Source organism: Actinoplanes sp. NPDC021490 (genome assembly GCF_055562135.1).
In genome coordinates, this window is record NZ_JBVHFW010000002.1 from 1 (window position 1) to 57671 (window position 57671).

Annotated in this window: 47 protein-coding genes (1 of these 47 running past the window's edge); 22 read left to right on the top strand and 25 right to left on the bottom strand. The window is 72.3% G+C overall.

Translation table 11 applies throughout. The features are described from left to right. The first annotated feature begins 1271 nt into the window (after positions 1-1271). A complete protein-coding gene (locus ACZ3I4_RS04570; protein ID WP_465380465.1) occupies positions 1272-1703 on the top strand; it encodes a deaminase in 432 nt (143 codons plus the stop codon). Positions 1704-1742: 39 nt separating this feature from the next. On the opposite strand, the gene ACZ3I4_RS04575 is transcribed toward ACZ3I4_RS04570, so the two are convergent. After that, positions 1743-1841, bottom strand: a complete 99-nt coding sequence (locus ACZ3I4_RS04575) for an MFS transporter small subunit (protein WP_438866415.1) — start codon at positions 1839-1841, stop codon at positions 1743-1745. Then, the gene (locus ACZ3I4_RS04580) at positions 1838-3229 is read right to left on the bottom strand and encodes an OFA family MFS transporter (RefSeq protein ID WP_465380466.1); all 1392 of its coding nucleotides are present in this window, start codon (positions 3227-3229) and stop codon (positions 1838-1840) included. The genes ACZ3I4_RS04575 and ACZ3I4_RS04580 overlap by 4 nt, the downstream gene beginning before the upstream one ends. 185 nt (positions 3230-3414) lie before the next feature. On the opposite strand from ACZ3I4_RS04580, the gene ACZ3I4_RS04585 reads away from it, so the two are divergent. Together ACZ3I4_RS04585 and ACZ3I4_RS04590 are read left to right on the top strand one after the other, a co-directional pair. Next, positions 3415-3831 carry a tautomerase family protein gene (locus ACZ3I4_RS04585; protein ID WP_465380467.1) on the top strand — a complete coding sequence of 139 codons (417 nt, stop codon included), beginning with the start codon at positions 3415-3417 and terminating at the stop codon, positions 3829-3831. Between the two features lie 241 nt (positions 3832-4072). After that, positions 4073-7765, top strand: a complete 3693-nt coding sequence (locus tag ACZ3I4_RS04590) for a P-loop NTPase (RefSeq protein ID WP_465380468.1) — start codon at positions 4073-4075, stop codon at positions 7763-7765. Here the strand turns inward: ACZ3I4_RS04590 and ACZ3I4_RS04595 are convergent. The 7 genes from ACZ3I4_RS04595 to ACZ3I4_RS04625 form a co-directional block, all read right to left on the bottom strand. Then, positions 7746-8570: an ABC transporter permease gene (locus ACZ3I4_RS04595; RefSeq protein WP_465380469.1), complete on the bottom strand. Its 825-nt coding sequence runs from the start codon at positions 8568-8570 to the stop codon at positions 7746-7748. The two genes, ACZ3I4_RS04590 and ACZ3I4_RS04595, sit on opposite strands and share 20 nt — an antisense overlap. Then, entirely contained in the window at positions 8567-9445 is an 879-nt protein-coding gene (locus tag ACZ3I4_RS04600) for an ABC transporter permease (RefSeq protein WP_465380470.1), read from the bottom strand. Before ACZ3I4_RS04600 ends, ACZ3I4_RS04595 begins: the two co-directional genes overlap by 4 nt. Further along, positions 9442-10488, bottom strand: a complete 1047-nt coding sequence (locus ACZ3I4_RS04605; RefSeq protein ID WP_465380471.1) for an ABC transporter ATP-binding protein — start codon at positions 10486-10488, stop codon at positions 9442-9444. The genes ACZ3I4_RS04600 and ACZ3I4_RS04605 overlap by 4 nt, the downstream gene beginning before the upstream one ends. Continuing rightward, complete coding sequence (locus tag ACZ3I4_RS04610; protein WP_465380472.1) at positions 10485-11681, bottom strand: extracellular solute-binding protein; 1197 nt, start codon at positions 11679-11681, stop codon at positions 10485-10487. Before ACZ3I4_RS04610 ends, ACZ3I4_RS04605 begins: the two co-directional genes overlap by 4 nt. A gap of 5 nt (positions 11682-11686) precedes the next feature. Then, a complete protein-coding gene (locus ACZ3I4_RS04615; protein ID WP_465380473.1) occupies positions 11687-12664 on the bottom strand; it encodes a LacI family DNA-binding transcriptional regulator in 978 nt (325 codons plus the stop codon). A gap of 507 nt (positions 12665-13171) precedes the next feature. Continuing rightward, the gene (locus ACZ3I4_RS04620) at positions 13172-14713 is read right to left on the bottom strand and encodes an alpha/beta hydrolase (protein WP_465380474.1); all 1542 of its coding nucleotides are present in this window, start codon (positions 14711-14713) and stop codon (positions 13172-13174) included. Between the two features lie 95 nt (positions 14714-14808). Next, positions 14809-15387 (bottom strand): VanZ family protein, encoded by a 579-nt coding sequence (locus tag ACZ3I4_RS04625; protein ID WP_465380475.1) that lies wholly within the window; start codon positions 15385-15387, stop codon positions 14809-14811. A gap of 180 nt (positions 15388-15567) precedes the next feature. Here ACZ3I4_RS04625 and ACZ3I4_RS04630 point away from each other — a divergent pair, with 180 nt between their 5' ends. The 3 genes from ACZ3I4_RS04630 to ACZ3I4_RS04640 all read left to right on the top strand — a co-directional run bounded on the left by ACZ3I4_RS04630 (position 15568) and on the right by ACZ3I4_RS04640 (position 18075). Beyond that, entirely contained in the window at positions 15568-16731 is a 1164-nt protein-coding gene (locus ACZ3I4_RS04630; protein WP_465380476.1) for a sensor histidine kinase, read from the top strand. Further along, positions 16728-17381: a response regulator gene (locus ACZ3I4_RS04635; protein WP_465380477.1), complete on the top strand. Its 654-nt coding sequence runs from the start codon at positions 16728-16730 to the stop codon at positions 17379-17381. Before ACZ3I4_RS04630 ends, ACZ3I4_RS04635 begins: the two co-directional genes overlap by 4 nt. A 109-nt stretch (positions 17382-17490) precedes the next feature. After that, entirely contained in the window at positions 17491-18075 is a 585-nt protein-coding gene (locus ACZ3I4_RS04640; protein WP_465380478.1) for a dihydrofolate reductase family protein, read from the top strand. Between the two features lie 6 nt (positions 18076-18081). On the opposite strand, the gene ACZ3I4_RS04645 is transcribed toward ACZ3I4_RS04640, so the two are convergent. Then, complete coding sequence (locus ACZ3I4_RS04645) at positions 18082-18930, bottom strand: aldo/keto reductase (RefSeq protein WP_465380479.1); 849 nt, start codon at positions 18928-18930, stop codon at positions 18082-18084. Between the two features lie 10 nt (positions 18931-18940). Beyond that, on the bottom strand, positions 18941-23281 hold the full coding sequence (locus tag ACZ3I4_RS04650; protein WP_465380480.1) for an NB-ARC domain-containing protein: 4341 nt from the start codon (positions 23279-23281) through the stop codon (positions 18941-18943). A gap of 121 nt (positions 23282-23402) precedes the next feature. Here ACZ3I4_RS04650 and ACZ3I4_RS04655 point away from each other — a divergent pair, with 121 nt between their 5' ends. Continuing rightward, complete coding sequence (locus ACZ3I4_RS04655) at positions 23403-25700, top strand: putative bifunctional diguanylate cyclase/phosphodiesterase (protein WP_465380481.1); 2298 nt, start codon at positions 23403-23405, stop codon at positions 25698-25700. 43 nt (positions 25701-25743) lie between these two features. On the opposite strand, the gene ACZ3I4_RS04660 is transcribed toward ACZ3I4_RS04655, so the two are convergent. Further along, complete coding sequence (locus ACZ3I4_RS04660) at positions 25744-26298, bottom strand: AAA family ATPase (RefSeq protein WP_465380482.1); 555 nt, start codon at positions 26296-26298, stop codon at positions 25744-25746. Positions 26299-26365: 67 nt separating this feature from the next. Here ACZ3I4_RS04660 and ACZ3I4_RS04665 point away from each other — a divergent pair, with 67 nt between their 5' ends. Further along, the gene (locus tag ACZ3I4_RS04665; RefSeq protein ID WP_465380483.1) at positions 26366-27187 is read left to right on the top strand and encodes a metalloregulator ArsR/SmtB family transcription factor; all 822 of its coding nucleotides are present in this window, start codon (positions 26366-26368) and stop codon (positions 27185-27187) included. A gap of 1 nt (position 27188) precedes the next feature. Further along, on the top strand, positions 27189-27770 hold the full coding sequence (locus ACZ3I4_RS04670) for a dihydrofolate reductase family protein (RefSeq protein WP_465380484.1): 582 nt from the start codon (positions 27189-27191) through the stop codon (positions 27768-27770). Here the strand turns inward: ACZ3I4_RS04670 and ACZ3I4_RS04675 are convergent. The 4 genes from ACZ3I4_RS04675 to ACZ3I4_RS04690 all read right to left on the bottom strand — a co-directional run bounded on the left by ACZ3I4_RS04675 (position 27767) and on the right by ACZ3I4_RS04690 (position 31267). Continuing rightward, positions 27767-28306, bottom strand: a complete 540-nt coding sequence (locus ACZ3I4_RS04675) for a hypothetical protein (RefSeq protein WP_465380485.1) — start codon at positions 28304-28306, stop codon at positions 27767-27769. The genes ACZ3I4_RS04670 and ACZ3I4_RS04675 overlap by 4 nt on opposite strands. Before the next feature lie 95 nt (positions 28307-28401). Next, complete coding sequence (locus ACZ3I4_RS04680; protein WP_465380486.1) at positions 28402-29571, bottom strand: ABC transporter permease; 1170 nt, start codon at positions 29569-29571, stop codon at positions 28402-28404. Next, entirely contained in the window at positions 29571-30245 is a 675-nt protein-coding gene (locus ACZ3I4_RS04685; protein WP_465380487.1) for an ABC transporter ATP-binding protein, read from the bottom strand. Before ACZ3I4_RS04685 ends, ACZ3I4_RS04680 begins: the two co-directional genes overlap by 1 nt. Further along, on the bottom strand, positions 30242-31267 hold the full coding sequence (locus ACZ3I4_RS04690; protein WP_465380488.1) for a peptidoglycan-binding protein: 1026 nt from the start codon (positions 31265-31267) through the stop codon (positions 30242-30244). Before ACZ3I4_RS04690 ends, ACZ3I4_RS04685 begins: the two co-directional genes overlap by 4 nt. Positions 31268-31368: 101 nt before the next feature. On the opposite strand from ACZ3I4_RS04690, the gene ACZ3I4_RS04695 reads away from it, so the two are divergent. From ACZ3I4_RS04695 to ACZ3I4_RS04725, 7 genes are all read left to right on the top strand, one after another. Beyond that, positions 31369-32061 (top strand): response regulator, encoded by a 693-nt coding sequence (locus ACZ3I4_RS04695; protein WP_465380489.1) that lies wholly within the window; start codon positions 31369-31371, stop codon positions 32059-32061. Next, the gene (locus ACZ3I4_RS04700) at positions 32058-33755 is read left to right on the top strand and encodes a sensor histidine kinase (protein ID WP_465380490.1); all 1698 of its coding nucleotides are present in this window, start codon (positions 32058-32060) and stop codon (positions 33753-33755) included. The genes ACZ3I4_RS04695 and ACZ3I4_RS04700 overlap by 4 nt, the downstream gene beginning before the upstream one ends. Before the next feature lie 66 nt (positions 33756-33821). Continuing rightward, positions 33822-34763, top strand: coding sequence for a class I mannose-6-phosphate isomerase (locus ACZ3I4_RS04705; protein ID WP_465380491.1), 942 nt, complete (start codon positions 33822-33824; stop codon positions 34761-34763). A 74-nt stretch (positions 34764-34837) separates the two neighbouring features. Then, the gene (locus ACZ3I4_RS04710) at positions 34838-35725 is read left to right on the top strand and encodes an ABC transporter ATP-binding protein (protein WP_465380492.1); all 888 of its coding nucleotides are present in this window, start codon (positions 34838-34840) and stop codon (positions 35723-35725) included. Next, positions 35722-36399: an ABC transporter ATP-binding protein gene (locus tag ACZ3I4_RS04715; RefSeq protein ID WP_465380493.1), complete on the top strand. Its 678-nt coding sequence runs from the start codon at positions 35722-35724 to the stop codon at positions 36397-36399. The genes ACZ3I4_RS04710 and ACZ3I4_RS04715 overlap by 4 nt, the downstream gene beginning before the upstream one ends. 16 nt (positions 36400-36415) lie before the next feature. Further along, positions 36416-39538, top strand: coding sequence for an FtsX-like permease family protein (locus ACZ3I4_RS04720; RefSeq protein ID WP_465380494.1), 3123 nt, complete (start codon positions 36416-36418; stop codon positions 39536-39538). Beyond that, positions 39535-42312 (top strand): FtsX-like permease family protein, encoded by a 2778-nt coding sequence (locus tag ACZ3I4_RS04725; RefSeq protein WP_465380495.1) that lies wholly within the window; start codon positions 39535-39537, stop codon positions 42310-42312. Before ACZ3I4_RS04720 ends, ACZ3I4_RS04725 begins: the two co-directional genes overlap by 4 nt. Before the next feature lie 30 nt (positions 42313-42342). Here ACZ3I4_RS04725 and ACZ3I4_RS04730 read toward each other — a convergent pair whose 3' ends face one another. The 5 genes from ACZ3I4_RS04730 to ACZ3I4_RS04750 are packed head-to-tail and all read right to left on the bottom strand — an operon-like array spanning position 42343 to position 49487. Continuing rightward, the gene (locus ACZ3I4_RS04730) at positions 42343-44430 is read right to left on the bottom strand and encodes an alpha-galactosidase (protein WP_465380496.1); all 2088 of its coding nucleotides are present in this window, start codon (positions 44428-44430) and stop codon (positions 42343-42345) included. Positions 44431-44436: 6 nt separating this feature from the next. Next, positions 44437-45759, bottom strand: a complete 1323-nt coding sequence (locus ACZ3I4_RS04735; RefSeq protein WP_465380497.1) for an ABC transporter substrate-binding protein — start codon at positions 45757-45759, stop codon at positions 44437-44439. Between the two features lie 10 nt (positions 45760-45769). Beyond that, a complete protein-coding gene (locus tag ACZ3I4_RS04740; RefSeq protein ID WP_465380498.1) occupies positions 45770-46624 on the bottom strand; it encodes a carbohydrate ABC transporter permease in 855 nt (284 codons plus the stop codon). Further along, positions 46621-47517, bottom strand: coding sequence for a carbohydrate ABC transporter permease (locus ACZ3I4_RS04745; RefSeq protein ID WP_465380499.1), 897 nt, complete (start codon positions 47515-47517; stop codon positions 46621-46623). Before ACZ3I4_RS04745 ends, ACZ3I4_RS04740 begins: the two co-directional genes overlap by 4 nt. Then, a complete protein-coding gene (locus tag ACZ3I4_RS04750) occupies positions 47514-49487 on the bottom strand; it encodes a beta-galactosidase (protein WP_465380500.1) in 1974 nt (657 codons plus the stop codon). The genes ACZ3I4_RS04745 and ACZ3I4_RS04750 overlap by 4 nt, the downstream gene beginning before the upstream one ends. Positions 49488-49613: 126 nt before the next feature. Here ACZ3I4_RS04750 and ACZ3I4_RS04755 point away from each other — a divergent pair, with 126 nt between their 5' ends. Next, positions 49614-50630 (top strand): LacI family DNA-binding transcriptional regulator, encoded by a 1017-nt coding sequence (locus ACZ3I4_RS04755; RefSeq protein WP_465380501.1) that lies wholly within the window; start codon positions 49614-49616, stop codon positions 50628-50630. A 19-nt stretch (positions 50631-50649) separates the two neighbouring features. Here the strand turns inward: ACZ3I4_RS04755 and ACZ3I4_RS04760 are convergent, their stop codons facing one another. Then, positions 50650-51168, bottom strand: a complete 519-nt coding sequence (locus ACZ3I4_RS04760; RefSeq protein WP_465380502.1) for a monooxygenase family protein — start codon at positions 51166-51168, stop codon at positions 50650-50652. A gap of 271 nt (positions 51169-51439) precedes the next feature. On the opposite strand from ACZ3I4_RS04760, the gene ACZ3I4_RS04765 reads away from it, so the two are divergent. Then, positions 51440-51628: a hypothetical protein gene (locus ACZ3I4_RS04765; RefSeq protein ID WP_465380503.1), complete on the top strand. Its 189-nt coding sequence runs from the start codon at positions 51440-51442 to the stop codon at positions 51626-51628. Here the strand turns inward: ACZ3I4_RS04765 and ACZ3I4_RS04770 are convergent. Next, a complete protein-coding gene (locus ACZ3I4_RS04770) occupies positions 51625-52983 on the bottom strand; it encodes a TrpB-like pyridoxal phosphate-dependent enzyme (protein WP_465380504.1) in 1359 nt (452 codons plus the stop codon). The two genes, ACZ3I4_RS04765 and ACZ3I4_RS04770, sit on opposite strands and share 4 nt — an antisense overlap. 106 nt (positions 52984-53089) lie before the next feature. Between ACZ3I4_RS04770 and ACZ3I4_RS04775 the strand changes: the two genes are divergently transcribed. The 3 genes from ACZ3I4_RS04775 (at position 53090) to ACZ3I4_RS04785 (ending at position 55809) form a co-directional block, all read left to right on the top strand. Next, complete coding sequence (locus tag ACZ3I4_RS04775; protein ID WP_465380505.1) at positions 53090-53692, top strand: TetR/AcrR family transcriptional regulator; 603 nt, start codon at positions 53090-53092, stop codon at positions 53690-53692. Positions 53693-53820: 128 nt separating this feature from the next. Beyond that, on the top strand, positions 53821-54867 hold the full coding sequence (locus ACZ3I4_RS04780; protein ID WP_465380506.1) for a nitronate monooxygenase: 1047 nt from the start codon (positions 53821-53823) through the stop codon (positions 54865-54867). Positions 54868-55422: 555 nt separating this feature from the next. Beyond that, the gene (locus ACZ3I4_RS04785; RefSeq protein WP_465380507.1) at positions 55423-55809 is read left to right on the top strand and encodes a nuclear transport factor 2 family protein; all 387 of its coding nucleotides are present in this window, start codon (positions 55423-55425) and stop codon (positions 55807-55809) included. Between the two features lie 229 nt (positions 55810-56038). On the opposite strand, the gene ACZ3I4_RS04790 is transcribed toward ACZ3I4_RS04785, so the two are convergent. Then, positions 56039-56359: a nuclear transport factor 2 family protein gene (locus ACZ3I4_RS04790; RefSeq protein WP_465380508.1), complete on the bottom strand. Its 321-nt coding sequence runs from the start codon at positions 56357-56359 to the stop codon at positions 56039-56041. Positions 56360-56444: 85 nt separating this feature from the next. On the opposite strand from ACZ3I4_RS04790, the gene ACZ3I4_RS04795 reads away from it, so the two are divergent. Continuing rightward, a complete protein-coding gene (locus tag ACZ3I4_RS04795; RefSeq protein ID WP_465380509.1) occupies positions 56445-57314 on the top strand; it encodes a GNAT family N-acetyltransferase in 870 nt (289 codons plus the stop codon). A gap of 222 nt (positions 57315-57536) precedes the next feature. Here the strand turns inward: ACZ3I4_RS04795 and ACZ3I4_RS04800 are convergent, their stop codons facing one another. Further along, positions 57537-57671 carry the 3' portion of a hypothetical protein gene (locus ACZ3I4_RS04800; RefSeq protein WP_465380510.1) on the bottom strand. 444 nt of this gene lie beyond the right edge of the window, so 135 of the gene's 579 nt are visible here — the last part of the coding sequence; the start codon falls outside the window, past its right edge; its stop codon occupies positions 57537-57539.

Below are 57671 nucleotides of genomic sequence, written 5' to 3' on the forward strand. Positions count from 1 at the left end.
GGTCCACGATCTCTGCGGTCATTACTCACAGTGCCCATCCCGCCGGACCGAAATCCGGCGAATCGGGCCAGAAACACCGTTCGTGGCACAGTCCCACGGAATCGAGCACTGGGCGGATCAGTCCGGGTCAGAAGCGCTCGTACGGGTCGGTGCCGCCCAACCGGGTCAGGTTCAGGGAGATCTGGCCTCTGCTGAGTGTGGTGATCTGCCGGGACAGGGCGCGCCACTCGGTGGGGCTCAGGGCATTGCCGTCGAGCAGGTGGCGGTGGTGGTCACTGCCCGTGGCGGCGAACAGGGCCAGGTTGCTGTCGTAGGTGGAGCTTTCGAGTGTCAGCGAGCGGATCTCGTGCCATCGCAGGGAGTGCCGCTTGTGCCAGGCGGTTGCGAAACCGTATCCGCGGGCTTCGACGGTGAGTCCGGCTCCGTCGACCGCGATTCTCGCGTTGCCCTGTCCGAACGTGTGTGCCGGTGGGTGGGATGGCCGGGACGAGTCACGGCCGGAACGAGCGCCCGGCTCAACCGCGGGAGGCCGGAGCGAGTCACGACCGGGCCGAGCTCTGGGATCAACCGCCGGCGGCTGCAGCGGATCACGAGCCGACTGCGCACCCGACTCAACCGACGGTGGCCGGAACGAGTCTCGACCGGAACGAACGCCCTGCTCAACGGCGGGTGGCCGGAGCGAGTCACGACCGGGCCGAGCTCTGGGATCAACCGCCGGCGGCAGCAGCGGATCACGAGCCGACCGCGCATCCGGCTCAGCCGACGGTGGCTGGAACGAGTCACGACCAGACGGCCGCGGCGAGTCACGACCAGACTGCGCGTCCGGGTCAGCCGCGGGCCCCTCACGATCGGTCCGGCGAGTCTGGCGGGGTGGGTATCCGAGATCTGCCCATGGAGTCCGGCTGCGGGGGTATTCGCTGTCGGGGCTGGGCGGGGGTGGTTCGGCGGGGCGTGAACGCCGGTTCTGGCGAGACTGGGAGCGGATCTGTGCGACGGCGAGGAGCGCTGTTGCGGCCAGGATGGCCGCGCATACCCAGATCAGATCCAACGTCTGCTCCCGGATAAGTGTGGTGGTCGCGGACGGGAGGCGTGGAAGCGTTGTGGCCGGCCACCGGGAACGTCCCGGCGGGCGGCGACGGCCTTGAGTGGCAGGTGCTGGTCCGCGGCGCCGGGGAGTGTGCCGGTGTGGTTGTGGGAGTGGTGCCGCGTACGGGAACGGGTGGGGGTTAGTGTTCTTGGTCGTCGGGGGATGCGGGCCGAACTGGAGAAACATGGATGACGACCGCTGGATGAGCCGTGCGGTGGATCTGGCTCGTGAATCGCCGCGGTCGTCGGCGGCGTTTGCGGTGGGGGCCGTGATCGTGGGGGCCGACGGGGTGGAGATCGCGTGCGGGTGGTCGCGGGATGTTGATCCGCTGGTGCATGCGGAGGAGTCGGCTCTGCGGCGGGCCCGGGGGGATCTGAGGGGGGCGACGCTTTACAGCAGCCTGGAGCCGTGTTCCAAGCGGGCCAGCCGGCCGGAGGCCACATGCGCTCGTCTGATCATCGCGGCCGGGATTCCGCGGGTGGTGATCGCCTGGTATGAGCCGGATGTGTTCGTGACGTGTGAGGGTGTGGCTCTGCTGACGGCGGCGGGGGTCGAGGTGGTGGAGATGCCGCAGTATGCGGAGCGGGCCCGGGCGGTTAATGCTCACCTGCTGTAGCCGGACCCGGGACGAGTCCGGCTACAGCGCGTCACGTGGCTACTCGAACAGCTTGGCTGCGGTGATGACGGTCTGGATGATGCCGTAGCCGAGCAGCACGGCCACCAGCAACCAGGACACGACCAGGCGGGCGCTCATACCGCTGCCTCCTTCTCGAGTGAAGCCGGCTCGTGGTACCGCTCGGGCACCGGCCGGACCAGCAGGTTGGCGATGAAGCCGACGGCCAGCACGCCCACCATGGTGAACAGGGCGGGCTGGTAGGCCGAGGAGGTCAGCGTGCCGGGTTTGCCCTCCGCGTCGAGGAAGCCGTTGATGATCAGCGGACCGGCCACGCCGGCGGCGGACCAGGCGGTCAGCAGGCGGCCATGGATGGCGCCGACCTGGTAGGTGCCGAAGAGGTCGCGCAGGTACGCGGGGACGGTCGCGAAGCCGCCGCCGTAGAACGACAGGATGACGCCGGCCAGGATCACGAACAGCGGCGTGGCCACGTCACCGGTGGTGGCCAGCAGCAGGTACAGGATCATGCCGACGCCCAGGTAGACCATGTAGATAGGCTTGCGGCCGATCACGTCGGAGGTCGACGACCAGGCGAACCGGCCGGCCATGTTGAACAGCGACAGCACGCCGACGAACCCGCCCGCCGCGGCGACGCTGACGCTGGAGACGCCGTTGTCGCGGAAGAAGTCCTGGATCATCGGGCTGGCCTGCTCGAGGATGCCGATACCGGCGGTCACGTTGCAGAACAGCACGATCCAGAGAAGCCAGAACGACCTCGTACGGATCGCGTTGGCGGCCGACACACTGGCCGTGGTGACGAGCGGCTTCTCCTTGACCGACGCCGGGTCCCAGCCCTCGGGCTTCCAGGTGTCGGCGGGCACCCGCATGTTGGCCACGCCGAACATCATGATGACGAAGTACGCGATGCCGAGCGTGACGAACAGCGCCACGAGGGCGCTGCCGGAGGCGACCGAGGTGGCCACGTTGGGGTCGTAGCCGTCGTCGAAGAACGACAGCAGCTGCCGCGAGGCGGGGCTGGCGATCAGCGCGCCGCCGCCGAAGCCCATGATGGCCAGGCCGGTGGCCAGGCCGGGACGGTCCGGGAACCATTTGATCAGCGTGGACACCGGCGAGATGTAGCCGATGCCGAGGCCGATGCCGCCGATCACGCCGTAGCCGAGGTAGACCAGCCACAGCTGCTTGGTGGCGATGCCGAGCGCGCCGACGAGGAAGCCGGCCGCCCAGAAACTGGCCGAGACGAACATGGCCTTGCGCGGGCCGTTCTTCTCGACCCAGGTGCCGCCGACGGCCGCGGACAGGCCGAGCATGACGATGGCGATGCTGAAGATGATGCCGATCGCGGTTTGGGACGTTTCAAAGTGCGCGACGAAGGAGTTTTTGTACACGCTGGTCGCGTAGACCTGGCCGATGCACAGGTGCACCGACAGGGCGGCGGGCGGGATCAGCCAGCGGCTGAAGCCGGGCGGCGCCACGGAGTGTTCGCGGTCGAGCCTGCTCAGAAGAGACAAAGGGAGCGCCTCCCTACCCGTTCGGGAAAGATCGACTCTCATCGTCAACCCTGGCGGGGCGCCCGGCAACTTGAACCTCGTACCTTTCGGCCTCCGGACGGCATCCGGGAACTCCGTTGCGGCCGGGATCACGGGCCAGCAGACTCACCGGGCCCGGGCGTCCGGCTGACTTAGGGGGAGAACGCATGCCGCATCTGACCGTGTACGCCCTCGAGAGCGACCTCCAGGGACAGGAGGCCGGGCTCATCGACGGGCTGACCGGCGCGATCGTCGACGTCTACGGCGAGTGGGCGCGCGAGCTGTCCGTCGTGGTGCTGATCGGGGTGCCGCCGGGCCGGTGGGGTGTGGGCGGCCGGCCCGCCGCCTCCCCCGCGCCGCGCGTCCAGTTCGGCATCAAGGCCGGCGTGTTCGACCGGCCCGACGCCGCCGACATTTTGGGACGGCTCGCCGCGGGGGTGACGGAGGCTCTGGTGGCCCGGCTCGGCGAGCGGGTCCGGGCCACCAGCGAGATCGAGTTCATCGGTACGCCGGACGGGCGGACCGCGATCGGCGGGTTCCTGAGCCCCGACTCGGTGCCGAAGCAGCCCTCAGCGCCCGCGTAGCAGCTCGTGGGTGCGGCTGATCTGGGCCCACGACTTCGGCTCGGCCGGGGCCGCCGCGACCAGGGTCGACGCCACCACGGGCCGGGACGGGGTGTGCTTCCTTCCGCCGGCGGACCGCTCTCACGGCCCGGCTCTGGACAGTGCAGTCATCCCGAACCTATCGAAACTCGTCGATCTTGCGGGGCATTTGACGGCCGGACGAACGCCTTGTCGCCCCGGGCGCCCGGTTTACCATGCCGGGATGCACCCGTTCCTGATCGACGAGACTCGCATCCGGTCGTTGCGGGCCACGTCCTCGGGCCGGGTCAGCCTGGGCGGATTCGAGTATCAGGCGGCGTATGCCGTCGCCCGGCTGGCCAGTCTGGAGACCGGGCGGCCGGCGCCGGTGCCGGACCGGACCGACGTGCCGAGTGTGCTGCGGTACGACTGGGCCGATGACCTCGATGAGCGTCTGACCGACGGCACCGTCCTGTTCACCCAGTGCAAGAACACGACCATGACGCCCGAGGTCCTGGCCGACGTGTGGCTCGGCTTCCTTCCGAAGCTGCTCTTCGCGGAGGCGGCTGTCCGGGACAGGATCCGCTTCCGGCTGGTCACTTCCGACGCCGGGGCATCGCTGCCCGGGTTACTGACCAAGGCTCGGCAACGGACGAAGGAGACGCTGGCCGCCGTGCCCGCCCGGACCAGCGACCGGGCAAAGTGGACGGCCGGTGCCGGCCGGGACGACCTGCTCGACGCGCTGGAGACGACCATCCGGGCGTTCGACCTCGTCCACGTCCCGAACCGCACCGCCGAGTCCACGTTCACTGGCCCGATCTTCCGGGCCGAGCGGGCCGGGCTGGACCTTCTGCTCGCCGAGGGCCGGATCCGCCACGAGCAGCAAGGGCCGGTTCTGGACTCGCTGCGCGGGCTCCTGCGCACCGGCTCCGGCAGCGCCGCCGGACCTCCGCCGATCCTGGATGGCGCGGAAGTCGGCTCCACCCTCTTCCGCTTCCGGCCGCACCTTTCCGGCCGCCTGCCGTTCCTGGTCGTCAACCGCGATTTCCTGCACACCGAACGGCAGAAGCCCAAGCTCCCGTACGTGGCCCGGCCGCCGGACTGGTCCGACGTCGTGCACGGGGCCGACGACGAGATCGGATACATCGAGCGCGACCAGGAGAACGAGATCTACGAGCGGGCCCGGACGGAGCTGCTCGAACCGCTGCGCCGCGGGACCGATCGACGGCTGCCCGCCCTGTTCGTCCTCGGCGCGCCCGGCTCGGGCAAAACCACCATGGTCCGCCGGGTCGCCGCGCGTCTCGTCGAGTCCGACGACGTGGTCGTCGTGGACCTGGGAGTCAACCAGGGCCGTCTGTCGGCGGACGAGATCGCCGGGTATGCCGGGTCCATCGACGAGCTGAGCACGCTCGGCCGGCCGGTTGTCGTCGTGATGGACGACCCGTTCTTCGTCGAGTCCGGCTGGCCCGCCCTGCTGGAGCGCCTCGGCCGTCCCGGGCACCATGGGACGGCGGTCCTCGGCGCGTCGCCCACCTACCTCTACGACCTGCACCGCGAGGGAGCCGGCGCCCGGCAGGTCCCGCTCACCACGGTCGACATCAGCCCGCCGACCGCGCGGGAACGGCAGGAACTGGCCCGGCTCTTCGGCCATCCGCCGGACGCGGTGGGCGGTGACGGGGACGAACTCCTCGTCCTCGCGATGGAAGCCGCCGCCGGTCGGTCGTTCACGGAGATCATCGACCGGCTGTGGATCACCCTGAACGACGGCCTCCCCCTCCAGGGCCGTACGAGAGCGCCGTCCACTCTGCCCTGGCCGATGCGGGCCTTCATGGTCGCTTCGTATCTGCATCGGCACGACATCGCTTGCTCCGGGCACCTGTTGCGCGCGGCCGTCCGGGAGAGCGGCGAGCCCGCGCCGGACCCCGCTTTCGACGCCGATCTGGCCGGGCTGGACGACCTCGTCCATGCCGACGGCTGGAAGATCTTCCGCCTGGAGCGCGCCGGGCAACCGCTCCGGATCACGACCATGCACCCGCGCGTCGCCGCCGAGGCCTGGTCGCGCCGGCCCTGGAAAGGGCTCGACGTCGGCCGGTGGGTGGTCGGCGGCTCCGTAGGGGTCCCGGAGTCGGCGCCCGAGATGGCTCAGCTGATTCTGGCCTTCCGCGGGACCTCGCTCGACCCGAGGGACCATGAGTTCCGCGGCCGGATCGCCCAGGCCTGGACCGAGAAGTCGGTGCCGGTGTCCCGGCTGTGCGAACTCGTCAACGACCTCCGGTGGCTGCCGGAGCAGGCGCGGGAGTTCGAACCCGCCCTCCGGCGGGCGATGAGCCGGCGCGACCGGCAGAGCTGGATCGCCGCGTCGGCCCTGTGCACCTTGAACCCCGGGTCTTCCCGGTTACGCGAGGAGCTGGTGGCCTGCCTCGGGACGGCCGACTTGGCCCTGGCCCCTCAGGAGGCTCTGGCCCTCTCGCAGACCGGGCACTTCCGCGATCCGGTCCTGCGGCGCTCGCTGCAGGCTCTCGGTGGCTCGCTGCCGTGGGTGCTTCCCGCACCTCTGCTGGAGCTGGTGATCAGGAGGTTGCCGGACACGGTGATGGACCATCTGAGCTCGATCCTCGCGTGGCTCGAGACGAACACCGAATCACAACCGCGGGTCGCCCTTCTCGAGTGGTGCGCGAGCCGGCGCGGCCGGATCGACCGCCGGGACGTCGACCTCATCCTCGACGACACCTTCGGCCGGCTCACGGATGGCGCCTCGGACAAGGTGCCGCTCGCTCTTCTCGGGTTGGTGTCACGGCCGGAATCTCCGGCGCACGCGCGCCTCGAGCAGGCCGTCGAGGAGACGGCCGCATGGCTGCGCCGGAACGAGTCACCCAACGTCATGGTCAGGCTGATCTCGGTCTTCCGGACCTTCGCGCGCAGGCTCGGCTCCGAGGCGGATTCTCTGTTCAGGCAGGTGTACGAGTGGTTGCAGGCGAACGAGAACGACCACTTCGTCCGGGAGGTCTTCCTCCAGCTCGTCCGCGATCATGGAGGGGCCGCCGGCATCTCCGCCGATCGGGTGGCTCGGGAAACCGTTGTCTGGCTGGGTGACCATCCCGAGGCCCAGAACGTCCGCGCCGCTCATCTCGACCTGATCAGGGACTTCGCCGACTCCGAACTGGTCAGCTCGGCTCTGGCCGGGGCGGCCACCGCGCTCGGCTCCAGCGAAGACCCGGCGGCTCTTCTGGTGCCGTACCTCGTTCTCGTGCGAGCCCGGCACCGCGACCTGGGTATGCCGGTCCACGACGTCCTGCGTGAGGTGCGTCCCTGGCTGACCCGGTCTCCTCGCAACGCCGGGATGTGGAGCGCCTACATCGCTCTGGTGCGCGAGGTGTCGCCGGTCGGCCGCACGCTCGCCGAACTCGATTGGTGGCGGCGCCTTGATCCGGACGGCAGCGGCCCCTCGGTCGCCCTGGCCGCGCTGGCCGCAGAGCCGCAGGACGCACAGTCGGTCCCGGTCGCGGACATCGCGATGCGGACATGGTCCTGGGCGCTCGCCCATCCCGGCCAGGGCGAAGTGCTGGACTCCTTCCTGGCTCTCTACCGCCGGCACGAAACGGCGCGAACGGTGGAAGCCCCGATCGTGGCGGCCGAGCTGCGGAAGCGGTGCCGCGACGATCCCGGCAACGCCGTGCTGAGAAGTGCTCTGGTCAAGTCGCTCCCCTACCTCGGTGACAACGCCCCCGGTCTGGCCGCCGAGATCCTGGACTGGCTGGAGACCCACGAGGACGATTCCGCGGTGCGGACGGCGCTGGCCTCGGAGTTGGACACGCTCCGGGACCTTCCGGGCTTTCCCGCCGCCCAGGTACTGCTCGATCTGCGGAACTGGGTGGAGCGGAACCCGCACGACCGCACGGTCCGGGCGGCGATCGGGCTCAGTCCGGGTCGTCCTTGACGCGGGCCACCAGCTGGGTCGGGTTGACGAAGCGCAGGGCGATGACCAGCAGGACCAGCATGGAGGACGTGTAGAGGACGGCCATCGCGTCGACCGACTGCTGGGCCCGGATGCCGGCGGCCGACATCGAGTAGTAGAGGGCCACCACCAGGGTCTGCGAGTCGGGGCCGGCGGTCAGGAAGGTCAGCTCGAACATGCCGACCGTGCGGACCAGCACCAGGATCGAGGCGGCCAGGATGCCGGGGACCAGCAGCGGGGCCAGGATGCGGGTGAAGATCTGGTGGGTGCGGGCTCCGCACATGCGGGCGGCGCGCTCGACGGACTGGTCGATCTGTTCGATGAACGGGGTCATCGTCAGGATGACGAACGGGATCGAGGGGACCAGGTTGGCCAGCACGACGCCGGCCAGGTGACCGGCGAAGCCGTACTTGTAGAGGACCGTGGCCAGCGGAATCCCGTACGTGATGGGCGGCATCAGGATCGGGAGCAGGAACAGCAGGTAGATCAGGCGGCGGCCGGGGAAGGAGCGGCGGGCCAGCACGTACGAGGCGGGGACGCCGACCAGCACCGAGATCGCGACGACCAGCAGGGCGACCTCGAGCGTCACGATCAGCACCTGGAGCAGGCCGAACTCGGTCCAGGCGGAGGCGTACCACTGGGTCGTCCAGCCCTGCGGCAGCCACGAGTCGAACCAGCGGCGGCCGACCGAGTTGACCACGACCGCGCCGATCACGCCGGCCAGGTTGATCAGGAAGAAGGCGACGGCGCCCCACACGAGCCAGGCGCCCACGGTGGGCCGCTTCATCCCTTGCCTCCCGTCGAGCCGGTGTAGAACAGCGACCGCAACCCGAGCACGACGGCCACGACCACGAGCTCGACCACGCCCATGACCACGGCAATCGCGCTGCCCAGCGGATAGTCGTAGGCCTCGTACGCGGCGTGGTAGGCGGCGATCGACACGACCCGGGTGGAGCCGGCCGGGTCGCCGACCAGCACGGCCGACGGGAAGACGCTGAACGCCAGCACGAAGGTCAGGCAGAACGTGGTGGCCAGCCCGGGGGCGAGCAGCGGCAGCGTGATCCGGTGGAAGCGCTGCCACCGGCCCGCGCCCAGGGTCGCCGCCGCCCGCTCGAGCGTCGGGTCGATGCCGGACAGGTAGGACAGGATCAGCAGGAACGCGAACGGGAACCCGGTGATGACGAGCGAGAAGAACACACCCCAGTAGTTGTTCGTCAGGCGTACGGGATCGTCGATAAGACCCAGAGACATCAGCGCGCGGTTGAACCAGCCGGTCGGCCCGAGATAGTTGAGCAGACCCTCGGCGGTGAGCACGGTGCCCAGGGTGATCGGCACGACGAGGATCGTGGTCAGCAGCCGTTTGCCGCGGTACCGGCCGCGCATCCGGTAGGCGATGGGCACCGACGCGGCCACGTTGAGAACGGCCGCGGGCAGCGCCAGCCCGAGCGTGGTGGCGATGGTGTCGCGCTGGTAGGCGTCGGTGAAGAACGTGCGGTAGGCCCCGAACACTCCCCCGCCGGCCGGTTGGAAGGACAGCCCGATCCCGTACGCGAAGGGATAGACGAACAAGGCCAGAACACAGGCCAGCCCCGGTACGAGCAGCAGCAGTTGCCGGTCGAGGCCACGTTCGGCCAGCCGGTGCCGCAGCGCCGTGCCGCTCACGACGCGAACACCAGGACGCGGGACGGGGCGGCCGTGACGGTGATCCGGTCGCCCGGTGCGGGGCGTTCGAGGGCCCGCAAATGCAGGGCCACCCCTTCGCCCGTACGGGCCTCGACCGCGAACTCCCGTCCCTGGTACTCGACCACTTCCACGGTGACCGGCACCCCGTGCGGGCCGGCGCGCAGATCCTCGGGCCGGATCCCGGCCACCACGTCGTCCCCCGGCGCGACCTTCCCGGCCGCGGTGCCGTCGAGCGTCAGGCCCCCGCCGTCGACCGTCACCGTGGCGCCGTGCACCGCCTTCACCCTCATCGGCAGCAGGTTGCGGTAGCCCATGAAGTCGGCGACGTGCCGGTTCGCGGGCCGGTTGTGCAGCTCCTGCGGGGTGCCGATCTGCTCGACCCGGCCGTCGCGCAGCACCACCAGGCGGTCGGCCAGCGAGAGCGCCTCCTCCTGGTCGTGCGTGACATAGACGGTGGTCAGCCCGAGCGACTGGTGCAAACGGCGGATCTCCGTACGCATCTCGAGGCGCAGCTTGGCGTCCAGGTTCGACAGCGGCTCGTCCATCAGCACCAGCGACGGTTCGAGCACGACGGCGCGGGCGATCGCCACCCGCTGCTGCTGGCCGCCGGAGAGCTGGCCGGGCAGCTTGGCCGCGTGCTCCTCGAGCCGTACCAGCCGGATCGCCTCGTCGGTGCGGCGGCGGACCTCGTCACGGGGCAGGCGGCGCATCTGCAGGCCGAAGGAGATGTTCCGGCGTACGGAAAGGTGGGGGAACAGGGCGTAGTTCTGGAAGACCATGCCGAAGCCGCGGCGCTCGGGTGGCACGGTGTCGAGCCGGGCGTCGTCCCGCCAGATGCTGCCCTCGCTCAGCGGCAGCAGCCCGGCCAGGCAGTTCAGCGCGGTCGACTTGCCGCAGCCGGACGGGCCCAGCAGGGCGATGAACTCGCCCCGCCGGATCGTCAGGCTGAGCCCGGCCAGCGCCTCACGGCCGCCGAAGCTCCGCCGCACGCCGTCCAGGCGCAGCTCGGAGAAGTCGCTCACTTCTTCACCTTCGAGCCGCCGATCTCGCGGTCCCACCGGTCGAACGCGGCCACCAGCGACTTGGCGTCCAGCGGCACCTCGATCGGGTTGCCGGCGATGAGCTGGTCATACTCGGGCCGTCCGTATTCGGCCAGGGCCTGCCGGCTCTGCTCGGGCGCCATGCTCAGGGTGACGCCCTTGATCGCCGGGCCCGGATAGAAATACCCCTGGTCGTACGCCTTGGCCTGCTGTTGCGGGGTCAGCATGTCCTTGAGCAGGTTGAGGATCGCGGCCTGCTTGCCGGTGGGGACGCCGCGCGGGATGACGGCGTAGTGGGCGTCGGTCACCCAGTGGAAGCCCTGCAGGGTCTGGACCTTGGCCTCCTTGGGCACGGTGCCGAGCACGCGCGGGTTGATGTCCCAGCCGGTCGTGGTGGCGATGATCTTCGCGGAGCCGTTGGCCAGGTTCTTCATCGTCTCGGAGGTGCTCGACGGGTAGAGGGTGACGTACTTGTCGAGCTCGCTCAGGTACTGCCACGTCTTGGACCAGCCGTTGACTGGGTCCTGCGGGTCGGAGTCGCCGAGCAGATAGGGAAGGCCCATCAGGAACGTGCGGCCGGGACCCGAGTTGGACGGGCGGGCGTACTGCACGGCGCCCGGGTTGGCTTTCGCGTACGCGAGGAGCTCGTCCGCGCTCTTCGGCGGCGAGGCGACCTTGGCCGGCAGGTATTCGATCAGCGGCCCGGACGGGTAGTAGGTGATCGTGACGCCGAAGTCGCCGGCCAGCTTCTGCATGGCCGCGGCGCCCGGCTGGTAGTCGTTCATCCCGGGCAGGCGGGACGCGTACGCGGGCAGCAGCGGGGTCCACAGGCTCTGGTCGATGCCGGCGGCCAGCCCGTCGACGCCGGTCAGCACCAGGTCGATGTCGACGCGTCCGGCGTTCTGCTGGGCCTTGATCTTGCCGACCAGTTCGGGGGCGGTGGCCTTGGAGTAGGTGACCTTCTGGATCTGGTCGCCGTTCTTCGCGACGAAGTCGTCGATCATGGGTTGGGTCAGCTGGAGGTTGCCGGCCACGTCGAGAATGTTGACCGTGACGGCGTCGCCGGGCTTGTCGGGAACGGGTCCGTCGGCAGAGCCGCCGCCGTCGGGGGCGTCGGGGGCGCCACAGGCGGCGACCAGGAGGACGGCGGCCAGCGCGATTCGCGTTCTGATCATGGCGATTACCCTTCTGCGGGGCCGGTGGAGCCCCGGACGATCAGTTGGGTGGGGAGTTCGAGCCGTTCCTTACGGTGGTGCCGGGCGTGGTTGAGGAGCAGGTCGACGGCGGCCCGGCCGGCCGGGCCCTGGGGCAGCGCGACGGTGGTCAGGGCCGGGTGGACCATCGCGCCGAGCGGGATGTCGTCGAAGCCGAGGACACTCAGATCGACCGGCACCCGTACGCCCCGGGCCGCGCAGCGGTGCAGCAGGCCCAGCGCGACCAGGTCGTTGTAGGCGATCACCGCGGTCACCTTCGCCGCGAGCACCCGGTCGGCGGCCGAGACCCCGCCCTCGAACTGCGGCGCCACGCTGCCCATCTCGGCCAGCTCGACGCCGGCGGCCCGGGTGACCGCGCGCAGCGACCGCACCCGTTCGCGATTGGCCCAGGAGGTGCGCGGGCCGGCCACGTACGCGATCCGCTTGTGACCGAGGGCGACCAGGTGACTGACCGCCTGGCGCATGCCGTCGAGGAACGCCGCGGTGACCGAGGGCGTGCCCGGGATGCGGCGGTAGACCAGCGCGATCGGGATCTCGGCGGCCAGCGCGCGCAGGTCGGCCTCGGGCATCCGCGGCGAGCAGAGCACCACGCCGTCGACCTGCTTGGCCAGCTTGCGCACGAGCCCGGCCTCGGCCGCCGGGTTCTCGTCGGTGTCGGCCAGGAACACCGCGTGGTCGGCCTCGTGGGCGCGGCCCTGCACACCCTTGACGATGCCGGGGAAGAACGGGTTGGCCAGGTCGGGCACGAGCAGTCCGAGATTTCCGGTACGCCCGGTGATCAGGCCGCGGGCGGCCCGGTTGGGGTGGTAGCCGAGGTCGTGGGCGACGCCGAGGACACGCTCGCGGGTCACCGGCCGGACCACGTCGGGGCTGGACAGCGCCCGCGTCACCGTGGCGACCGAGACTCCGGCCGCCCGCGCCACGTCCTTGATGGTCACCGCCACGCGGCCAGTCTTGGTTCGGCCGCCATCCCGGTCAAGGCATCGAAGATGATCGTTGCGGATGGCGCTGAAAACCTTTACATCCGTGCTCATCCGCCGGCTCGCCGTGCAGATGCCTCCAATTCCGGCGCGGTGTTGCAGGACGCACTTCGGGTCGTCCGCTGACCAGGCGGCCTGTTCGCTTGCAAAAGCCCCGGGGAAAGCGCATTCCTGTGGCTTGAGGACAGCGCGGTTCGGCTTTACGTTCATGGGCGTCCGCTCCCCACGAACCCGGTACACAGGAAGCGAGAACCGGATGCGCGACATCCCCCTGACCCGCCGGCGGCGGCGCCTCACCGCCACGGCGGTCACCTATTCGTGACCGGGCCACCGGCCGGGCCGCACTCGCGTTCCACCGCGTGAGTGCGGCCCCGCTCCCACGCCGGGCGGCGCCCGCGCTCCACCGCGCGGGCGCGGCCCGGCTGCCGGGCCGGGCGGCGCTCGCGTGAGTGCCGCCCGGCTCAGCTTTTTCTAGCGCGCCCGGGCCGCCTTGCCGGCCCCGCCGGCGGTGGCCGTCGCGGACGGGGGCTGAAGCGGCTCGCACACCCGGTCGGAGCGGGATCCGGGACGCCGCTTCGGCAGGGCGCCGGCGGCCAGGTAGGCCGCCACGGTGTTGTCGACGCAGGCCACGCCGTTGAGCGATGAGGCGTGCGTGACGCCGCCCGCCCCCTCGACCAGCGCGGCCCGCGGGAAGCGGCGGCGCGTCTCCAGCGCGCCGCTGAACGGCGTGGCCGCGTCCAGGGTCTCGCTGATCAGCAACACCGGCGGGGCCTTGTCGCCGTCGACCTCGGCCGGGCGCCCCGGCCGGGCCGGCCAGAACAGGCACGGCGCGTTGTACCAGGTGTTGCCCCACGTCTCGAACGGCGCCCGGGCGTGCAGCTTCCAGGCGTCACGCTTCCACGTCGACCAGTCCCGCGGCCAGCGCGCGTCGGTGCAGATCGTGGCCAGATACATCGCGTACCCGTTGTCGCTGCCCTCGTCCTGCGGGTAGTTCTCGTCGTACAGGGTCTTGACCGGCTCGGGGTCACCCTTGACCAGCGCGGCGAAGGCCTGGGCGACGACCGGCCAGCTCTGCACCCCGTAGCCGGCCAGCAGCACCACGTCGTTCCACTCGTCCGGGCCGATCACCCCGGCCGCCGGCGCCTTGCGCAGCTTGGCGAGCTGGGCGTAATACGCCCGGGCGACCTTGTCGCCGTCGTTGCCGAGGTGGTAGGTGCCGTCGTTCTTGGCGATCCAGTCGAAGAACAGGCCGGCGTTGCGGTCGAAGTCGGCGTTCTGCCGCAGGTTCGACGGGTACCAGACAGTCCGCGCGTCGATCACTCCGTCGAGGACCATCCGGCGTACGGCGTGCGGGTACTTCGTCGCGTACAGCTGGCCGAGGTAGGTCCCGTACGAGAAGCCGTAGAAGTTGATCTGCCGGACGCCCATCGCCCGGCGGATGCTCTCCATGTCGCGCACGTTGTCGGCGCTCTTGATGTGCTCGAGCAGCGCTCCCCCGGCCTGGCCGCACTTGCGGGCGTAGCCGGCGGCGCGGCGCAACCACGTCTTCTCGAGCGCGGCGGTGACCGGCACGTAGGACGGCCGGTTGTAGGCGGTGACCTCCGGGCTGCACGCGAGCGAGGGCGTGCTCGCGCCGGCGCCGCGCGGGTCGTACCCGATCCAGTCGTACGCCTTCCCGGCGTCCTGCGGCACGGCGGCGCCCAGCGTGGCCAGGGCCAGACCCGGCGCGCCCGGACCGCCCGGGTTGACCAGCATGACGCCCTGGTACTTGGCGTCGGTCGTCGTGTGCCGCACCCGCGAGACGGCCAGGCTGATCTTCTTGCCGCCCGGTTTGCCGTAGTCGAGCGGGACGCTCAGCCGGCCGCACTGCGCGCCGGCCGCCTTCAGATCGGCATCGGTGCAGGCGCCCCACACGATTCGCGCCTGGTCGGCGGCTCCGGCGGCCGGGGACGCCAGCCACCCTCCGCCCGCCAGCAGCCCGCCGGTTATGGCCGCGGTCAACAGTCTTCTCATGGCCCGCGACGCTAGCGTTCGTCCCCTATTCAATGGTCCTGCCCGATTGGTGCAGTTAATCTGCCGGATCATCGGTCATCCGTTCGGGCGCCCGTTCACGCCCTGGCCGTGCCGGCCGCCGGACGGACGTCGGCTCCCCAGCGGCCGGCGAGGTCGGCGACGACCGGGAGGCTGGTCAGAGACCGGTAGGCGAGGTATCCGAGCACCGCACCGATCGTGTTCGCGGGCAGGTCGTTCACATCCGCCGTCCGCCCGCCGCTCACGACGACGTCGCTCAGGAATTGCGTCATCTCGATGGCAGCGCTCAGCGCGAGACCGGTCAGCGCGACCTGCCGGACGCCTTTCACACGGGCGAGGAACGGGAGCAGCAGACCCAGGGGGAACGTCATGACGATGTTCAGCACGACGGTCCTGGTGTCCAGCCCGGCCAAGGGGACGAAATTCCCCTTCTGGTACCAGGGGATCACGTTGCTGTAGTCGCCGGTGCGGATCTGCAGCGGCAGGGTGACCGCGGCCACGCCGGCCAGATAGCAGCTGGTCAGCCCGGCGATCAGCAGCCGCCGGGGAGTGCAGGCGCCGCGCTTGGAGAGAAGCAGGATCGACCCGGCCATCAGCGCCACGGCTACGGTGCCCCCGGCCGCTACCGGTGAGATTTCGAGGAGGATGCCCGTCATGGGGGTAAATCCTGGCGGCTCACCCCGGGGACCTCGCATCCCTCTGTGGTACCGAGGCGCGGGACTCAGGTACCGGTCGGGACAACGTGCCGGTACCCGGGAAGGATGCGGCGGCGCGGCTGTTCGGTGATCGTTGATCACATGTGCCCTCAACCGACGTCCTGGCCTAACGTGTTGCGGGTGAGAGACCGGGGCACGATGTTCTGCGCGGCCGCCGGGCTGGGCGTGCTGGCCTCCGGAGTGGTCGAGTTCGCGACGCAGGACTGGCTGGAATACTCGGGCCGGCGTCTTCTGGTCGCCCTGGTCGTCCTGGGCACAGCGGTGGCCGTAACGATGGTGCGCCACCGGCCCTGGGCCTCGCTGCTGCTCGTCTGGCTGATTCCGATCGGTCAGGCGGTCACAGCGACACCGGTGGTGATCACCCAGGCGGCGATGGTGGTGGTCGCGTTCGGGCTGGCCCGCTGGGGTGGGCCGGCCGTGCTCCGGTTGAGCGCGCTGTCGATCGCGGCCGGATCGGTGGCCGCGGTGACGCTGTACGGCGTGCAGGCCCTGGAACTCAATATTCCGTACGCCTCCTGGGATCTGATCTTCAGCACCGTCGACCAGCTCGACGTCGGCTGGCGGATCGGCACCTCTGTGGTGCTGGTGGCGTTGCTCGGCACGCCCTGGCTGGCCGGGTTCGCCCTCCGGACCTCGGCCCGGGCCCGCATCGATCTGACCCACGTCGCCCAGGACCGCGACCGCGCGCAGGAGACCGCCCGCGTCCGGGAAGCGCAGGCCCGGCTGGCCCGTGACGTGCACGACGTCGTCGGTCATTCCCTGGCGGTGATTCTGGCGCAGGCCGAGAGCGGCCGGTACCTGCCGGACGAGGACCCCGCCGCCCTCAAGTCGGCGCTGGCCACGATCGCCGCCTCGGCGCGCACGTCGCTGCAGGACGTGCGGCAGGTCCTGACCGCGACCCGGGACACGCCCGACGACCTGGACCGGCTGATCGACAACCTGCGGGACGGCGGTCACGAGGTGGTGTGCAGTCAGCAGGGCGCGCCCCGGCCCCTGGACGCCGGCCGCAGTCCCGTCGTCTATCGGGTGCTCCAGGAGATGCTGACCAACGCGATCCGGCACGGCAGCCGAGGAGGGGCGCTGATCGTCCGGAGAACCTGGTCGCCCGACGCCCTGGAGGTCGAGGTCCGTAACGCGATCGGCGCCGGCCCGGACGACGGTTGCGGGCCTGGGGGGTCGGGACTGAACGGCATGCGTGAGCGGCTCGCCGCGGTCGGCGGCAGCCTGGCCACCGCCACGCACGAGAACGTGTACGTCGCGACGGCGAGGATTCCACTCTCGTGAGCGACAACATCACGGTGCTGGTCGTCGACGATCAGGAGCTGTTCCGCGCCGGTGTCACGGTCATCCTGAACGCCCAGCCGGGCATCCATGTGGTCGGCGCGGCCGGCACCGGCGCCGACGCGGTGCGCCTGACCGAAAAACTGCAGCCGGACGTGGTTTTGATGGATCTGCACATGCCTGGGATGGACGGCGTCGAAGCCACCCGGCAGATCTACGCCACCGCGCGCCCGCGCCCGGTCCGGGTCCTCGTACTCACCACGTTCAACCTGGACGACCGGGCCGCCACCGCGATCCGGCTCGGGGCCAGCGGCTTCCTGCTCAAAGACACCACACCCGCACAGTTGACCGACGCGATCCGCGGTGTCCACGCCGGAAACGCGGTACTCGCCCCCGCCGATCTCTCGGCGCTGCTGACAGCGCAGTTCCCGAAACGCACGCCGGCGCCGGACGCGTACCTCGCACTGACCGCCAAGGAACGCACCGTCCTGCGGGCGGTGGCCCGCGGCCTGTCGAACACGGAGATCGCCGCCGAGATCTTCGCCGGCGAGTCGACCGTGAAGACGCACGTCGGCTCGATCCTGCGCAAGCTCTCACTGCGGGACAGGGTGCAGATCGCGGTGTTCGCTCACGAGCACGGTCTGCTCTCCTGAGACGTCGATCCGCCGGCAGCGCGATGGTCCTGGGCTGCTATCGTCCGCGGTGACCGCTTGCAAGGTGCAACCACTCGGGAGGTTCGCGGTGCCGGACACCACCTGCCACATGTCAATCTCGCTGGACGGCTTCGTGGCCGGGCCCGACCAGAGCCGCGACAACCCGCTGGGCCGGCGCGGCGCCGAGCTGCACGGCTGGCACATCGGCGACCCGCGGGCCACCGAGGCCGACAAGGTCGCGACCGAGTGGCTCATGCGGCCCCGAGGGGCGTACGTGATGGGCCGCAACATGTTCGGGCCGATCCGCGGCGACTGGGACGAGGAGTGGACCGGCTGGTGGGGCGCCGAGCCGCCGTATCACGCGCCGGTCTTCGTGCTCACCCATCACGCGCACGACCCGATCGAGATGGCCGGCGGGACGACCTTCCACTTCGTCACCGGGGGCTTCGACGCCGCGTACGCCACAGCGCTCGAGGCCGCCGGGGACAAGGGCGTGGACATCGCCGGCGGGGCCTCGACCGTCCGGCAGGCGCTGATCGCCGGCGTCATCGACGAGCTCACCCTCGACATCGCGCCGGTTCTGCTCGGTTCGGGCGAGCGCCTCTTCGACGGGGTGGAGTCGTTCGGCTTCGAACCGGTCGAGGTGCTGCACTCGCCGCTGACCACCCACATCCGCTACCGCCGGGCCGGCTGACAGTCCTCAGCTGATCGCGGCGACCTCGGCCGGGGTCAGTTTGAGGCCGGCGGCCGCGATGTTCTCCTCCAGGTGCGCGGCCGAGCCGGTGCCCGGGATCGGCAGGATCTGCGGGGAACGTGCGAGCAGCCAGGCCAGCACGACCTGATGCGGCGTCACGCCGTATTTGGTGGCCGCCTCCTGCACCGCCGCGTTGCTGTCCAAGTTCTGGATCGGCGCCCACGGCAGGAACACCAGGCGCTCCTGCTCGCACAGGTCTACCAGCGACTCCGACTTGCGGTCGTCGACGTTGTAGCGGTTCTGGATCGACACGATCGGCGTGATGCGCTGGGCCGCGCGCAGCTGGGGCTCGTCGAAGTTCGAGACGCCGACGTGCCGGATCTTGCCCTCGTTCTTGAGCTCGGCGATCGCCCCGATCGACTCCTCGAGCGGCACCTTGGGGTCGACCCGGTGGAACTGGTAGAGCGGGATCTGTTCGAGCCTCAGCCGTCGCAGGCTGCCCTCGAGCGCGGCCCGCAGATGCTCGGGCCGCCCGACCGGCACCCACTGGCCCGGCCCGGGTCGCGTCAGCCCGCCCTTGGTCGCGATGACCAGATCTTCCCCGTACGGATAGAGCGCCTCGGCGATCAGCGTCTCGCTCACGTCGGGCCCGTACGAGTCGGCCGTGTCGATGAAGTTGACGCCCAGCTCGACCGCCCGCCGCACCACCGCCTTGGCCTCGTCGCGGCTCTTCGGGTCGCCCCAGATGCCGTCCCCGGTGATCCGCATCGCGCCGTAGCCGAGGCGGTTGACCGTGAGGTCCCCGCCGACGTCGATCGTTCCCGCCGCACCCGCGTCTGTCGTGCTCGTCTCCATGAGGCCGACGCTACGCCCGATCACCGCCAACGGCCTCCGGACGCCGCCAGTCGAAGGTGCAGAAGCCCTGAGGTCCCCAGGCGCTCAGCCCCGAGCCGTCCGGGAACCAGGCGCAGCCCCGCAGCGGCCCGTCCACCCGCATGGCCGTGACGACCTCGCCGTTGAACGGATCGACAATGCGGACCGCGCCGGCGCCGCCCCCGTCGTCGGTGACGGCCAGCCACCGCCCGTCCGGCGAGACCGCGATCGTCGTGACCGAGGCCGGGCGCCCGCGGATCTCGTGCCGCAGGCGCAGGTCCGCCCGGCCCCAGATCCGCAGACCTCCCGCGGTGTCGCCGCTGGCCAGCCAGGTGCCGTCGGCCGAGATCGCGAGGGCCTGAATGGCTCCCCGATGGCCGTCCAGAGTGCCCACCGGCTCGCCCCGGCTCAGGTCGAACACGACGGCCCGGCAGTCGTCGTCGTTCTCCATCCGCGCCTCGCCCGCGACCAGCAGACCACCCGGCCCGTACGCGACGGCGCCCACACCCTCCCGCAGGCCGGACCACCGGTGCAGCCGGGTCCCGTCGGCCAGCCGCCACACGTGGACCCGTGTGTCGCGGCCGCGGGCCCGTCCCCCGTCGGAGGTGACCAGCAGGTTGCCGGCGGGCACGGCGGCGCACGGCCCGGCGCCGAGGTCGTGAAGGGCCAGCTCGAACCGTTTCTGCCCGGTCGAGAGGTCCCAGACCCGCACGGGGTAGCGGCGTTGCGTGTTCGCGTCTCCGGCGCCGGCCGGTTCCCATCCGGTCGCCACGGTCCCGCTGTCCGGAAGCGGGATCACGGTGGGCCGCCCACGGCCGATCTTGCCGAGGACGGCTCGTCCGCCGTCCAGCCCGAGGACGGCTCGTTTGCCGTCCAGCCCGAAGCCGGCTCGTCCGCCGTCCAGGCCGAGGACGGCTCGTTTGCCGTCCAGGCCGAGGACACTGAGGCCGGTCGGCGTGGTCACGGCCAGCCACGACGTGTCGGGGGCGAAGCAGGCCGAGCCGGCGCGCCCCTCGATCGGCAGGTCGGCGACGATCTCATCCGAACGCACGTCCCGAACCAGCACGCCGCCGGGCCGCCGGAACGCCGCGAGCCGGCCGTCCGCCGACACCGCGGCACAGTCCCGCCGGAAATCCCCCGTCCGGTGCGGGCCCGACCGCACGGACCAGACCCGTACGGCCCGATCGCCGTCACCCGGATCCGCGGGGATGCTGTCGCCGGTCAGTAGCCGGGCGCCCGAGGCCGGGGCGGCCATCGCGCGGACACCCCCGCTGTGCCCCGGCAGCACGTCGATCGTGTCGCCCGACTCGACGTCGATGACGTGCACCCCGGCGGCGTCGCCCGGTTCCGGGTCGGCGACGGCAATCCAGCCACCTTGGCGCGGCACGGCCACCGCGGGACCGGCCATGGTGAAGCGGACCCGCCCGGAGCCCGCGTCGCGCACCTCGACCGGGCCCGAGGCGCCGGAGACGATCAACCGGTCGTCGCCGGTGAAGGCGAGCCGGGGCCATCGGGCCGGCAGCGTCGACGTGGCCCGGCTCTCGCCGTCCTCGTGGCGCCAGATGCGCAGCCGGTGCTGGTCGGCCACGGCCAGCAGGCCCGAACCGGCCGAGAAGGCGACCGCCTGGATGGCGTCAAGGTGGCCGCCGAAGCTGCGCCGCCGGCGCCCCGAGCCGACGTCCCAGAGGTGCGCCTCACACGGTTCCCCGCTCGTCCGCCAGTCGCCGGTGGCCAGCAGGCGGCCGTCCGGCGAGAACGCCACCACCCGGGTCCGGCCGGTCTCCAGCGTTCGCCGCAGCGTTCCCGACTCGAGGTCGTACAGCCGGACCTCGCCCGCCCCGGCGCTCGAAGCGACGGCCAGGAGACCGCCGGCCGGCGCCACGGCCACCCGCTCCGATTCCCCCACCGACGGCACCGGCCCGGTCGTCAGGGTGTGCGCCTGCTCGCCCGTCCGAGCGTCCCAGATCCGGATCAGGCCCGCGCCCGGCCATCCGGGCTGGGTGGTAATCAGCCACCGGCTGTCGGCCGAGCTCAGCACGATGTCGAAGGGCGGCCCGCCGTGACCGGCGACCGCCGCGGTCCACATCCTCTGCCCGTCCCGGGCGTCCCACACGGCCACCGTGTCGAAGCCGTCCACCGTGGCGATCCAGCTTTCATCTTCGGCCACGACGACCTCCGTGACACCGCCCGGATGGCCGGGCAGCACCCGCAGCAGCGCCGGATGGGGCAGGTCGGGCAGAACCGTCCGGGCCCGCAGGTGCGGCTCCTCCGGCGGCCGGATCGGCCCGGCCAGGTCGCCCGGCATCCGGCTGAGCAGAACAGCGCCGATCGACCCGGGCGGGTCCAGCGGGTCGAGCAGATGCCCGTTGCGCCGCACCACATCGCGCAGCGCCACCGCGACCGGATCGTCGAACCACCCCAGATCGGCCTCGTACGCGGCCACCCCGTCGTGCCGGATCCGGGTCTGCGCCCATCGCGGATCGACGACCACGCCGAGCCCCTCCACGGCCCGGCCGGCGGCACACAGGTGGTACATCAGGTTGTCGCGCAGGTAATGCTCGCCGGGTGGGACAGACCACCACGGACCCGGCCGGGCCGCCGTCACCAGCCGGTCGTTCAGCTCCCGCAGCCGCCTCCGGTTCCGGTCGCGCAGATGCCGGCGGAGGACGTCGTGCACCCGGATCGTCCCCGTGTCCAGGCGCAGATCGCCGACGAGGGACAGCTCCGCCAGTTCGAGGCAGGCGCTCTCCACATCGGACCCCGGCCAGTAGGCCTCCAGCAGCGAGAACGGGATCGCCGCGTCCTCGGCGAAGACGGCCAGGCTCTGATAGCGCCCGGCGGCTCCTGCACTGAGCAGCGACAGCCCGGCGTCGACGGTGGCCGCGACCGACTCGTCCCGGGCCGCGGGGGCGGCCAGGTCGAGCGCCGCCGGCCCGCGCGCCCCGAGCTGGGCGATCAGCGCCGCCACCGCGCCGGCCGGCTCCGCCCCGAACCGGACCCGCCGGCGGAGAGCCCGGTTGACGATCCTCAGCAGCACGGGCCAGCGCCCGGTGATCCGGCCCAGCTCGGCCAGCCCCGGCGACGGCACCTCCGGGAGGTTGCCGGTGAGCACGGCCTCGGCCTCGGCCCGCTCCATCCGGTCGACGCGCAGTCCCCCGGACGCGAGCGACACCACGTCGAGGCTGCGGGTCGTGACCAGCCGCGAGCAGTTCGCCCCGCCGCTCAGGAACGGCCGCAGCTGAGCCGGATTCCACACATCGTCGACGACGAGAAGGACACGGCCCCGGACGGCGGTGTCCAGCGCCCGCCCGAGCCGGAAGCCGGCCTGCTGCGGGTCGGTCAGCGCGGGCCGCTCCCCCGTCACGTGCTCGACCACGTCGTTGAGGCGCCCGGCCAGCACCGCGCCGTGCGCCGCCTCGCCCAGCGTGACCCAGAGGACGGCCTGATATTCGTGCCGGATCTCGGGCCGGTCGCACAGTTGCCGGACGAGCGTGGTCTTGCCGAAGCCGCCGGTGCCGTGCACGGCCGTGACGGCGGCGACCGCCCGCACGGATGTCATCTCGCGGGCCAGCCGTTCGATGAGGGCGGGCCGCTCGACCGCCTCGTCGAGGTGGGGCACGTTCCAGAAGCGTTCCGGTGGCGGCGGCGGGCCGAACCGCGCATGCAGGGCCACCGCGTCGATCGACAGCCGGTCCGACGCGAGCTCGAGGCCCGTGGTGACGAGCGCGGGCCACACCAGCGGCGCGTGAGCGCCGTACCGGGATCCGAGCGCGGCCACGGCGGCCAGCTCCAGGTCGCCGCGGGCCCGCACATCCAGGACGACGACGTGGATCCGCCGCAGAAGGGCGTCGGCGGACGGCCCGGCCAGCCCGGTGAGGCCCTCGTAGACCCGGGCCTCCTCCCGCATCAGCGGGTTGGCGGCCGGACCGGAGCGGTTGAGGCGGGCGGCCCGGGTCAGCTTGGCCAGGGTGACGGTCACGGCCCGCGAGGCCCGGGGCGAGGTGGCGAGCACGTATTGCTCGTCCGCCTCCGGCGCCTGGCGCCACCGCTCGGCGAACTGCCCGATCGCCTTCGCGAACTCGCTGCCGGGCCGGGCCGAGAAGCTGAGCGAGTGTTTCGCCTGGATCAGAACGGTCGGACCGGACGTGCGCACGACCAGGTCGTCGATGGCGCCGCCGGTTTCGAAGTGGAGCGACTCGACGCGGTGCGGATGCCAGGGCAGCCGGGCGGCGGCGACGGGACCGGCCAGCGTCGCGGCCATCACGAAGGCGCCCACCCGCGCCTGAAAGTCGATGCCGGCGTTCGTGGCGGCGCCCCCGCCGGAACCGGTCATCGCGACAGGATAGCGACGCCGGCGCCGACCGGTCGCGCGGTGGAACCGGCCGGCCGCAGGATCCGCTCTGACCTGCCCATTCGGGACATCCGGCGCGCTCGGTCATGCGATGGTGAGGATCGTGGGAAACGTGTCACGCCGGGCGGCGCCGCTGCTGTGGGCCGGTGTGGCCGCCGCGACGCTGCTCGTTCTCCTCGCGTTCGCGGTGTCCACGCTGGGGCAGCTGGCCGGGCTCATGCTGGCCAGTGCCACCCTGGCCATGGCGGCCATCGCGGCCGGTGTCCGCCTGCACCGGCCCCGCTTCCCGGCGGCCTGGTGGCTGATCCTCACCTCGGTCGGGCTGGCCCTGATCGGCAACGTCATCTGGTCGGCCGTGCTGCCCTCGTCGGTGACCGCCAACGCGGCCGCCATCAACGTCATCTACGGCATCACCTATCCCATCCTGTGTGCCGGGGTGGCCCTCATGCCCAATCACGGGCGGCCCGGCGCCGCCCGGGCCGGGCTCACCGAGAGCGGCATCATCACCTGCGGCACGGCGGTCGTCTGGTGGATGATGTTCGTCGATCCGGCGCTGATCGACACCGGCGATCTCCGCACCCACGCCTATCTGCTGGTCGAGCCGTTCCTCGATCTTGCCCTGCTCGCTCTGGGCGTACGGCTTCTGCTGCTCAGCGACTCCCGCGCGCTCGCCTACCGGCTGGTCGCCGCCTCGTGCCTGGTACGGCTCCTGGCAGACACCGCCTACCTGACCGTCGGCAGCAAAGCCGGCTTCCCGACCATCGTGAGCATCGTCGGCTGGGTTCTGTGCAACGGCCTGCTCGCGGTGGCGGCCCTGCACCCCTCGATGGCCCGCACCGTGCCGCTCGATGCCGCCGCGGGCGCCCCGGGCACGACCAGGATCTACATCGGCACAGTTGTGGCCACGCCCGTGCTCACCGGCCTGTTCCTGCTGCACGAGGGGATGAGCAACAGCCTCAGCAGCCTCGACGTCGTGGTGCCGAGCATCGCCACCGCGCTCACCTCGGCGCTGGTCGTGCAGCGCATGCGCCAGCTCAACCACGTGGCCGACCGGCGCGCCTCCGCCCTCGAGGCGGCCCTGCACAAGGAGGCCGAGCTCCAGCAGGAACTGCGGTACCGCTCCGAGCACGACATCCTCACCAGCCTGCCCGGCCGCTCGGTGCTCTACGACCGGCTCACCACCGCGCTGGCCCGGGAACACCCCGGGGCCCTGCTGCTGCTCGACCTGGACGCGTTCAAGGAGGTCAACGACCGGTTCGGCGACACCGTGGGCGACGAGATGCTGGTGCAGGTCGCGGCCCGCCTGCGTCTGCTCATCGAGCGGCAGCTGGTGGCCAAGCTGCACAGCGACGAGTTCGCCGTCCTGCTCGTCGGCGTCACCGTGGCCGAGGTCCGCGACACCGCCGAGCAGGTGCTGGAGGCCATGCGGCGGCCGATGCCGGTGCAGGGTAACGAGCTGTTCGCGCGAGTCAGCATCGGCCTGCGCGAACTCGAGGACGGGCTGTTGCCGGCCGACGTCGTACGCGACGCCTACCTCGCGCTGCACGCGGCCAAGGAGGCCGGGCGCGACAAGCTCGTGGAGTTCGACCAGAAGCTGCGCGACAAGCGCCTCGAGGCCGCGCGGACCACGGAACGGCTGCGCCGCGCGATCAGCCGCGACGAGCTGGTCGTGTTCTTCCAGCCGCTGATCCGGCTGGCCGACGAGCGCATCACCGGTGTCGAGGCGCTGATCCGGTGGCAGCCCCCGGGCGTGCCGATGGTGCCGCCGGACAAGTTCATCGGCATCGCTGAGGACAGCGGGCTCATCGTGCCGATCGGGACGTGGGTGCTGCGGGAGTCGTGCCGCGTGGTGGCCGACTGGCACCGCGCGTACGGCACCGTCGTGTCGGTGAACGTGTCACCCCGTCAGCTGCGCGAACCCGACTTCGCCGCCACGGTGCTGGACGCGCTGGCCGGCACCGCGCTGCCGCCGGCCGCCCTGATCCTGGAGATCACCGAGGGCGTCCTGGTCGACGAGGGCGCGGTCACCGAGCAGGCCATCGGGCACCTGACCCTGCTGCGCTCGCACGGCGTACGGGTGGCGGTGGACGACTTCGGCACCGGGTATTCGTCGCTGGCCTACCTGCGCGACCTGCCGATCGACCACATCAAAATCGACAGGTCGTTCATGCCCGCCCCCGGCACCACCGACCCGGCCGCCCGCATCATGGTCAAGGCCATCATCGACCTCGCCTCCGGCCTGCGCCTGGGCACGATCGCCGAGGGCGTGGAAACCGCCGAACAGGTGGAGCTGCTGCGCGAGCTGGGCTGCGAGCGCGCCCAGGGCTACTACTACTCGCGCCCGGTGCCCCCGCCCGACGCGGCCCGCCTGATCGTCGAGTCGGCCACCGTCCCGTCGTAGAGCCGCCACTGCCCCTCGCAGACGCGGCGAGGTGGTGCCCGTGTTACCCGGTGCCCAGGCTCGCCGCGAAACGTTCGTAGGTCTCCTCGACCGCCCCGGCCGCGCTCGGCACCACCACCGCGTCGGGGCGGAGGCGTACGACCTCCATCAGGTTGTCGTACATGGTGGCCAGCGCGGCCGGGCCGCCGCCCTGCTCGATGAGCCGGTGATGGTGACGGACCCAGGCGTCGTCGCTGTCGCGGGCCCGGCGCTGGAAGCGCTCGATGGCCGCGTCCCGGTCGTCGATCAGCACGACCTCGCGAAAGGCGGCCCCGTGGTCGCGCGCGAGCCGCTCCCACTCGGCGATCTCCTCGACCGTGGCGTGATATTGAGGCAGGACGACGTCCCGCCCGCCGTCGAGGTGGGTGGCGGCCATCGCCCGCACGAGAGCCGAGCCGGCCGGCCAGGTGTCGATCCGCTCGTCCCGCCACCCGCCGACCATGCGCTGCACGGTGTCGGCGTCGAGGTGGAGGACCCCCGGATGGCGATCGGCGTAGAGCGCCGACAGCGTCGACTTGCCGATGCCCGGCGGCCCGTTCAGATGGACGAATTGCACCATTCGGCGACTCTACCGAACTCTACGTTATTCCTTGACAAGAATATTCTCGGTGAGGAATGCTTCGGCCATGGATGCAGTCCTGGCCGCCCTGGCCGACCCGGCTCGGTGGCAGCTCGTCCAGCTGCTGGCCGAGCGGCCCCGCCCGGTCGGGGTGCTGGCCCAGCTCGCCGGGGCCCGGCAGCCGCAGACGACCAAGCATCTGCAGACGCTGGAGCGGGCCGGCCTCGTCGCGTCCCGGCGCACCGGGCAGCGCCGCGTCTATGCGCTGCGGCCCGGCGTACTGCGGGAGCTTGCGGCCGAACTGGCCGGGCTGGCGGACGCCGGGGAGCGGGCCGGCGCGGCGTTCGAGCGTCACGGCCTGACCCTCGACGCCGAGCGGGAAGCCGCCGGGGCCGCGGGGTGGGCCGACGGCCGCTCGTTCCGGTTCGCCCGGACGCTTCCGGCCGACCCCGGGCTCGTGTGGCGGCACCTCACCGACCCCGGCCTGCTGGCCCGGTGGTGGACGCCGGACGATCTGCGCACCTCCGAGCTGGTCTTCGAGGCACGGCCGGGCGGGCGCATCGTGCAGGAGTACCGCGACGCCGAGGACGCCGACGGCAGCGAGCCGGTCGCCGGGCGGGCCGAGGGCGTGGTCGACGCCGTGCACGAGCGGACCCGGCTGGCCTACCGCCTGTCGCCGCTGCTTCCGGACGGCCGCCCCGCCTTCACGGCCCACGTCGTGCTGACGCTGCGGGCCACCGGCGAGGGCACCGGGCTCGACGTCGGCTACCGGGTCACCGGCAGCGCGATCGAGGCCGCCGACTTCATCGCCGGCATCCAGATCGGTTTCGGTCAGAGCCTCGACCGGCTCGTCGCCACCGTCAGCCCGAACACCCGAGAAGGAGCTTGAGATGCGCCGAGTCGTCACCAACATGAGCCTGTCCCTGGACGGCTGCTACGCCGATCCGGGGGACCCGCAGATGAAGTGGGTTCTGCCGTACGCCGTCAGCGACGTCGCCCGGGCGCACCTGACCAGCTTGTGGGAACCGGCCACCACGGCGTTGCTCGGACGCGTGAACGCCGAGGGGTTCCTGGGGTTCTGGCCCACCGTGATCGGCGCCGACGGGGTCGACCCGCGCGACGAGGCGTACGCGAAATGGCTTGTCGCGGCGGAGAAGGTGGTGCTTTCGAGAACCCTGACCGAGGCACCGTGGGAGCGCACGACCGTGGTCGACCGGCCGGCCCCCGAGGTGGTCGCCGGCCTGCGCGAGGAGGAAGGCGGCGACATCGTCGTGTTCTCCAGCGCGAGCGTGATCAGGGCCCTGCTGGCCGCGGACGAGGTCGACCGCCTCGCTCTGATGGTCTTCCCGTTGTTCCTGGGCGACGGCCCCCGCCTGTTCGACGGGAACCGGCCCGGGGCGAAGTGGAACCTGGTCAGCCAGACCGCCGGCGAGCACGGCGAGCTGGCTCTCGTCTACGACCGGGCGCGTTAACCGCGTTTGCCGTCGTAGGCCTCCGCCTGGCAGGCCAGGTCGCGCGCCTCATCGGGGGCCTGGTCGTTCCAGCCGGGGCCGGGCACCCACTTGCCGTCCTTCTTGACCAGCTTGCTGCCGTGCGTGACCAGGCACTTGTGGTAGTTCTCGTCGTCGTCGGCCCAGTACGGGTTCTTGTCCTCGTCCAGCTCCGGGGCGAGCACCGGCTGCAGCTTGCCGCAGACGGCGACGATCTTCGGGTCGGCGGCCATGATGCGGCCGTTGGTGCCCTTGGTGTTGCCGCGGGCGTCGACGTCGAGCAGCCCGGTCTCGGTGGTCCGCATCGGGATCCCGTTGTCGCGCAGGCACCGCATCCAGGGCTGACCCATCCGGGCCTGTTCCTCGGACGTGGTGTCGGGCCGGATCACGGGTGCGGCCGCCACCGCGGTCCGGGACGCCGGGGCGCTGACCGAGGCCACCTCGGGGGCGGAGGCTTCGGTGGCGGCCGAGCAGCCGGCGAGGGCGAGGGGCAGGGCGAGCAGGAGCACGAGACGCATGACGGTCCCTTTCAGGTTGAAACCGAAGGTGGAACGGAAGGCCGAAGCCGAGGTGGAACGGAAGCTCGAAGCCGAAGGTGGAACGGAAGCGAGGGTCAGGTGGAGGCCAGGGCGGTGGTCGGGGTCAGGCGGGCGGCCCGCATCGAGGGGTAGACGCCCGCGACGACGCCGACGGCGAGCGCGCCACCCAGCCCGGCCCCGAGCGCGACCGGCGGAACGACCGGCGGCCAGTTCTGGTGCAGCGCCCAGCCGACGGTCGCGGCCACGCCCAGCACGGTCCCAGCCAGGCCGCCGAGCAGGGACAGGGCGACGGATTCGGCCAGGAACTGGGTGCGGATCTGGCCGCGGTGAGCGCCCAGGGCCCGGCGCAACCCGATCTCGCGGCGGCGTTCCAGCACCGAGATGACCATCGTGTTGGCCACCCCGATCCCGCCGACGAGCAGCGCCACCCCGGCCAGCCCGAGGAACAGCGCCCCGAAGGTGGTCTCGGTGGCGCGCTTGGCCGCGAGGGCGTCGGACGGGCGGGTGACCCGCACGAGACCGGGCCGGCCGGGCAGCACGGTGGCCGGCAGCACCTCGCGCACGTCCTCGACGGCCGGTTCGTGGCTGCGCACGTAGACGACGGTCGGGCGGCCGTCGAAGCCGAGCTCGCGCTGGGCGGCGGGCCAGCCGACCAGCACCGACCGGTCGATCTCGGGAGCGAGCGGGATCGGCGCGAGGATGCCGGTCACGGTGAACCAGCGCCGTCCGATGTAGAGCTGCGGCCCGCCGTCCGGGTCCTCGATGCCCAGCCGGACGGCCGCCTCGGCGCCCAGCACCACGGTCGGCAGCGGCCCGTCGAGCCAGCGCCCGGCGCGGACCGTGCCGCCGAGCAGGCCGAGCAGCTGCGGGCGGGCGGCCAGCACGGTGGTGGCCTCGGAGTTGTCCGTACGCTCGTTGCGCGCCACGGTGCTGTGCGTGTTGGCCACGGCCGCGGTCGCGGTGACCGGGGCGATCCGCGCGGCCATCTCGGCCGCCCGCCCGTCGAACGACACCGGCGGGTTCTGGTCGGGCAGGGCGCTGGCCTGCAGCAGGTTCGTGCCCAGCCGGTCCAGGTCGCGCATCAGGGCCCGCTGGCTGGAGGCCGGAATGCCCATGACCACGACCATGGTGGCGATCCCGATCGCGATGCCCAGCGCCGACAGGGCCGCGCGCATCCGGCGTACGCGCAGGCCGGTCAGCCCGAGGGAGAGATGGTCCAGCAGGGACAGACGCGGAGTTCGCATCACGCGAGCGCTCCCGTGTCGGTGACGATCCGGCCGTCGCTGAGCTCGATCCGGCGTGGGAGGGCGGCGGCAAGGTCCCGGTCGTGGGTGATGACGGCGATGGTGGTTCCCTCCGCGTTGAGCCGGACGAGCAGGTCGAGCACCGCGTGGCCGGTCGCGGTGTCGAGCGCGCCGGTGGGTTCGTCGGCCAGCACCAGCGCCGGGTTCGTGACCAGGGCGCGGGCGATCGCGACGCGCTGCTTCTCGCCGCCGGAGAGCTGGTGCGGCCGGTGCTCGCGCCGGTGGGCCAGCCCGACGCGGTCGAGGGCCTCGTGGGCGAGCGCGGTGCGGCGGCGGCGCGGCACCCCGGCGTACAGCAGGGCGGTCTTGACGTTGTCGGTGGCGGTGAACCCGTCGGTCAGGTGGAACTGCTGGAAGACGAACCCGAGGCTGCGGGCGCGCAGCGCGGACACCTGGCGGTCGGACAGGCGGCCGGCGTCGTGACCCTGGACGGTGACCGTGCCCGAGGTGGGCCGCTCGAGGGTGCCCATCAGGTGCAGCAGCGTCGACTTGCCGGAGCCGGACGCGCCCACGATGGCCAGCAGTTCCCCGTCGGCGATGGTCAGCGACACGTGGTCGAGGGCGGTCACGCCGCCGCGGTAGGTCATGGTGACGTCGCGTACGGCGAGGGTCATGCCGCCGTCACCACCCGGGTGCCCTCGGCCAGTCCGTCGCCGCGCACCTCGACCAGGCCCATGGCGATCATGCCGGTCTCGACGGGGACCAGCGGACCGTCCGCGATCTGCAGGCCGTAGCCGCCCTCGCGCAGGGCCAGCAGCGCCGCGACGGGCACGGCGAGCACGCCCGTGCGGGACTCGCCCGCGAACGAGACGCGCACCGGGGCCGAGTCCAGGCTTTTCACCGTACGAGCGTCGACCGTGACGGTGACCCCGACCTCGGGCTGCTCGCCCTCGCCGGGCTGGGTCACCCGGTTGACGCGGCTCACCGTTCCGGCCGTCGTCTTCCCGCCCGGCAGCTCCACCTTCACGGCCGCGCCGGCCCGGATCGAGCCCAGGTCGCCGGCCCGCACCCCGACCGTGACCACCTTGCGGCCGGTGGTCACGGCCAGCACGCCCTCGGTCGCGGGATCGCCGAGCTGGGCGCTGATCTGGCTGACCCGCACCGGTCCCGGCAGCACCACGACGTCGCGGGGGTCGACCGAGCCGGTGATCGGCAGCCCGGTGTCGCGTTGCCACTGCTTGACGGCCGCGATCACGCCCGGGGTGTAGACCGCGTCGCCGGGCCGGGGCTTCTTCGGGGGCTGGTCGCCGCAGCGGTAGCCGAGCGCGCGAAGGTTGTCGACGATCACCCGGACGTCCCGGCCCGACATCGCGGGCTTGCCGACCCGGCGGAAGAGCGGGGTCGTGCCGTAGAAGGCGATCACCGGCTGGTCGTCGTTGCGGTACAGCACGCTGCCGCGTTTCACCGCCGTGCCGGCCGGGGGCAGCCAGGTCACGGTCCCGGCGGGCGACTTGATCACGCGGGGCGCGCCGTAGCCGAGGGTGCCGTCCATCGTGCGGGCGGTCGTCAGGTCGGTGCGCTCGACCGCCACGGTCGCGGCCGGTTCCCGCGCGGCCGGTGGCGGCGCCTCCTTGGTGCAGGCGGCCACGGCTGCCACGGCGACGGCCAGCACCATCATTCGTCTTGCTGAACGCATGCCGACGACCGTGCCCGGTGATCATCGGCGTCCGGTCGGGGATTTGTCGAGGGACTGTCAGATTTCGCGACGGCCATGATCGGGCCGCCTACAGTCGGGCGGTGCTCGCTCGAATCCTGATCGCCGAGGACGATCCCCGGCAGGCCGAGATCGTCCGGCGTTACCTGCTGGCGGCCGGCTGGGACCCGGTGGTGGTCGCCGACGGCCGGGCCGCGATCGCCGCCGTCCGCCTGCGGGTGCCCGACCTGCTGGTGCTCGACCTGATGATGCCCGAGGTCGACGGGCGCGACGTGTGCCGCGTGCTGCGGGTCGACTACGACGTGCCGATCCTGATGCTGACCGCCCGGTCGAGCGCCGACGACCGGGTGCTCGGGCTCGAGGTGGGCGCGGACGACTACCTGACCAAGCCGTACGACCCGAGGGAGCTCGTGGCCCGGGTGCGGGCCCTGCTGCGCCGCGCGGCCCGGCGGCCCCCGGTCGCCGACGGGATCCGGGTCGGCGGGCTCACGGTCGACCCCTCGGGTCACACCGTGCGTCTGGACGGGGACGAGGTGAGCTGCACGCGCGGCGAGTTCGCGGTGCTGGCCACCCTGGCCGCGGAGCCGGGCCGGGTCTTCACCCGCCCCCAGCTCGTCGAGCGGATCGGCGGGCTCGACCGCAACGCCACCGAGCGCGGCATCGACATGCACGTGGTCAACCTGCGCCGCAAACTGGAACGCGACCCGCGCCGGCCGGCCTACCTGGTGACCGTGCACGGCGTCGGGTACAAGCTGACCGACGGCTCGGCCGGATGAGCCGGACCGTGCCGTTGCACCGCAGTCTCGTCGTACGGCTGCTGGGAACTTCGATTTTGATCGTCGTGCTGGCCGTCGGCGCCGCGGCCTGGCTGGCCGCCCAGACGGCGACCCGGGCGGTGCAGCAGGAGCGCGGGCAGTCGCTGGCCGGCGACTCCCGGATCTACGACACGCTGCTCGGCTTCGCGGCCACCCACCGCAGCTGGTACGGCGTCGACGCGACCGTGCGGCGGCTCTCGGCCGAGACCGGGCGGCAGATCGCGCTGGCGCAGGCCGACGGCGCCCCGATCACGGGCACTCCCCCGGCCCAGCGCCCGGACGCCGTGCTCGATCCGCTCGGCGCCACCATCGACGCCCGGGCGGTCGGCCCGTACGCGCTGAGCCCGCGCGACCGGTCGGCCCAGCGGGCCCTGGTCGACCGCCGGGTGGCGTGCCTGCGCGGCCAGGGGCTGGAGGCGACGATCGAGGAGCTGCCGAGCGGCCGTTCCGTCGTCCGGATGGCCCCCGCGGTCCCGATCCGGAAGTACGACTGCCCGTTTCGTGAGGATCTGCCGACGGCCGGCGAACGCGCCGCGCTGGACAGGCTGAAGGAACGGCTCGTCCAGTGCCTCAAGGCCCGCCACCAGCCCGAGATCAGCTTCGACGGCCCCGGCTTCACCTGGCGTTACGTGAACGCCGACACCCGGGGCAACACCGACGACATCCAGGACTGCGTCGACTCGGCCCGCCGGGCCCAGCTGCGCCCGTACGTCGCCGCTCCGGCCCGCCTCTGGCTGAGCACCCCGGCCCGGCCGCCCGCGCCGGTGTTCGACCTGTCGCCCGCGAGCACCCGGCGCATCGCCGGGGCCACGGTGTTCGTGCTGCTCGCCGCGGTCGCCGCGACCCTGATCGTGGGTCTGCGCCTGATCCGGCCGCTGCGCGCGCTCACCGCCGCCGCCGACAGCGCCGCCCACCGCCCGTCGCCGGTCGCGATCGCCCGCCGCGACGAGATCGGCCGCCTGGCCGGGGCGCTCAACGACCTGGCCGAGCGCAGCGAGCTGAGCGAGAACCGGCGCCGGACGATGGTCGACGACATCGCCCACGAGCTGCGCAGCCCGCTGACCAACATCCGCAACTGGCTGTCGGCCGGGCGGGACGGGCTGGCCGACCTGGACGACGACATGGTGCGGCTGCTGCTCGAGGAGGCCGCGCTGCTCCAGCACATCGTCGACGACCTGTCCGACCTGGCCGACGCCGACGCGGGCACGCTGACCCTGACCCGGTCGCCGCAGGACGTCCCGGCCCTGCTCGGCCAGGTGGTCGAGGCGCACGGCGGCACGGTGGTCCTGCGCGCCGGCGCGAACCTGCGGGCGGTGGTCGATCCGGTCCGGTTCCGGCAGATCGTCGGCAACCTGGTCAGCAACGCCCTGCGCCACACCCCGCACGGCGGCCGGATCGAGGTGCGCGCCCTGCCCCGGGCCGGCGATCTGATCGTCGAGGTGGCCGACACCGGCGAGGGCATCGCCGAGGCCGACCTGCCACACGTCTTCGACCGGTTCTGGCGGGCCGACCGCTCGCGCGCCCGGTCGACCGGCGGCAGCGGGCTGGGCCTGTCGATCGCCCGCAAGCTGGCCCAGGCGCACGGCGGCGACATCACCGTGACCAGCACCGCCGGTGTGGGCAGCACCTTCACCGTCCGGCTGCCCCGCCGGTGATCGGCGACGCGACCCGGGCGACACTCTTGTCGGCGGCTTTCTCCCGGCGATTGCTGGAGCTCACTCATGACTGTCCTTGCCCTGCCCGCGAACCAGCCCGAGACGTTCTACCGGGGCGCCGGCCGGATCGCGTCGTTCCGCACCCTGCCCGCCCTGGCCGACCGCCCCGAGGACTGGGTCGGCTCCACCACCGACCGGTTCGGCCTCGGCCCGTCGGGGCAGTCGAGCCTGCCCGACGGGCGCCTGCTGGCCGGGGCGATCGCCGCCGAGCCGCGCTACTGGCTGGGCCCCGGCCGGGCCGACACGGGCGTGCTGGTCAAGCTGCTCGACGCGGGCCAGCGGCTGCCCCTGCACGTGCACCCCGATCGCCGCTTCGCCCGGCAGCACCTCGCCTCCCCGTACGGGAAGACCGAAGCGTGGGTGATCGTCTCGGCCCGCCCGGACGCGTTCGTGCACCTCGGCTTCGCGCGCGACGTCGAGGCGGGCGAGCTGGCAGCCTGGGTCGAGGGTCAGAACGCCGGCGAGATGCTGGCCGCCACCAACCGCATCCCGGTCGCGGCCGGCGACGCCATCCTCTGCCCGGCCGGTCTGCCCCACGCCATCGGCGACGGCATCCTGCTGGTCGAGGTGCAGGAGCCGACCGACTTCTCGGTGCTGCTCGAATACGAGGGCTTCGGCCTGACCGACGGCCACCTCGAGCTCGGCTACGACCTGGCCCTGCAGTGCGTCGACCGCAGCGCCTGGTCGCCGGCGCGCCTGGGCGAGCTGCGCGGCGGCGACCGCCTGCTGCCCGCGGCGGCCGACGAGTTCTTCTCGGCCACCCGCCACACCGGCGGCGACCGGCTGCCCCGCGGTTTCAGCATCCTCGTCGTGGTGGCCGGCTCGGGCACGCTGAGCGGCGAGCACGACGCCCGGCCGGTCCGCCGCGGCGACACCCTCCTGGTCCCGTACGCCGCCGGCCCGCTCCGCGCCGAAGGCGATCTCGAAGTGATCCGGCTGTCTGCCTGACCCGCTCTTGATCTCGTGGCGTAAGTTGCGTGAGGTTCCGGTACAACGAGGATCGTCACGGGCGGAGGTACGGGATGCCGGGTGCGTCGGAGCCGGGCGACGGCGTGCTGATCGAGTGCGAGAGCCTCGTGCGCATCTATCAGACCGGGCCGATCGAGGTCCAGGCGCTGCAGGGCCTCGACCTGGTGGTCGAGCGGGGCGAGATGGTGGCCGTGGTCGGCGCCTCGGGGTCGGGCAAGTCGACGCTCCTGTCGATCCTGGCCGGGACGGACGCGCCGACGGCCGGGCGGGCCCGGGTCGGCCGGTGGAACCTGCTGTCGATGTCGCGGGCCGACCGGGTGCGCTACCGGCGTCACACCGTCGGCTTCGTCCGGCAGCAGACGGCGGCCAACCTCATCCCCTATCTCACCGCCGAGCAGATGGTCGACCTGCCGATGACGGTGGCCGGCGTCCCCGCGGCCGAACGCCGCGAGCGCAGCGGTGAGTTGCTGGACGCCCTGGGCGTCGGCTCCTGCGCCAAACGCCGGCCCGGCCAGCTCTCCGGCGGGCAGCAGATGCGGGTGGCGATCGCGGTCGCCCTGGCCAACCGGCCGCACGTGCTGCTGGCCGACGAGCCGACCGGCGAGCTCGACACCGCCACATCGGCCGAGGTGTTCGCCGGGCTGCGCGACGTCAACCGCGACCTCGGCGTCACCGTCGTCGTCGTCACCCACGACCCGGCCGTCAGCGGTCAGGTCGAACGCACCGTGGCCATCCGCGACGGGCGCACCAGCAGCGAGGTGCTGCGCCGCACCACGACCGCCGACGACGGCGGCACCCACGTCATCGCCGAGGAGTACGCCGTGATGGACCGGGCCGGGCGCATCCAGGTGCCCCGCGACTACCGCGAGGCGCTCACGCTGACCCGGCGGGTCCGGCTGGCGCTGGAACCCGATCACATCACGATCCGGCCCGACGCGTGAGCGCCGCCCTGCTCGCCGTGCGCGGCGTGACCCGGACCTTCGGCACCGGCCCGGCCGCCGTGCACGCGCTGAGCGACGTGTCGTTCGAGGTCGAGCCGGGCACGATGGTGGCGCTGGTCGGCCGCTCCGGCTCCGGCAAGACCACCCTGCTCAACGTGATCGGCGGGCTCGACCGGCCCGACTCCGGCACGGTCGTCGTCGACGGGCTCGACCTGGGCGGCCTCGACGAGGACGGCCTGTCCCGGCTGCGGCGCGAACGGGTCTCGTACATCTTCCAGACCTTCGGCCTCATCCCGGTGCTCTCGGCGGCCGAGAACGTCGGCGTGCCGCTGCGGCTGGCCAGGGCCGATCCGGCCGAGCGCGAGAAGCGGGTGGCCCTGCTGCTCGACCTGGTCGGTCTGGCCGGCCATGCCGAGCAGCGGCCCGGCGAGCTGTCCGGCGGCCAGCAGCAGCGGGTGGCGATCGCCCGCGCCCTGGCCGCCTCGCCCCGGCTGCTGATCGCCGACGAGCCGACCGGCCAGCTCGACGCCGAGACCGGCCTGGCCGTGATGGCGCTGCTGCGCGGCGTCGTCGAGTCCGAGGGCGTCACCGCCGTGGTGGCCACCCACGACCCGGTGATGATGGCGCTGGCCGACCGGGTGATCCGGATAGCCGACGGGCACGTGACGCCGTGAACTCCGGGCTGCTCCCGTGCTGAAACTGGTCGCCCGGCGGGCCCGCGCCCACTGGCCGCTGCTCACGTCGCTGCTGGCCACCCTCGTGATCGGCACGACCCTGCTGGGCACGAGCACGCTGCTGATCACCCGCACGTCGCAGCGCTCGCTCGAGGTCTCGGCGGCCCGCGCCGAACCGGACGACGTCGCCGTCACCGCCTACGTGGCCGGGGTGTCGGCGGCCGACGCCCGGTCGGTCGCGGCCGACACCCGCTCGGTTCTCACCACGGCCGTCGCGCCGTTCACGGCCACCACGGTGACCCGGGCGGCGTCGGTGATGCGGGAGCTGCCGATGGCCGGCGCGGACGGCGGGGGTTATCTGTCCGCCATCGAGGACCTGCCGGACCGGGCCGCGCTGGTGGCCGGCCGCTGGCCCCGCCCGGGCGCGTCCCCGGTCGAGGCGGCCGTCCTGCAGAGCACCGCACGGCTGCTCGGGCTGGAACCCGGCGATCGGGTCCGCCTCGGCAGCGAGATGGGCCGGGACCCCAACGGGCCGCTCGCCGTCACCGTGGTCGCCGTCGTCCGGCCGCTGCAGGACGCGGGCTGGGACCGCGACCCCCTGGGCGGGTCGGGCTACGACCCCGACCCGCTCGAGAGCACGTCGGCCCGGCCGGTGCACGCGTACGGGCCGTTCCTGATCGGCCTGGACCAGCTGCTGGCCGGCCGGTCCGCGCTCAGCCGCCTCGAGGTCTCGGCCCGCCCCGACCTGTCCGACCCGACCAGCCGCGACCTCGACCAGGTCACCGCCTCGCTGCTGCGGGCCGACCGCCGGCTGGACGGCACGCTGGGCGACCGCATCGAGGTCGAACGCGTGGCCTCCCCGCTGCCCGGCGTCCTGCTCAACGCGCGCCGGCAGCAGGAACTGACCTCCGGGGCGGTGCTGGCCATGGCGCTGATCGGCCTGCTGCTGACGGCGATCGCGCTCGCCCTGGCCGGCCGGCTGACCACCGGGGTCCGGGCCGGGGAAACGGATCTTCTCGCCGCGCTCGGCGCCAGCCGCCGGCAGTTCACCGGGGTGGCCGGGATCGAGGCCGGCGGAATCGCCCTGGTCGCCGTGGCGCTGGCCGTGCCCGGCTCGTCCCTGCTCTACGCCGGCCTGACCCGGGTGCCCCCGCTGTCCGGGGCCGGACTGACCGCCCCGGTCGTCGTGACCGGGATCCAGCTGCTGGTGGTGACGATCGCGGCCCTCGTCCTGGCCGCGATGCACATCCTGCTGGCCGCGCGGCCGGTCACCGTCACCCGCGACCGTCGCGAACTGCTCGCCCGCTCCGGTCTCGACCTGCTGCTCCTGGTGCTGGCCGTGGTCGGCTGGTGGCAGCTGCGGTCCCAGCCCACCGGGGCCGGCTATCGCGCCGATGCCGTACGGGTGCTGGCCCCTGCCCTGATCCTGGCGGCCGGGGCCGCGGTGGCGCTGCGGCTGCTGCCACCCCTGCTGCGGCTGGCCGAGCGGCTGGCCGGGCACGCACGCGGCTTCACCTGGGCGCTGGCCGCCTCCGGAGCCGCCCGGCGCCCCCAGGCCCTGGCCGCGGGCCTGCTGATCTGCCTGGGCTGCGCGGCCGCGACGTTCGGGACGGCGTTCGGCGCGACCTGGCAGACCAACCAGCGCGAGCAGGCCGACCTGTCCGTCGGCACCGACCTGGCCCTCACCCTCACCGCCGCGCCGCTGACCGGCCAGAGCACCGTGGTCCGCGACGCCACCGGCGGCACGGTCAGCCCGGTCGCCCGGCAGAACATCGTGGTCGGCCAGTGGCTCGGCGGTCCGGACGCGTCCCCGCGCCTGGTCGCCGTCGACACCCGGCAGACCGGCCTGCTGCGGGGCCGGCTCGACCAGGGCCGGGACTGGGCCGGGGTGACCCGCCCGCTGCGGCCCGCGGCCCCGGCGACCGGGGTGGCCATGCCCCGCGGCACCGCTCTCACGCTGACCGGAACGGCCACCGGCAGCAAGCCCATCCTCGTGACCCCGCAGCTGATGCTCCAGGACGAGAACGGCCTCCGGACCGGATGCCCGGCCGACCCGGCCCCGCTCGACGGCCGTCCGCACGCGGTGACCGGCTGCGCCCCGGTCGACGGCCTGCGGCTGGTCGGGGTGGCCCTGCCGATCTCGGGGGAGACGGAGGTGCAGAACGTGAGCGCCATCGACGTCACGCTGACCCTGCCCGGGGCGTCGGCCGCGCCCGAATGGTCCGTCCGGTCGGGTGACCCGTCGTCGAGCCAGCTCACCGCCGAGAAGGTCGCCCTCGACGGCCGGCGGCTGCGGCTCAGCGCCACCGTGAGCTTCGCCGACGCCGCGGCGTCCAGCCGCGTCCTGGTGGCCACGGCCTTCCCCGACCCCGGGCCGATGCCGGTTGTCGTCTCGGCCGGCCTGGCCCGCAACGTCGGCGCCCAGCGCGGATCCGAGCTGGCCTTCGCCGTCGACCAGACGGCCGTCCAGGCCGTGGTCAGCGACATCGTGCCCGATGTGCCGTCCGCCCCCGGGGCCGCGGCCGTGCTGGCCGACGTGGACTGGCTCGCGCGGGCCCTGGCCGTCAAGGGGAACGCGAACTCGCCCGTGACGGCGTGGTGGGTCGGCGACCCCGGCCGCGCCGACGCCGTGACGCGGGCCGGCGAGCTGCGGCTCGGACCGGTGACCACCCGGGCGGCCGAGACCGAACGGCTCACCGGCAGCCCGCTGCGGGCCTCCTACCCGGCCGTGCTGCGCATCCTGGTCGCCGCCGCGGTCGTCCTGCTGCTCGGCGGGGTGCTGCTCAACGTGGTCACCGACATGCAGGCCCGGGCGGTCGAGGTGGCCCGGCTGCGCGGCCTCGGGGTGTCGCGGCGGGACATCCGCACCGCGCTGATCGGCGAACACGCCGCGGTCCTGCTGCCTCTGCTGGCCGCGGGCGCCGTGGCCGGCGCCCTCACCTCCTACCTGATAGCGCCGCTGCTGATCCGTTCGGAGTCGGGCGCGGTCGCGATCCCGGCCGCGACGGCGCACTGGCCCTGGGGGGCCGAGGCCCTGCTGCTGGTCCTGCTGATCGCCGCCTGCGGCCTGGTCACCAGCGTCGCCGTCTTCGTGCAGGCCGGCCGGGCCGACGCCGCCCATCTGCGGGTGACCTCGTGACCGCCCTCCGGGCCCTGATCGCCCGCTTGCTCGCCACCCTGCGCGCTCAGCTCGGCCGGGGCCTGGCCGTTCTGCACTGGCCCAGCATCCGGGGGCGGGCCCGGGCCGACGCCGGGCCGCTGCTGCTGGTCGCCGGCGTCGTCACCGCCGTCGTCCTGCTGGCCGGCGCGACCCCGCCGCTGATCCGCCTGACCTCGGACGACGCCACCCGCGACGCGGTCCGCCGGGCCGCCGACGACGCCGCCGTCCGGGTGGAGTCGGAATGGGTCGACGACTACGGGCCGGCCGGCGGCCGCATGCGCATGCCGCAGCTGGCGGCCGACGTCGGCGATCTGGGCGGCCGCGCCGCCGACGAACTCGATCCCGGCCTGCGCTCGGCGCTACGCCCGCCGGTCACCACCGTCTCCAGCATCGCGCTGGCCATCACCGACGGCAGTGTCCAGCGCCGCCTGCAGCTGGAATATCTGATCAACCCGGCCGGCCCGCCCGCGGTCACCTGGATCGCCGGCCGCGCGCCCGGGGCCTCGACCACCGACAAGGACATCGAGATCCCGCTCAACGGCCCGCCGTGGCCGATCCAGGTGGGATTGTCGGAGGCCGACGCGGCCGCGCTCGGCGTGCGGCCCGGCGACCGGATCCCGGTGCAGGACGAGCGGCGCACCCCCTACAACGTACGGGTGACCGGGGTCTTCCGGCCCGTCGACGCCGCCGATCCCGCGTGGGCCCAGGCCCCGTGGGTGCTGAAACCGTCGGCCAACCGGGACGGCCTGGGGAGCACCCGCCTCGGGGCGCTGCTGTCGGCCGAGTCGCTGCCCGACGCCCGGCTCGCTCTGCGCACCGACCAGATGCGCCGCGTGGTCCGCTTCGACGCCGACCCCGAAACCCTCACCTGGGAGTCGGCGCAGGCCCTGGCCGCCTCCGTCGCCTCGCTCAAGGGCAGCTCGGCCGTCTCGGCCGAACGCGACCCGTCGTTCAAGTGGGCGACCCAGCTCGACAGCGTGCTGAGCGACCTGCGCGACCAGATCGCCACCACGTCGGCCCAGGCGTCCGTGCTGCTGATCGGGGTGCTGGCGGCCGCCCTGCTGGTCATCGCGCTCGCCGCCGACCTGCTCACCCGCCGCCGGGCGGGCGCCCTGACCACGGCCCGGCACCGGGGCGCCTCCCTGCCCGGGCTGGCCGCCGAACTGGCCATCGAGTCGGCCGCCGTCACCGTGCCCGCCGCCCTGCTCGGGCTCGTGCTCGCCGTCATCGTCACCGGCAGTGCCTCGCTGACCTGGGTGGTGCCTTTCGTGCTGGTCGCGATAGGTGCCGGCCCGGCCTTCGGAACACTCACGGCGGCCCGGGCCACCCGCGACCGCCGCGCCCCGGCCAACCGCAGCGCCCGCCGCTGGATCCGGCGCACCGGGCTGATCCGTCGTGTCGCGGCCGACGCGACGGTGGTGGCCCTGGCCGCGGCCTCGCTCGTCGCCCTGCGCCAGCGGGGCATCGTCGCCGGCACCGGGCGGGACGGCGCGCTGCCCGCCGCCGCGCCGGTGCTCTGCGCCCTGGCCGTCACCCTGCTGCTGGCCCGGCTGCTGCCCCTCGCCACCGGCGGCGTGCTGCGGCTCGCCCTGCGCTCGCGGCGCCCGATGGCGCTGTTCGGAGCGGCCCGGGCCGCCGCCACGTCCGCGCGCGCCCTGCCCGCCGTCGCCCTGACCACCGCCCTCGCCCTCGGGTCGTTCGCGGTCACCCTGTACGCCACCACCGAGCGCGGGCTGGCCGACGGCGCCTGGCAGACGACGGGGGCCGACGCGCGGCTCAAGCTCAGCTCCGAGTTCCGGGCCGGGGCGTCCGGGGTGGCCGAGCGGATAGCCGCCGCCCCCGGCGTCCGGCACGCGGTCGCGGCCGCGGTGAACGAGAACGCCCACTTCATCGCCGACGGCACCTCGGTCCCGGCCCGCCTGATCGTGGTCGACACCGCGGCGTTCGGACAGTTGCTCGCCGACACCCCGCTCCCGCCGCTGTCCGCCCCGGCGGGGCTGACGACCCGCGACGGCGGCACAGTGTCGGCCCTGGTGCGGACGGCCGACGGCAGCCTCTCCCCCGGCACCCGATTCCGGCTGCCGGTGGTGACCAACCAGGCGGTCGACCTCACCGCCGTCGGCCGGGCTCCCGTCCTGGGCGCCGGTGACGACGTGGTCATCATCGATGCGGCCGCGGCCAAGGCGGCCGGCCTGACGTTCGAGCCCAACACGATCTGGGTGACCGGTCCCGGCGCCGCCCAGGCGATCCGGACGGCCGGGGCCGACGGGCTGGTCACGGTCCGCTCCGAGGTGCTCGAGGAGCGCACGACGGCCCCGCTGACCTCCGCGCTGGCCCGCCTCTGCCTTCTCACGGCGGTGATCCTGCTGGTCCTGGGCCTGCTCGGCTTCGCGCTGGCGGCGGCCGCGAGCGCGCCCCCGCGGTGGGAGACCCTGGCCCGGCTGCGGACCCTGGGGCTGCGTCCCCGCGACACCCGCCGGGTCGCCGCGGGCGAGCTGATGCCCGCGCCGCTGTTCGCGGCCGTATTCGCGCCGGTGCTGGGCGCCCTGCTGGCCTGGCTCGCCCTCGGGCCGCTGGCGTTGCGTCTGCTGACCCGGCAGGCGTCCGACCCGGTGACCGTCACGCCGTGGTGGGCCCTCGAGGCGGCCACCGCGGCGGCTCTGGCGCTCGCCCTGGTCGCGATCGTGACGGCCGAGGCGGCGGCCCGCCGCCGTCGGCGCCTCGGCGAGACCCTGCGCGTCGGCGACAGCTGATCTCGTTGCCACGGCCCGCCCGGCGCGACCTCATCCGCGCGGGGTGACCGCCTCGACGGTGAACAGCATCGCCTGCTCGGGGGTGAGCAGGGCCGGCGGCAGACCGGTTTCGATCAGCAGGCGGCCCGGCAGCGTCACCTCGCCGGCGGCCAGCCAGGGCGGCGGGGCGTCCTGCAGGGCGTGCGGCGCGCCGCCCAGCGTCAGCGGCCGCACGGTGTAGTGCCGGCCGGGGTCCAGGCCCGGGAAGCGGACCGGCGCGGGGATCGCCGAACCGGGGGCGCGCAACGCCACCAGGGCATAGAGGGCCGTCCGCTGGTCGGCTGAGACGACGCCGTGGACGAGGCGTACGGGATCGTCGCCGTCGGACCGGACCACGGTTCCGCTGTGCAGCAGGGCCCGGTGCTGCTTGTACGCGGCCACCCACTCGGCGATCAGCGCCCGCTCGTCCGGGGTGGCCGTGGTCAGGTCCCACTCGATGCCGGCGTGCCCGAACAGCGAGGTGGCCAGGCGGAAGCTGAGCGCCCCGGACCGGCCGGTGATGTGGGCGACCGGCGCCCCGACGTGCGAGCCGAGGAACTCGGGCGGGATCAGCACGCTGGTCCAGCGCTGGATCTGCTGGCGTTCCAGGGCGTCGTTCGTGTCCGAGATCCAGAAGCGGTCGGCCAGGTCGAGGATGCCCAGGTCGATCCGGGCCCCGCCGGAGGCGCAGCTCTCGATCTCGACCGCGGGGAACCGCCGCCGCAGCTCGGCCAGCAGCCGGTAGAGCGCGGTCGTCTGGCGGTGGGCCGATCCTTCCTGCAGCAGGTCGCGGTTGTGGTCCCATTTGACGAAGGCGATGTCGTACGCCGTGAGCAGCGCGCTGATGGCCTCGAGCAGATGCTCGTACGCCGCGGGCACGGCCAGGTCGAGCGCCAGCTGATGCCGCCAGGTCGCCGCGTCCGGCCCGCCGAGGATCCAGCCGGGGTGGGGGCGGGCCAGGTCGGAGTCGGGCGAGACCATCTCCGGCTCGAGCCACAGCCCGAACTCCATGCCGCGCTCGTGCACGACCTCGATCAGCGGTCCGAGTCCGTCCGGCCAGCGCACCGGGTCGACCGTCCAGTCGCCGAGCGCGCGCCGGTCGTCGGTGCGGCCGGTGAACCAGCCGTCGTCGAGCACGAACCGTTCGACCCCGACCGAGGCGGCCGCGTCGGCCAGCGCGGTCAGGCGCTCCAGCGAGTGGTCGAAATAGACGGCCTCCCAGGTGTTGAGCACCACCGGGCGGGGCCGCAGCGGCGCCCGGCGCGAGCGGATCCAGTCGTGCAGCCGCCGGGACAGCCCGTCGATGCCCTGAGCCGACCACACCGCGACGGTCCACGGCGTGGTGTATTCGCCGCCGGGGGTCAGCCGCACCTCGCCCGGGGCGAGCAGTTCCGCCGCGCCGAGCACAGTCGCGCCGAGCGGCTGCCGTTCCGCCCAGAGCTGCTTGTCGCCGCTCCAGGCCAGGTGCACGGCCCACACCTCACCCGCGGAGAACGTGAAGCCGGGCGTGCCGAGCATCATCACGTACGGGTCGTCGTGCCCGGGCCGGCCGTGCCGGGTCTCGCGCGTCCAGGCCCCATGGCGCAGCGGGGTGCGTTGCGGCTGCCGCTCGTACGCCCACAGGCCCGCGAAGTCGAGCACCTCGGCCGCCCGCTCGGGCACGGGCAGCAGCACGCCGAGCGACCCCAGCTCGAAGTCGGCGTCGCCGGTGTTGGTCACGGTGTGCCGCATCCGCAGCACGCCCTGCGCGCTCAGCTCGATCTCCGTGGTCAGCGCGAGCGCCTCGGCCGACAGCGCAATAAGAACCGAGTCGGGCGACGGCTGCGAAACCTCGGTCAGCCGCCACCGGGGCCGGCCGGGAGAGCCGGAGAAGGCGGGCCGCCCGCTCCAGCCGTCGCCGAGGGTGGGCAGCAGCGACAGCCGCGGCGGCGTGTCGAGCGAGCTGGGCGGGACGGCCGGAACGGCGGCCGAGGCGTACGCAGCCAGGTCGTCCCCGGTGAGGTGGCCGAGGCCGGCTCCCCAGTGCAGGACGGCGGGCGGCTGCGGGCCGCGGGCGTCCAGCACGAGGCTGGCGCCTGCGGCCTGCAGGTGGATCAGCAACGCGGGTTACTCCTTGACCGGGATGGCCTGGGACTTGAGGGTCTCGATCGTCGACTTCCGGGCGGCCGTCAGGGCGTCGACGAGGGTGCCCCGGCCGGACACCGCCGCCTTGAACCCGTCCGACGCGCTGGTGTAGGTCGAGGTCATCGTGGGTCCCCAGGTGAAGTCGGGCGTCACCTGGGTGGAGGCCTCGGCGAAGACCTCGTAGATCTTCTGGCCACCATAGAACTCGACCGGGTCGGCCAGGTACGAATACTTGGTTCCGGCGGTCGTGGCCGGATAGAGCTGGGCCTCGGCGTTGAGCAGGCCGAGCGCCTCCTCGCTGGTGTTCAGCCACAGGGCGAACTGCGCGGCCTCGTACGGGTGCTTGCTGTTCTTGAAGATTGCGGTGGCCGAGCCGCCCCAGTTGCCGGCGATGTTCTCGCCCGCGCTCCACTGCGGCATCGGCGCGACCCGCCACTTGCCGGCCGTCCGCGGCGCCCCGCTCATGATCGAGTTGGCTCCCCAGACCGCCGACACCCAGGTCCAGGCCGAGTTCGAGTTGTAGGCGTTGTCCCACTCGGTGGTCCACGGCGGGACCGTCGAGACCAGCTTCTTGCTGATCAGGTTCTGCCAGTAGTCGGCTACCTTCCTGGTCTTGTCGTCGGTCAGGTCGACCGTCCACTGCTGGCCGTCGTTGGCGAACCAGCGTCCGCCGGCCTGCCAGGCGAAGCCCGCGAACTGGTTGATGTCGCTCTGCGAGAAGTTGGTGATGTAGCCGCCGGCCGCCTTGACCTTTTCGGCCGCCGCCGCGTACTCCTCCCAGGTCTTGGGCACCGGGATGCCGTTCTTCCCGAACAGGTCGGCCCGGTAGAACAGCGCCATCGGGCCGGAGTCCTGCGGGATGCCCCAGGCCGACTTCGGGTCGCCGAAGCTGACCTGGTTCCACGTCCAACCGATGAACTGGTCCTTGGCCTTGGCCACGATGTCGCAACTGGCGACGTCAAAGAGCCCGTCCTGGACGCGGAAGCTGGGCAGGGCGTCGTACTCGATGTGGCCGAGGTCCGGGGTGTTGCCCGCCTTGAGCTGATTGAAGAAGTTCTGGTAGGTGCCGCCGTTGCCGTTGGGGCCGGTCTGCACCTTGACCTGGATGTTGGGGTTCTTGTCGTTCCAGGCCTTCACCACCTTCTCGATCCCGGGGATCCAGGTGGTGTAGGTGAGGGTGACCGGGCCCGACGACGGCGCGCAGGACGCCGCGGCGGTGGTGGTGGTCCCGGGTTCGTCGCCGCCCGAGCCGCACGCCGACAGGGCGAGGACCGATATCACGGCGGCGGCTATCGATTTACGCATCTCGTGTCCTTTACTTGACGGCGCCGGCACCCAGGCCGTTGCGCCAGAACCGTTGGAGGAGAAGGAACGCGACCACCAGGGGCGTGATCGAGAGCAGGGCGCCGACGATCACCAGTCCGCGCAGTTCGGGGATCTGGTTGACCTGGGTGTTCCAGGTGTAGAGGCCGAGGGTGACCGGGAACAGCCGCTCGTCGCTGAGCATGATCAGCGGGAGCAGGAAGTTGTTCCAGACGGCGACGAAGTGGAACAGGAAGATGGTGACCAGGGCCGGGACCATCAGCCGGGTGGACACCTGGAAGAACGTGCGGATCTCGCCCGAGCCGTCGATGCGGGCCGCCTCGAGCAGGTCGTCGGGGACGCTCGCGGTGGCGTAGATGCGGGCCAGATAGACGCCGAACGGGTTGACCAGGCTGGGCAGGAACACCGCCCAGAACGTGTTGGTCGCGTCGACCCGGCTGAACATCAGGAACAGCGGGAGGGCGAGGGCGGTGGCCGGCACCAGCACGCCGCTGAGCACGACGTTGAAGAGCAGCTCGCGCCCCCGGAACCGGTACTTGGCCAGCGCGTAGCCGCACATCGCGGCCAGGACGGTGCCGATCAGGGCGGCGCCGCCGGTGTAGAGGACGCTGTTGAGCATCCAGCGGAGAAAGACCCCGTCCCGGTACGCGATCAGGTCGCCGATGTTGGCGAACAGGTCGAAGCGGGCGAACCACAGCGGGTCCGTGCTGGTGAACTGGTCCGCGCCCTTGCTCGCGCCGACGAACAGCCACCAGATCGGCACCAGGAAATAGAGCGTGCAGACGGCCATGACGAGCATGGGCACGACCCGCTGCCGGGCCGGCGTCGCCGCCGCCGGGGCGGTCACTGGGCACCTCCCTTGCGCTGGGTGGCCCGCAGGAACACGAAGGACAGCACGAACGTCGTCAGCGCGAGCACGACCGAGAACGCGGCGGCCAGGTTGAAGTTCGGGATGGACGACGTCGAATACACGGTCAGGTTGGGCGTGTACGTGCTCGACACCGCCGAGGAGAAGCTGCGGAACACCTGCGGCTCGGCCAGCAGCTGCAGTGTGCCGATGATCGAGAAGACGGTGGTCAGCACGATGGCCGGCATGACGAGCGGGATCTTGATGGACCAGGCGATCCGGGCCGGGCCCGCCCCGTCGAGCCGCGCTGCCTCGTACACCTCGGACGGGATGGCCAGCAGGGCCGAATAGATGATCAGCATGTTGTAGCCGACGTAGACCCAGGTCACGACGTTGGCCATGGCCCAGAGCACGAGGTCGGCGGACAGGAAGTCGATGGCGCTCGTCACCGGCCGCAGCGGCGACAGCGTGGGCGAGTAGAGGAAGCCCCACATGATCGCGGCGATGACACCCGGGACCGCGTACGGGACGAAGAAGGCCAGGCGGAAGAAGCGGCGCCCCTTGACCAGGCCCGAATCGAGCAGCAGGGCCAGCAGCAGCGCGAGGCCGAGCATGACCGGCACCTGCACGACGCCGAAGACCAGCACCCGGCCGATCGACGTCCAGAACGCGCCGTCGGCGAAGACGCGCTCGTACTGCGCGAACCCGCCGAAGACCTCGCGGGCCGGTCCGAACGTGCCGGTGCGCTCGACGGTGTAGAGCGACTGCGCGATCGCGTATCCGATCGGGAGCAGATAGAACAGGATGAACAGGATCCCGAACGGCGCCACGAAGAACGGGACGGCTCGTCCGTGGCGGATCGGCTGTCCGCGGCGTGCGACGGTCTGAGTCATGCGTCCTCCCGGACGACGCGGACCGCACCCGCGGGCACGAGCACCGACCCGGTGACGGACCGGCCGGTCACCAGTTCGGCTCCGCTGATCGGGTGCTCGATGTCCTTGCCGCCGTGGTTGACGACGAAGACGTAGCTGCGCCCGTCGCCGCGGCGGCGGACGATCTCGAGGTCGCCGTCGCCGGTCCCCCGGTCGCCCACCGCCTGCCGCAGCACGTCGCGCAGGCCGGCCGGTTCCAGCGCCGTGGCGACGTACCAGGCCAGCCCGGATCCGTGCTGATTGCGGGTGACGGCCGGCTTCCCGTCGGCGTACGCCTCGACGACCTCGGCGGTCGTGCAGCGCAGCCGCTCGGTCCACACCGTGGCCCGGCCGCCCCCGGCCAGCGGAACCTCCTGCCCCGGCAGCAGCGGGGCGAACTCCTCGCTGACCACGCCGAGCAGCTCGCGGAACGCGCCCGGGTAGCCGCCGAGGCGTACGCGGTCATCGGGGTCGACAATGCCGCTGTAGAACGTGATCACGGCCCGCCCGCCGTCCCGCACGTAGTCCGCGACCGCGGCCGCCTCGGCGTCGGAGACCATGTGCAGGCAGGGCACGATCGCCGCCCGGTACCGGCCGAGATCGCTGCCGGGGGCGACGATGTCGGCGGTCACGCCCAGCTCGCGCAGCGCCCGGTAGACCGCGTGCACCTGGTCGAGGTAAAGCACGTCCTGCGAGGGCCGGGCCTCGGTCTCGGTGGCCCACCACGATTCCCAGCTGAAGACGATCGCGGTGTCGGCCTCGACGGTCGTGCCCCGCACGGGCGCGAGCTTGCCGAGGGTGGCGGAGAGCTCGAGGACCTCGCGCCAGGCCTCGGTGTCGGTTCCGGCGTGCGGCAGCATCGCGGAGTGGAACTTTTCCGCGCCCTGGGCCGACGCCCGCCACTGGAAGAAGCAGATCGCGTCGGCGCCGCGGGCCACGTGGGTGAGCGCGTTACGCAGCAGCTGCCCGCGCTCGCGGGCCAGGTTGTAGGGCTGCCAGTTGACCGCCCCGGTGGCCGTCTCCATCAGAATCCACGGCTGCCCGCCGGCCAGCCCGCGGGTCAGGTCGGCCGCGAAGGACAGTTCGGCCGCCGGATCGGGCAGGCGGTGGTCGAGATAGTGGTCGTTGGCCACGACGTCCATGTCCGCGGCCCACGACCAGTAGTCCTGGTTGCGGATGTGCGCGGTGACCATGAAGTTCGTCGTGATCGGGGCCGTCGAGTGCCGCCGGAGGACCGCCGCCTCGGCGCGGTAGTAGTCGAGCAGCGCGTCCGAGGAGAACCGCTGGAATTCGACGATCTGGGCCGGGTTGCGCACCGACAGGGCCCGGCGCGGCGGCTGCACCTCGTCGAAGCTCGCGTACCGCTGACTCCAGAAGGCGGTGCCCCAGGCCTTGTTGAGGGCCTCGATCGTGCCGTGCCGGCGTTCGAGCCAGACCCGGAACGCCGCGGCGCTGACCTCGCAGTAGCAGAGGGCGTTGTGACAACCCAGCTCGTTGGACACATGCCAGAGGGCCAGGGCCGGGTGGTCGCCGTACCGGGCAGCGACCTGCTCGACCAGGCGCAGCGCGTGCTCGCGGAAGATCGGCGAGCTCGGGCAGAACGCCTGGCGCCCGCCCGGATAGCGCGTGGTGCCGTCGGCGGCGACCGGCAGAACCGACGGGTGCCGGCTGGTCAGCCACGGCGGGGCGCTGGCCGTGCCGGTGCCCAGGTTGAGCCGGATGCCGCTCCCGTGCAGCAGGCCGACAATCTCGTCGAGCGCGGCGAAGTCGTACTCCCCCGGCCGCGGCTCGAGGCTCGACCATCCGAAGACGTTGACGGCGGCCAGCCCGACGCCGGCCTCGCGCATGAGGGCCATGTCGGCCCGCCAGACCTCCGGCGGCCACTGCTCGTAGTTGTAGTCGCAGCCGAGCCCGATGCCCGGAACGGGCAGGGCGAACGGACGTCGCAGCATCGGCTTCCTCCCATGTGTGCACGTGCACACATTGCGCCGCGAAGACCCGCCGATGACGAATGTGTGAACGGGCACACACTAGGCACGGCCCAGTCAGCCGGTCAAGAGCGCCGTACAGTGTTGGCCGTGACCGGGCCCAGGAAAGCGCGCCGCGCCACCGTGCATGACGTGGCCGCGGCCGCCGGGGTGTCCCGGGGCACGGTCAACCGGGTGCTCAACGGCGGTTACGTGTCGGCCGACGCCCGGGCCGCGATCGAGGCCGCCATCGCCGAGGTCGGCTATGTGCCCAACCGCGCGGCCAGCCAACTCGCCCGGCAGCGCTCGCAGGCGGTCGGCTTCCTCGCCCTCGAACCGCATTCGCTGCTGCTGGAAGACCCCAACATCGGCGCGATCATGCTCGGGGCCAACGCGGTGCTGTCACTGGCCGACCACCAGATGGTCAGCCTGGTCATCGACTCCGACCGCGACATGCAGCGGGTCGGGCGCTATCTCAGCGGCGGTTTCGTCGACGGCGCGATCATCGTGTCGGCCCGCTCGCACGACCCGATCACCCGGCTGATCGCCGAGATCGGCCTGCCCGCGACGTTCGTGGGTCACCCGCCCGACCTCGACCGCAGCATCCCGTTCGTCGGCATCGACAACATCGGCTCGGCCCGGGCCGTGACCCAGCGGCTCCTCGACACCGGCCGCAAACGAATCGGCATGGTCGCGGCCGCGCTCGACCGTGACTCCGGGGCCGACCGTCTCACCGGCTTCAAGCAGGCGCTGGGCGACCGGTTCGACCCCGGCCTGGTCGCCGACGTGCCGCTCTACGACTACGCGTACGGGGTGAAGGGCATGCGGGCGCTGCTCGACCGGGAACCGGAGCTGGACGGGGTGTTCGCCGCCTCGGACGCGGTGGCCGCCGGCGCGCTCGAAACGCTGCGCGAGGCGGGCCGCCGCGTGCCCGAGGACGTCGGCCTGGTCGGTTTCGACGACAGCTCGTGGGCGCTGCGCACCCAGCCGCCGCTGTCCACGGTTCACCAGCCGGCCGGCGAGATAGGGCGGCACGCCGCCGAGTCGGTGCTGCGCCAGATCGCCGGCGACCCGGTGGAGCCGAGCGTGCTCCTCGACTCCCCCGTGGTCTGGCGTCAGTCGGCCTAGGCGACTGACTCTGAACGGTCTAGTGCCCGATCCCGGGGGTGTAGAGGTCGTCCTCGGTGACAACCGGGGCGATGTCGTCCTCAGGGCGGCCGACCCGCGCGGCCGAGCCGAACATCGCGCCACGGGCCGGGCGCACCGGGGCGAAGGTGGCGAAGCCCCGGCGCTGGGGGATGTCGTCGTAGACCGCCTCCATGCCGCCGCGCAGCAGGTAGGTCTCGTGCCAGAAGCCGGTGCCGCCGCTGTCGCGCAGGAACTCGCGCCACCACAGGCGGTGCGGCTCGGAGCGGGCCCAGGCCAGCAGCGTGGGCAGGTCCCGCCAGTACTGGCAGATGCCGAGGTGCATGGGGAACAACGACCAGAGCAGCGGCTCGTGCGCGAGCAGCCCCTCCGGCTTGTCGCCCGAACGGTCGATCCGCGGACCGCGGGCCATCAGGGTGCGCAGGCCGTAGAGCCGGTTGACGCGCATACCCAAATAGACCACCACCAGGTCGGGATAGGACGACAGGTCGACGGTCTCTCGATTGACGCGGCTCAGCATCGCCGGATCTCCTTCCGGTCAGCAATCCTCCGCCTCGTTGCTGTCTTACCCTGCCACTGTCCCGCTGTCTATCCGGTAGCTGAACCACCTCACCGATCTGATCCGCGCCGATCGCCACCGGTCACGATCCCGCCGGCGGCGACTCGACCGCGGCCGGCGAGCGCTGGCCCACTTGCGCAGCCGGTCGTCACCGGCCTTCGTCGTGCACCGGTACGGCTTGCCCTTCTTCGACACCCCACCGGCGCCCTTGGCCGAGCGGAAGGCGCCAGGCGTGACGATCCTCCCGGATGCAGCCTCGGTGGTCGGCCGCGGTTTCGGCCCGGTTGTCGTCGGCCGCGGCTCAGGCTTCTACGTCGTCGGCTTGGGCCGCACGGTGGTGCGCGACGGCGGGGGGCCGGCCGTTCGGGTCGCGGTCGGGATCGCCGTCCGGCCGAGCATTACCGTCGGCTCACGCCACTAGGGCAGTTTCGTCAGGGCGGCCTCCACCGCCTCCGACGACAGGGAATGGTCGACCATGTCGCCCGACAGGAATTTCCCGTACGCGGGAAGGTCCAAATGCCCGTGCCCGCAGAGCGCCGTCAGAATCACCTTTTCCTCACCGGTTTCCTTGCACCGCAGCGCCTCCTCGATGCAGGCGGCCAGCGCGTGCGTGGGTTCCGGGGCGGGAATGATGCCCTCGGAGCGGGCGAAGGCCACCCCGGCCTCGAAGCATTCCCGTTGCGTCTTGGAAATGGCCTCCATCAGGCCCAGTTCGTAGACGTGCGAGATGAGCGGGGCCATTCCGTGATAGCGCAGGCCGCCCGCGTGAATGGGATCCGGGATGAAGTCGTGGCCCAGCGTGTGCATCTTCATCAGCGGTGTCAATCCGGCGGTGTCCCCGAAGTCGTACGCGTAAACGCCTTTGGTCAGCGACGGGCAGGACGCCGGCTCGACCGCGCGCACCACGGGGGACATTTTGCCGGCCAGCTTCTCGCGCAGGAACGGGAAGGCGAGCCCGGCGAAGTTGGAGCCGCCACCCGTGCAGCCGACGATCACGTCCGGCACCGCGCCGACCTTGGCCAGCTGCAGCAGCGCCTCCTCACCGATCACGGTCTGGTGCAGCAGCACGTGGTTGAGCACGCTGCCGAGCGCGTAGTTCGTGTCGGGGTGCTGCGCGGCCACCTCGACCGCCTCACTGATCGCGATGCCGAGCGAGCCGGGCGAGTCCGGATCCTCGGCGAGCACCTTGCGCCCGGCCTCGGTCAGCTCCGAGGGCGACGGATGGACGGTGCCACCGAACGTCTCGATCATCATTTTCCGGTACGGCTTCTGGTCGTACGAGGCCCGCACCTGCCAGATCTCGCACTCGATCCCGAACTGGGCCGCGGCGAAGGACAGGGCGGTCCCCCACTGCCCGGCGCCGGTCTCGGTGGTGAGCCGCCGGATGCCGGCCGACGCGTTGTAGTACGCCTGCGGGACCGCGGTGTTCGGCTTGTGCGAGCCGGCCGGCGACACCCCCTCGTACTTGTAATAGATCTTGGCCGGGGTGCCGAGCGCCTTCTCGAGGCGGTGCGCGCGATACAGCGGCGACGGGCGCCACAGGCGGTAGACCTCGAGCACCTCCTCGGGGATGGTCACGTACCGCTCGGTGGTCACCTCCTGCTCGATCAGCGCCATCGGGAACAGCGGCGCGAGATCGTCCGGCCCGATCGGCTGCCGCGTCCCGGGGTGCAGCACGGGCGGCGGCGGGCTCGGCAGATCCGGCACGATGTTGTACCAGCTGCGCGGCATCTCCTCTTCGGACAGCAGGATCTTGGTCGCGGCGTCATCGCTCATCGCCCGATCATCAACCATCCTCCCGCCCCGGCGGGATACCCTGACGCGAAGTTCAGACTTGCGGGCCATCCAGTCAACAGTTGTTTACATAGCGTACGCTGATCGGGTGACCTCCAGCCCCGTGAAGCGCCGGGACGCGAACCGCACGCGCCAGCTGCTTCTCGAAGCCGCCCGCAACCGCTTCGCCGGTGTGGGTTACGCCGCCACCACCGTACGCGAGATCGCCGACGATGCCGGGGTCAACGTGGCCCTGATCAACCGCTACTTCAGCTCGAAGGAGGGCCTGTTCGAGGCCTGCCTGACCAGCGCCGTCGAAGACATGCGGCGCACCGCCGGCGGGGCCCGTCTCGACGAGGTCGCCGAACGCATCGTCGAACAGCTCACCGGCATCGACTCCGGCGGCTTCCCGCGCCAGCTCGTGCTGCTGCTCCGCTCCTCCGGCGACGCCCGCGCCGACGAGATCCGCGTCGGCATGCTGCGGACCTTCGCCGAAAAACTGGCCGTCCTGGCCGGCTGGGAGGACGGCGACGACGCGCTCCTGCTGCGGGCCCAGGTCACCATCGCCGCCTCGCTCGGCATCGCCCTGCTGCGCTCCAACACCCGGCTCGAGCCACTCGCTTCGGCCGGCCGCGACGACCTGCTCGGCCCGGTCACCGACTTGATCAGCGCGGTCCTTCAACAACAGACCCCACCGCAGACGTACGCGTAGTCGCCTGCGGCAACCGCACCGGGCCGGAACCGGGGGTGCCCGCGGCCGCCGCGGTGGGTCCGGGCCATAGCGCGCAACCGGGATGTTCCCGGTGGTCACCCTCCGGATCCGGTCCCTATGCTCGGTTGATGATTCGCCCGCTCGTGGTCGCGCCCATGGCCGGCGGCCCGTCGACCCCGTCCCTGGTCAACGCGGCCACCCAGGCCGGCGCGACCGGTTTCCTGGCCGCCGGCTACAAGACGCCGCCACAGGTCGAGGCCGAGCTCCGGGCCGTACACGGCGAGTACGGGCTCAACATCTTCGTGCCCGGCGCGCCGCCCACCGACGTGGACGCGCTCAACCGGTACCGCGATCTGCTGCAGGCCGAGGCCGCCCGTTACGCAGTCGAACTCCCACCGCTCCGGCTCGACGACGACGACCACTTCGCGGCCAAGGTCGAGCTGGCCATGACGTACGTCGTCCCGCTCGTCAGCTTCACCTTCGGCGTGCCGGACCGCTCGGTCGTGGCCGCCCTGCAGAACGCCGGATCCCAGGTGCTGATCACGGTCACGTCCGCCGCCGAGGCTCGTCGCGCCCTGACCGTCGAGCCCGACGCCCTGATCGCCCAGGGCGGCCCGGCCGGCGGCCACTCGGCCACCACGACCCCAGCCACCTTCCGCGGCGAGGTCCCCACCATCGACGTCCTCAACGCAGTCAAGTCCACCATCCCGGCCGCAGCAGCCGGCATCCCAGTCGTAGCCGCGGCCGCAGCAGCCGGCGTCCCAGTCGTAGCCGCGGGCGGCGTGGCCGCCCGGGCCGACGTCGAAGCCCTGCTCACCGCAGGTGCGGTCGCCGTCCAATGCGGAACGGCCTTCCTCCTGGCCGACGAGGCCGGCACCCGCTCCGCCCAGCGCGACTTCATGCTCACCTACCCCACCACCGCCACCGTGATCACCCGGGCCTTCACCGGCCACCCGGCCCGAGCGCTGCGCAACCGCTTCACCGACACCTACACCGAGGCCGCCCCCATCGGCTACCCCGCCATCCATCACCTAACGGCCCCTCTCCGCGCCGCCGCCGCTGCCGCCGGCGACCCCGAGGGCCTCAACCTCTGGGCCGGCACCGGTTTCCGTTCCGCCCGTGCCGGCCCAGCCGCCGACCTGATAGACAGGTTGATGCCCGATTCCCGGTCGTAGGCGCGTTTCGCGACAGGGGTCGGCCCTGCAGCGAGGTCCGGGCTTCGTCGCGGAAGGCCGGCCACCGGTGTTGTAACCGGCCTTCCGCGTGATGCTCACAGGTGGCATCTGGACCCGGACACGCGCGTCGCGGGAGGACAGCCACCTGTGCTTCCCGGGCCGCTCACAGGAGCAATCTGGACCCGGCGCGGGCCGGCCATGAGACGCCCCGCGTCGCGCAAGGACGACCACCGGCGTTGGCAACCAGCCCTTCGCAGGACGCTCACAAACCCAATCAAGACCCGGCCCGGGTCGGGTCCAATCTTGAAACGCCCGCGTCGCGAAGGAGAGCCACCGGCGTTGCAACCAGCCCTCCGCGGGACGCTCGCAGACGCAATCTGGACCCGGCGCGACCGGCCATGAAACGCCCGCGTCGCGGAAGGCCGGCCACTGGCGTTGTACCCGGCCTTCGGCGGGACGCTCGCGGCAGAAGCTGGTTCTTGGCGCGGGTCCGTCCAGTCATGAAACGCGCCTCGCGGCGGCCGAAGTGTCGTACCCGGGTGTTAAGACTTCGCCATGGACATACGCGAGGCGGCGCAACAGTGGGCGGATGCGTGGCGGGCGGGGTGGCCGGCGCAGGACGTGGAGCTCATAGCCCGGCGGCAGGCGGCGGACGGCGACCACTACGCCTCGATGTTCCGGCCCTATCGTGGGCGCGACGGGCTGCGGGCCTACCTGACGGAGTGCTTCGCCGAGGAGACGCGACCGGCCGAGGTGTGGTTCGCCGATCCGCTGGTCGACGGGGACACGGCCACGGTGGAGTACTGGGCGGTCACCTATCCGCAGGACGCGCCGCTGACCATTTCCGGCTGCACGGTCCTGCGCTTCGACGCCGCTGGTCTCGTCGCCCAGGCCCGCGACTATTCGCACGTCCGTGCGGGCCGGCATCCCCGGCCCCAATAGCGCTGCCGCCATCGCTCTGGCCGCGATCAAGGCTGATCAGCACCCGGCCGCGGACCAGCGGTTGGTCGCTGTGGAAGCCCTCGCGGTCGACGTCAGTGCCGAATTGGCGTCCGGCGCGCCGGGCGGGGTGGCGAAAATTGGAAAACAGGTTCACGATGTGCGACAACAACTTTCCCCCTGACCCCGTGGGCCGCCTCGATCCCCCGTGAGAGGCGGCCCACGGTGGCTTTCACTCGCGGATGGTCATGCGCGCGACCCGGTCGCCGTCGATCGTAAACGTGAAGTGGCTCGGGCCGTTGAACCCGTTGCCGCCCACCGCGGCGGTGATCGTCGTTTCGTTGCCGTGCCGTCGCACGTCCTCGACCGTCAGGCTGACCTGCTTGCCGATGAACTCGTTGTCGCTCCACCGGCGGATCGCCTCGGCGCCGTGGAACTCGCGGCCCCAGTCGTCGACCACACCGCCGTCCGTGAAACGACCCAGAAAGCCGTCGATGTCGTGGGCGTTGGCCGCGTCGAGCAGCCGCCGGGCCGCTTCGTCCAGTTCATCCATCAAGGGACTCCTTCCGTCAGGCCTGTTCCATGACCGGACCCGATCGCGGCAGGCCCCGTCGTGACACACACCTTAGGTTGATCACGTGAACCTCGAGATGACCGCCGATGCCGCCGCCCGGGCATGGTTGGACGCCATCCGGATGCTGGCCGGCACCCAGCAGAACGGCTACTTCGCGTCGACCGCCGCGGGCACCGCCGAGTTCCGGACCTGCGCTCCGTTTCCCGCTCTCAACGGCATAGCTTCCATCACCCGTACGCCCTCAGCGCCCGAGATCTCGAAGTTCTCCGACTCGCCACACCTGCTAGAGGTCCCGTGGACCATCCACGTGCGCGGAGACGCCGTCAACGCCGAAATTCTGGCCGTAGCCGACGATCACGGCCTGGCCAAGCGACTCGCCCTCCCGCTGATGGTCCGCCCGTTGACCGCAGCCGACGCCAACTCCCCGACCGACGTCAACTCCCCGGCCCACTCCGGCGCCCGGAACGGCGCCAATTCCCAGGCCGATGCCAGCCCCCCGGCCGCCGCCGACTCCCCAGCTGACGTCAGCGTCCCGGTTGCTCGCCGCATCACCGTCGCGGATCGCCTCGCCTACCAGCGCACGATCGCCGCCGGATTCGAAGCCCCCGAACCGCTGTTCGCCGTCTTCGCCGAACCGGCCGTGTTCGAACTCCCGGCGGCCCGCGCCTACCTCGTCGAGGCGGACGGCGTACCGGTCGCCGCCTCGTTCGGAATCGTCACGGACGACATGGCCGGCGTCTTCAACGTCGCCGTCCCGCCACCGTTCCGCCGCCGGGGATACGGCCGTCTGGCCACCGCGGCCGTCCTGCGGGACGCCTACCAGGCCGGAGTGCGCACGGCCTTCCTGCACTCCTCACCCGAGGGCATGCCGCTTTACCTCGGGATGGGCTTCACGCTGGCCGAGAACTGGACGGTGTTCGCGGCCGGCCACTAGGCGTTTCACAACTGAGGCAGAGTCACATTTCGCCTGCGTGTGACTCCCGGACGGCCCCAGGGCATGTTTCGTGGCCGGATCGGCCTACGGCGAGGTCCAGGTTTCGTCTACGGGTGGCTGCGTGTGGTCGGCGGAAGGCACGCTACCGGTGTCGTAAGCGGCCTTTCGCGGGCAGACGACTCTGCGTCCGGCGCGGGCCGGGACCAGCTATGGAAACCCGGCTCACTTGACGAGCGTCAGACCCGGACGGCGAGGTTCGTCTCGGCGGCGGCCCAGCAGACGCCGTACGCCCCGGACCGCCAGAACGGCGAGCAGCACCGCCGCGGCGTCGCGCAGCGCCACGTAGCCCGCTTCGCC

Coding starts and splice junctions, on each gene's coding strand:
- ACZ3I4_RS04570 (WP_465380465.1), top strand. CDS start 1,272: ATGGATGACGACCGCTGGATGAGCCGTGCGGTGGATCTGGCTCGTGAA.
- ACZ3I4_RS04575 (WP_438866415.1), bottom strand. CDS start 1,841: ATGAGCGCCCGCCTGGTCGTGTCCTGGTTGCTGGTGGCCGTGCTGCTC.
- ACZ3I4_RS04585 (WP_465380467.1), top strand. CDS start 3,415: ATGCCGCATCTGACCGTGTACGCCCTCGAGAGCGACCTCCAGGGACAG.
- ACZ3I4_RS04590 (WP_465380468.1), top strand. CDS start 4,073: ATGCACCCGTTCCTGATCGACGAGACTCGCATCCGGTCGTTGCGGGCC.
- ACZ3I4_RS04595 (WP_465380469.1), bottom strand. CDS start 8,570: ATGAAGCGGCCCACCGTGGGCGCCTGGCTCGTGTGGGGCGCCGTCGCC.
- ACZ3I4_RS04610 (WP_465380472.1), bottom strand. CDS start 11,681: ATGATCAGAACGCGAATCGCGCTGGCCGCCGTCCTCCTGGTCGCCGCC.
- ACZ3I4_RS04620 (WP_465380474.1), bottom strand. CDS start 14,713: ATGAGAAGACTGTTGACCGCGGCCATAACCGGCGGGCTGCTGGCGGGC.
- ACZ3I4_RS04625 (WP_465380475.1), bottom strand. CDS start 15,387: ATGACGGGCATCCTCCTCGAAATCTCACCGGTAGCGGCCGGGGGCACC.
- ACZ3I4_RS04640 (WP_465380478.1), top strand. CDS start 17,491: ATGTCAATCTCGCTGGACGGCTTCGTGGCCGGGCCCGACCAGAGCCGC.
- ACZ3I4_RS04645 (WP_465380479.1), bottom strand. CDS start 18,930: ATGGAGACGAGCACGACAGACGCGGGTGCGGCGGGAACGATCGACGTC.
- ACZ3I4_RS04650 (WP_465380480.1), bottom strand. CDS start 23,281: ATGACCGGTTCCGGCGGGGGCGCCGCCACGAACGCCGGCATCGACTTT.
- ACZ3I4_RS04660 (WP_465380482.1), bottom strand. CDS start 26,298: ATGGTGCAATTCGTCCATCTGAACGGGCCGCCGGGCATCGGCAAGTCG.
- ACZ3I4_RS04665 (WP_465380483.1), top strand. CDS start 26,366: ATGGATGCAGTCCTGGCCGCCCTGGCCGACCCGGCTCGGTGGCAGCTC.
- ACZ3I4_RS04670 (WP_465380484.1), top strand. CDS start 27,189: ATGCGCCGAGTCGTCACCAACATGAGCCTGTCCCTGGACGGCTGCTAC.
- ACZ3I4_RS04675 (WP_465380485.1), bottom strand. CDS start 28,306: ATGCGTCTCGTGCTCCTGCTCGCCCTGCCCCTCGCCCTCGCCGGCTGC.
- ACZ3I4_RS04680 (WP_465380486.1), bottom strand. CDS start 29,571: ATGCGAACTCCGCGTCTGTCCCTGCTGGACCATCTCTCCCTCGGGCTG.
- ACZ3I4_RS04685 (WP_465380487.1), bottom strand. CDS start 30,245: ATGACCCTCGCCGTACGCGACGTCACCATGACCTACCGCGGCGGCGTG.
- ACZ3I4_RS04690 (WP_465380488.1), bottom strand. CDS start 31,267: ATGCGTTCAGCAAGACGAATGATGGTGCTGGCCGTCGCCGTGGCAGCC.
- ACZ3I4_RS04700 (WP_465380490.1), top strand. CDS start 32,058: ATGAGCCGGACCGTGCCGTTGCACCGCAGTCTCGTCGTACGGCTGCTG.
- ACZ3I4_RS04705 (WP_465380491.1), top strand. CDS start 33,822: ATGACTGTCCTTGCCCTGCCCGCGAACCAGCCCGAGACGTTCTACCGG.
- ACZ3I4_RS04710 (WP_465380492.1), top strand. CDS start 34,838: ATGCCGGGTGCGTCGGAGCCGGGCGACGGCGTGCTGATCGAGTGCGAG.
- ACZ3I4_RS04735 (WP_465380497.1), bottom strand. CDS start 45,759: ATGCGTAAATCGATAGCCGCCGCCGTGATATCGGTCCTCGCCCTGTCG.
- ACZ3I4_RS04745 (WP_465380499.1), bottom strand. CDS start 47,517: ATGACTCAGACCGTCGCACGCCGCGGACAGCCGATCCGCCACGGACGA.
- ACZ3I4_RS04750 (WP_465380500.1), bottom strand. CDS start 49,487: ATGCTGCGACGTCCGTTCGCCCTGCCCGTTCCGGGCATCGGGCTCGGC.
- ACZ3I4_RS04760 (WP_465380502.1), bottom strand. CDS start 51,168: ATGCTGAGCCGCGTCAATCGAGAGACCGTCGACCTGTCGTCCTATCCC.
- ACZ3I4_RS04770 (WP_465380504.1), bottom strand. CDS start 52,983: ATGAGCGATGACGCCGCGACCAAGATCCTGCTGTCCGAAGAGGAGATG.
- ACZ3I4_RS04780 (WP_465380506.1), top strand. CDS start 53,821: ATGATTCGCCCGCTCGTGGTCGCGCCCATGGCCGGCGGCCCGTCGACC.
- ACZ3I4_RS04785 (WP_465380507.1), top strand. CDS start 55,423: ATGGACATACGCGAGGCGGCGCAACAGTGGGCGGATGCGTGGCGGGCG.
- ACZ3I4_RS04790 (WP_465380508.1), bottom strand. CDS start 56,359: ATGGATGAACTGGACGAAGCGGCCCGGCGGCTGCTCGACGCGGCCAAC.